Source organism: Micromonospora sp. CPCC 205558 (assembly GCF_036902955.1).
Classification (GTDB): domain Bacteria; phylum Actinomycetota; class Actinomycetes; order Mycobacteriales; family Micromonosporaceae; genus Micromonospora.
Genome location: NZ_JBAKHR010000046.1, coordinates 1 through 45419, shown reverse-complemented (window position 1 = coordinate 45419; position 45419 = coordinate 1). Strand labels below are relative to the sequence as shown.

General features: G+C 68.6%; 12 protein-coding genes. 4 read left to right on the top strand and 8 right to left on the bottom strand.

The window, feature by feature from the left end; genetic code table 11:
- Positions 1-943: 943 nt before the first annotated feature.
- A complete protein-coding gene (locus V6U86_RS31585) occupies positions 944-9739 on the top strand; it encodes a toxin glutamine deamidase domain-containing protein (protein ID WP_334509831.1) in 8796 nt (2931 codons plus the stop codon).
- 190 nt (positions 9740-9929) lie between these two features.
- On the opposite strand, the gene V6U86_RS31580 is transcribed toward V6U86_RS31585, so the two are convergent.
- The 7 genes from V6U86_RS31580 to V6U86_RS31550 all read right to left on the bottom strand — a co-directional run bounded on the left by V6U86_RS31580 (position 9930) and on the right by V6U86_RS31550 (position 21844).
- Positions 9930-10511: a sigma-70 family RNA polymerase sigma factor gene (locus V6U86_RS31580; RefSeq protein WP_334509829.1), complete on the bottom strand. Its 582-nt coding sequence runs from the start codon at positions 10509-10511 to the stop codon at positions 9930-9932.
- Between the two features lie 175 nt (positions 10512-10686).
- Positions 10687-13968, bottom strand: coding sequence for a right-handed parallel beta-helix repeat-containing protein (locus V6U86_RS31575; RefSeq protein ID WP_334509833.1), 3282 nt, complete (start codon positions 13966-13968; stop codon positions 10687-10689).
- A gap of 11 nt (positions 13969-13979) precedes the next feature.
- On the bottom strand, positions 13980-16370 hold the full coding sequence (locus V6U86_RS31570; protein WP_334509827.1) for a hypothetical protein: 2391 nt from the start codon (positions 16368-16370) through the stop codon (positions 13980-13982).
- 225 nt (positions 16371-16595) lie between these two features.
- Complete coding sequence (locus V6U86_RS31565; protein WP_334509825.1) at positions 16596-17753, bottom strand: hypothetical protein; 1158 nt, start codon at positions 17751-17753, stop codon at positions 16596-16598.
- A gap of 136 nt (positions 17754-17889) precedes the next feature.
- A complete protein-coding gene (locus V6U86_RS31560) occupies positions 17890-19038 on the bottom strand; it encodes an ABC transporter ATP-binding protein (protein ID WP_334509823.1) in 1149 nt (382 codons plus the stop codon).
- On the bottom strand, positions 19035-20780 hold the full coding sequence (locus V6U86_RS31555) for an ABC transporter permease (protein WP_334509821.1): 1746 nt from the start codon (positions 20778-20780) through the stop codon (positions 19035-19037). Before V6U86_RS31555 ends, V6U86_RS31560 begins: the two co-directional genes overlap by 4 nt.
- Positions 20777-21844, bottom strand: a complete 1068-nt coding sequence (locus V6U86_RS31550; protein WP_334509819.1) for an ABC transporter substrate-binding protein — start codon at positions 21842-21844, stop codon at positions 20777-20779. Before V6U86_RS31550 ends, V6U86_RS31555 begins: the two co-directional genes overlap by 4 nt.
- A gap of 191 nt (positions 21845-22035) precedes the next feature.
- Between V6U86_RS31550 and V6U86_RS31545 the strand changes: the two genes are divergently transcribed.
- The gene (locus V6U86_RS31545) at positions 22036-22842 is read left to right on the top strand and encodes a sensor histidine kinase (protein ID WP_334509817.1); all 807 of its coding nucleotides are present in this window, start codon (positions 22036-22038) and stop codon (positions 22840-22842) included.
- Complete coding sequence (locus tag V6U86_RS31540) at positions 22839-23537, top strand: response regulator transcription factor (protein ID WP_334509815.1); 699 nt, start codon at positions 22839-22841, stop codon at positions 23535-23537. Before V6U86_RS31545 ends, V6U86_RS31540 begins: the two co-directional genes overlap by 4 nt.
- Before the next feature lie 92 nt (positions 23538-23629).
- Here V6U86_RS31540 and V6U86_RS31535 read toward each other — a convergent pair whose 3' ends face one another.
- Positions 23630-43801 carry a toxin glutamine deamidase domain-containing protein gene (locus V6U86_RS31535; RefSeq protein ID WP_334509813.1) on the bottom strand — a complete coding sequence of 6724 codons (20172 nt, stop codon included), beginning with the start codon at positions 43799-43801 and terminating at the stop codon, positions 23630-23632.
- 1368 nt (positions 43802-45169) lie between these two features.
- Here V6U86_RS31535 and V6U86_RS31530 point away from each other — a divergent pair.
- On the top strand, positions 45170-45419 hold a 250-nt coding region (locus tag V6U86_RS31530), incomplete at its 3' end, for a hypothetical protein (RefSeq protein WP_334509811.1).

The window sequence follows — 45419 nt, the reverse complement described above, 5'->3', positions numbered from 1 at the left end:
ACCCCCACCCCCGGCGTACTCGTCGTCGCCGCCTCCGCTCGCGCCGCCGCCTGGGTATTCCGAAACCGACCCCAACCCCGGCACACCCACCAGCACCAGCACGGGTGCCACCGGCACAGGCACGGGCACGGCCGCAGCCGCCGGCGGGGGTGCGGCCGGCACGACCCTGGCTGGTGCGGGAGTCCCGGGCGGACCGCCCACCACGACCGGCGCAAGCACCCCACCGCCTTCGCACACCCTGGACACAGGCACAGACACCGACCCGCTAACCGGCGTTGGCCCGCAAACCGAGACCACCCCGCAGTCAGGCGTTGGCCCGCAAACCGGCGTCACCCCACAAACCAGCGTCACCCCACAGCCGGGCGTCACCCCACAGCCGGGCGTCACCCCACAAACCGGCGTCACCCCACAAACCGGCGTCACCCCACAAACCGGCGTCAGCCCACAAACCGGCGTCAGCCCACAGAGCGGCGTCAGCCCACAGAGCGGCGTCAGCCCACAGTCAGGCATGCAGGGCGGTCCGCAGTCGGGTGCGCAGGTTGGCCCGCAGTCGGGCACGCAGACCGGCGCGCAGAGCGGCGTCAGCCCACAGTCAGGCACGCAGACCGGCGCGCAGGCGGGCCGTCAGATCGATTCGGAATCGGGTTGGGTGTCGGGGCCGACGACAATCTCCGGTCTGCCTGGTGCCCTCGACGGTGTCGCGGGTGCCGTGCCTGATGTGCTGGGAAGGCCGGGCTCGGCCCCCTCCCCCGTGACGGGGGACGCGGTATCGACGCCGCCGGCCGCGGCTCCTTCGGCTTCCGCGCCTTCTTCGGTTTCGGCCGATGCAGTTCGGTCCGCCGCGTCGAGGGCTGGGCGAGGGCCGGCTCGGGCGAAGGCGGTCACCGCCATCCCGGACCACTACCAGGCCGAGGAAGAACTCGTCACCCTCGCCACGACGACCATGTCGGAAACCACGCCGGCCGCACCGGCAAGCAGCAGCAAGAAGAAGACCACCACCACGGAAACTCCTACGCCCCAAGCCATCCAGCCCACTGCGCTCGACCCGGCCCGCGACAAGGTCAGGCAGACACGACAGCGCCCCATGAACCACCGGATCGTCCCCACCGGCCACGGGTTGAGCGACTCGACGACGATTCGCGACGACGAGACCGCACGCACCGAGTTCCCCTGGCTGAAGACGGTGAACCTCGCCGACTCCACCACGAACTGCGTGCTCGCGGCGATGACATCGGACATGAGCTACGCCCGGTCCGAACCGTTCGCGGCACCGCAGGATGACGCACAACCAGAATCACACCTACTGAACTACCAACGGCAGCAGTTGGGGTTGCCCGGCGACAGCGACCCTCCGGTGTTCCGTACGAATCACACCTCGATTCGTGATGCCATGGCCGGCGCTCCGGTGGGTGAACGAGGAGTCGTGCTGGTCCGGGTGTCGAACGGCGGAACGGGGACCGCGCACGCCTTCAACGTGATCCGCGACGCCTCCGGGGTCGTCTTCCTCGACGGGCAGCACGGCCGACTGGCCCGCGTTCCCGAGCAGTACGACGAGTGGCTGTTCCTGCCGATGAGCCGCAACATTCCCACACCGGCGACCGCAGAGCTCGTTCATCCGCACGAGTTGAGTGGCAAAGCCGCCGGACTCGACAGCCCGCCGACCAGGGCGGAGGCGGACCTCGCCGATCTGCCGCCCGACGTGTTGGCGGAGCTCGACGCGTTCGCCGCCCAGTGGGCCTGGGAGACGGCGCTTAGTGCCGAGACCGGCGAGACGCCGCCCTCCGTCGAGGTCGAGCCGGCGTACCCATCAGGGGTTTCGACCGGGCGGTCCGAGCTGCGACCGCCGGCGCGGCAGCTCGCCCAGGGCAGGGTCGCGGCGCGGCGCACCGTGGCGGCCCTCACGACGATGCGAGACGCGCACCTTGAGACGTTGCGCGGCACCGGACTGGTCGGTCCAGCGGGCGAGGCGCGAACGGGCGGCACGGCAGGCCGTTCGTCGTCGGCCTCCTCGACCGATCCGCGCGCCGGAGCCGCACAGGGCTGGGAGGTGATGCGCTCGGCGGTGACCACGGCGATCCTCGCCGGCGATGCACCACAACGGCCGGCACTACCCCGGCTGGCCGAGTGGCTCGCCGCCAACGAGCCACCGCCCGGGGCGCCGCCACTCTCCACCGCGGACACCGTCGTGGCGATGCTCGCCGTCTACCTGGTGCGGTGGGGGCGCGTGCCGAATGGGCGCCTGCCGGACAGCTTCCGGCGGAATCCCGATCCGGCCGCGTTGGCGTCTGCCCTCGGGGGAGAGTTCACCCCGATGGGCGACGCCCGGCTGGCCTTTGAGGCAGTCCGCCGTACACCGGGGTCCATGGCTGTGATCCACGTGCCAGGCGAACCGGATCGGGTGTTCGGGCTCCTCGCGGATGACCGGTCCGGCACGGTGATCCCCCGCTACATCGATCTGGGCGCACCGGACTCGATGGACCGGGAGGCCCGGAGGCCCGGTGCGGCAGTGTCCGACGAGTGGAGTCGGGCGATGGAGACCCCGGGTGCCCAGCTACTGCTGCTGGGCCCGGAAGGGCGGCCCGCCACGGTGAGCGCCCTGCTGGCCAACCCGGGGACGATCCCCCCGCAGCGGAGGGCGCCCGGCAACGACGGGCCCGCCCGCGATCGGGACCGGGCTGTGGCGTCGCTGCTCGACCCCAGCCGTACGGCCCGGAGACCGGGGGCTCAACCGTCACGCTCGGGTGCGCAGGCCACCCCGTTCCCCGCACACCCAGCACTGCCCGCCAATGCGCTCCCCGCCGCACAGCCAGCGTTCGGGCGTCCCATCCGGTCCGCCCCGAGGCCTCAGGCGACCCCGGCGACCTCCACCGGTTCGGCCTCGACGACGTCTGGCAACACAGCCGGCACTGACGATCCGGCACGGCTGCCGTCCGGCCCGGATCCGATCTGGAGCACGGTCAGGGAGGCCGACCAGGACGTCGCGCGGGAGGTTCGCGCCGTAATCACGCGATTGCCCGAGCTGCTGAACACTCCGGCCACCCCGCTCGACCCCGAAGACTGGGCCGGTCCTGCGGTCGACCTCACCCGTGCGACGTTGAGCGAACGTGGCGTGCCCGTCGACGAGACGGGCCCCTTGCTGCTGGCACTGCGGACCGAGCCGGAGTCGTTCGTCAACACGCGCCGCCGCTTCGACATCAAGGTGCCAGGGCGGCACTGGTGGGAGAGGACCAGGGTCCGACACGTCGAGGTCGAGCTGATACCCAGACCGAAAGCAACGGACCAGGTGCTGGTGGACGACGGCGCCCGGGCAGGCCGGTTCGTGCGGGAGCGGGTCGCGAGCGAACGACAGCGTGGCTCGCGATCGCGTGGGCTCTGGCAGGTCGTCGTACCGTCCGAGGTCGCCGGTGTCCCGGTCACCGCGACCCTGGGCGTAGCCGACGCCCGCGCCACCCATGCCTCCGGCAATTCCGCCACAGTCGTCGACTACACCCTGCTGTACGGCGATCCCACGTCGTATCTGGTCGGTACCGAGCTCGAACTGCGCGTCCAACTGGATGGTGAGACGGAGCAGACGAATACGCCGCTGGGCAGACACTGGTTCCGGATCAACGAGCGGCACGCGCGGATGACGCTGGTCGACGAAAGCTCGACGCCGCATTCGCTGGACGAGAGTGGGCGCGCGCTGTGGCCGGAGAACCGGTTCGTGCTCGACGTGCAGGGCACAGCCGACCTCGCCGCGGAGAGTCTGTTGGACGACATACCGGTGGCGGAGCCAGGTAGTCGCAACCTGCAACGCCTTCGCAACCAGTGGTCGACGCGGTTCTCGCTCCGGAGCCTGTTCACCGGCACCCGGGCCCCCACGGTTCTGTCCGGCAGAACCTGGATTGGTCTGCCGGGCGCGGTGGGCGGCCTGATGGCGAATCAGCTACGGCCGATGACGGTGCAGGAGGTGGGCAGGCCGAGTCAGGATTTCCGCGCCCGACGGCAGTCGATCTCCACCATCGGATCCAGCCAGAGCATCAGCTCCACCACCGGGTTGCGGGCGCAGCTCAGCGCAGGTACGGGCGTTCCGTACGCACGATTGAGCGGCGGACCTGTCTACATGCGTACCAGCACGACCAGTACGAGCTACTCGCTGTCCGCCAACACTCGGGTGACCCAGGAACTGCGGGGTGCCCCGACCGTCGTGGTCTCGACAACGTATGAGCTGACCCTCGCCCGGGCGGCGTACGTCGGCTGGCGGCGCTTCTGGGTCGAGCGACCACGGACGGCCAACACCGAGGTGGTGACGCTGAGGGTGCTCGAGGAGGTACCGGAAGGGCTCTACCACGCCGCGACCTCTCCGGTTTCGACCCGCCCACCGGTAATGAGCCCCGGACGCAAGCCAGATCAGGTTCCCGTAGGCGAGCGTCGACCGGACCAACTCCTGGTGGATCGGGTGGAAACCCTGGCGGTACGCGGCGAGAACCGACACCTGCCCACCTACATGTGGCAGGGCGGGCGGCTCCGCGTCGACACCGAGCCGCTCGGTGTGGAGTTGCTCGCCGAGAGGATCGCGACGGAGATATCGCGGGTCCTCGCCCTGCCGGGGAACGCCAGGTACCGGGACTTCCTGCCGAACTGGAACGCGGACCGGACGAAGCGCGCGTTGATCGATCGCGTGCTACAGGCGATGGTCAATCAGGAGAGTCTGGTTTTGCACGCTGGGCCGACCGCGCTGAGAGCGGATTTCCTGTCCCTCACCGCCGGTGAGCTGGCGTTCAACCTGGAAATGCCAGGCACCGACCGTCGCCACGTCCTGACGGTGGTGCTGCGCGCACGTCGGGCCAATCCAGCTAGCGGGCCGGAGCACCTCGGCACCCGGGACGAGAGTCGACGCCCCAAGCGGCCGCCGACCGGTCCGGCCTCGAAGAAACCGTCGGAGGCCCGCATCGAGGAGGTGACCGAGGAGCACGCGGGGTCGCACGAGGTGCCCGGATCGTTGGTCGGAGAAGACCCGGCGACACCGTCCAGCACGCCACCCGCGAGCTCGACGACCACCCGGTTTCCGCTGGTCCCGAGACGCCAGCGGCGGGCCAGAACGACCTCGTCGGGGGTCACCAGAGGGGTCTCCACGAGCGTAGGATTCGACGTCAACGCCCGGGGTGCCCGCCTGGCACACTTCACCGCTCGGCTGCGTTACCAGCGCCAGCGCGCCACCACCGTCTCCGCGGGGGCGGAGGTGATCTGGCTGAGTTTCGACCACGGCATCCAGGAGCTCTTCCACGACGAGCACATCGTCACCATGGATCTGCTCGTGCTCGACCACGCGGTGGGGTCCCGGAACGTGTCCCGTCGGTTGTTCGACAGCACGCCCGACGTTGGACCGATGCCTGTCGGCGGGGCGATCGAGTTCCACCACGACTTCGTGTTCGGAGTCGCCCGCGACCGAACGTTCACCGCTGACCAGGAGCAGCTTTCCCACTCGGTCAGGCTGGAACAGCCCACGGTCGGCCCGCCGGTCCCACTCGATGACACGCGACGCGGCACCGTGAACCTCGATCTGCCAGCCGAGGGACAGAGAGTCACCGATTGGAGCTATGTCTCCTATGTCGAAGGCGGCGAGCAGCTGACCACCGCCATCGCGGACGCGATCTCCGAAGCGCGGAGGCAGATGGTCGAGGATGGCGCGTACGGTCGCGGCACGCGGATCGGGGTCCGCACGCCGGGTTCCGACTCCTACCTCGAACTGAGTCGGATCGGTAGACCGAACTGGCTGGCCAGCATGCTGCCGGCGATGACCGAACAGCCGCTCGCGCTGGCCAATCTCGGCGAGATCATCGGAAGTCCGTCGATCTACGGGACGGTGTTCGTCCAAGCGATCGTGGACGAGAGCCACACGGGGCCGCACGACGTGTTCAGTGACGGTGGTGAACAGAGTTGGACCAGCATCGCCTCCGTCAGCGGCTCACGGAGTAGCGGCCGGCAGTTCATCCTCGGAGCGGGACTCGGCTGGGACGGGGCAGTCGACGACTCCGCCTCGCTGGCGGGGCAGCTTCAGCATCGGCGAGCGTACGGCCACAGCCGAAGCAAGGCGGTCGAGTTGACCGGGGCTGTGGAGCTCAACGACACCTGGGACCCGGGCCGTGGCCTCGCCACGCCGGTGGTGGCCCGGGTCCGGTTCGTGGTGCATGCGGTTCTGGTCAATCCGCAGGTCGTCGGTCCGAGCAAGCTCTACTCGGCCGACAGGACAGTGAACGGTGGTACGGCGATCGGCACGATCCACGCCGACCACGCCCGGTTCAGCGGTGTGCTCGACGAGGCACGGCCACCGACCGACAACGAGCCGGAGCTCGAACCGCCGCAGGTGTTCCAGGTCGAGCCGCTGAAACCCCTCAGCGCCCCGCCGGCAGCGCTTGGCCGAGGGGTAGGCGAGCGCCTTCCGCTGCCTGTGCCACCGCAGTACGTCGGTTCCGGCCAACTGCTCAACCTGCCCGCTCTCGGCAACCAGATGATCGGGTGGCTGCGGGAGATCCGTCTTCCGGCCAGCGTCGGCGAGGGCCGGCGCCTGATCGACGACGGCGAGGACGGGCTGGCGAACAAGGTCGTCGTGCTGACGCACACCAGTGCCGCGCACCTCAAGGGAATGCTGAGCAAGGGCGTCGAGTCGATTCTGCTCACCTACCGCGGACCGGCCGGGAACGACCACGTCCAGGTGGTTGTACAGGTCGTCGCGCAGGACCGTGCCGGCACGGCCACCACGCCGACGGTCCACCGGGTTCACGCCGGAACGAAGAACCTTGAGATGGACATGATGGGGGCCAGCGCGAAGACCGACACGACCAGTGTCTCCCGCACCAGCTACAACGTGGCCGGTCTGCAGCCCGGTGGCGCTGGTGGGGCGAACGGCGCCACCTCCGGGGCGGGTGACGTGGGCTTGTTCCTCGGTACGTCCCGCAGCGCCAGCCAGTTCGACAGTGCCGCCGACACCAACCTGCACATCATCGAGGAAGCCGGCTCGGAGGCCCAGGTACAACAGCGAGTGGTGATCGTCGCGCAGGCCTTCCACCGGGGGCGGGAGCTCGGTGATCCGCTGAGAGTCGAACATGACCTGTGGATGTCGCTGCGCGCCAACCATCTGCGGACGTCGACGGTCGAACCCGCCCCGCCGGCCCCGACCGAGCCGACCGTCGGGATCCTGGAGAGCGCGCCAACCCCTGGTCAGGCACTCCAGTGGCAGGTTGGAAAGTGGGGAGAGCCGACCTCCCTCACCCCCATGCCGGATCACTATCAGGTGGTGAACTTCCGGGGAACGCACCCGGTCCAGTCCGCCGCGGTCCTGGCGCTACGGCGTGCGGGTGCCCCGAACGAGGTGACCAGGTTGGGCAGCCGCGTCGCACACCAGCTCACCACCGCCCTCTCGCCGTCGCTGCTGTGGGGCCTCTCCCCGAAACGACTGGCCCACACCCCGATCCCCATTCCGATCGAGGGCAGTGGATCGACAATGGCGGTGACGCTGTACGGCAGGGTTCGATCCGTCAGGCTGGCGGCGGTGCTGCCGCAGATGTACCGCGACGGGCACCGTTACGGAACGAAACTGAGTGGTGTCAGCTCTGGGATCGGCGCGACTGACACGGGTGCTCTGGCCGGCCTCGGCAGCCAACAGGTGAGCGCGCCGGCCGAGGGGGGTGCCGCGCAGTCCGCCGGCGGTGAGCCTTCGGGGAGCCCGGCTCAGCGGCCCGAGTTCTGGGGCGGCACCGACGGGCGCAACGCCGACTCCTTCCTGGGGGGTGCCGGGCCCGCCCTCTGGGGTGGCACACCGGCCACCGACAGTGGCCGGGCGTGGCACGGCGGCTTCACCTCCTCCGCACTGGTGTCGACCCGAGGGCCGGTCGCGTTGACCTGGGTTTCGGAAGAGATCCTGGTCGTGGCGGAGGTGCCGCACACGCGGGGCACCAGGCGGGCAGCCGTGACGGTCGAGGTTCCCGAATCGCTGAAGGTCTGGATGGCCCTGTCCGACGCCGCCGAAATCCTCGGCTTCAGCACGAATCCCGCGGCCATGAAAGAGCTGGACGAGGTCAACTCGGCTGCGCTCGCCCTGGAGGCGGCCTTCGGGGCCTGGCAGGACGCCGCGCGCAACCTGGAGCGGGAGCGGCTCGATCCGGAGGTGCAACGGCGACGGGGCGGCTCCTTCCCCCCGGCTCCCGCGCCCAACTGGCCGACGCCTGCCGAGATCGAGGAGGACGCGACGACCCATGCGACGGCGGCCGCCTACCTGAGGGCTCAAAACGAATGGAACGAACGAAAGCGCGAGCTGGACACCCGGGTTGCTCTTCTCAACAGCATCGCAGCGCAGGGGACGTCGTCGGCCCTGCCAGGCGAGACGGATTCGGACCCGAGTCAGGACTCGGTGATCGAACCCGACACGGATCTACCGGCCGGGACGGAGCGGGTGCTGGCCGGCGAGGGTCAGCTCGACTCAGCATCGGATGGTCAGCAGGTTCACACCCGGCCGCAGTTGGACGCCGCTGGCGCCCTCAGTCTCGCGTTCCGCATGACGCTGTCCGACGAGAGGCCGCACACGTCGATCGACCGGCTCAACGATTGGATCAGTACGGTCGAGCCGCCCTCCCCGACGCCGGGGACAGCGCCCACCGCCCCATCGTCGGCCACACCTGCACAGGACTGCCTGCTCCGGGCCGCCGGTGCGTTCTCGGTCCTGCACGGCCGCGCGTCGAACAGTACGGCGACCGACGAGTTCCGCAGCGCGCTCGAACTGCCTGACCTGGTGACGGCGCTGGGCGGAACATTGCAGCCTGCCAGCCTGACAGCACCCCATGACCTGTGGCAGGCCCTTGCGAACACCCCGAACGCCATGGTCCTCGTGCGCGTGCGCACCGACAGCGAACACCACGTGTACTGGTTGGTCTCCGACAACCGGACCGGTGCCGCCGTCGTGCGCGCGGTCGACACTCAGGTGCACGGCAGGTTCGAGGATCCGGTACGACTCGACGACCTGACGGCGCAACTGGCCCACCCCGGGACCGAACTGCTCGTGCTCGACGGCGACGGGCGGCCGACCACGGTGCGGGCACTGCTCCCGACGGAGGAACTCGCCGCTCCCACCCCGCGCGGACCGGCTGCGGGCGGGTCAGGGTTCAAGCGGTCGCCGGAGTTGTACGGTCTGTCGCCGGTGTCTCCGTCGATTCACGGTCTGAGCGGCACGCCGGCCCGGCGACGCTCCGATCCGGCGGTGGCTTCGTCCTTCTCCGTCGCGACGTCCGCCGCACCACGCAACGAACGGACTCCCCCGCCCGCCGCACCACGCGACGAACGTGCGGCTCCGCCCGCCGCACCACGCGACGAACGTGTGGACGAGTCGACGCCGCTGTCGTCCGAGCGCGCGCCGACGCCACCCGCGACGCGGGCGCCGGCCCCGTCACGCTCGCACGAGGGCGGGATACCACCGGTGGCCGAAGCGGACGGGCTGGGCGTTGTCCCCGTACCACCCGCGCCCCCCGTGGCCGGAGGGCCGGAGAGCGACGCGACTCGGGAACGACGCGACGACTCGGGCACCCGGCGGCCGGCAGCCGGTCGCCGGCGCGGCGACCCGCGTCAGGAGGCACGGGATCTGGCGCGTACCAGCCTGGGCGAGCTGCCGCGCCGTCCGGGCTCCGGAAACCCGGTCGACGGTGAGACAGACGCGTTCGCCGGCATGGGCGCGTTCTTCGGAGCCCTGGCCGCCGCCAAGATGAAATGAGCCCCCGGGTCCGGCAACCTGGTCTGTGCGAGTCAACCGCGGAGAGGCGCTGATCGAGAGACCAGGAGCATCCATCGGTGAACCTTCGGCTCGCGCGCCACGTCGTCCAGGGTGAACGGCATCGACCCAGGAAGGACGAGGATGCGACAGCGGTCCCAGCCGAGGCCGAGCGAGCCCGACGGCATGCGGATCAATCCCCGTCAGTCCGCCCGATCGCTGCCCGCAACGCCTGCAGGGCGTAGTGCGCCCGCGACTTCACGGTTCCCTCCGGAATCCCCAGCATGGCCGCGGCCTCGTCGGTCGAGCGACCGAAGAAGTACAGCTGGATCAGCACCGATCGGTGTGCGGCGGTCAGCTTCGGTAAAGCGCTCCGCACCGTCTGAGCCGTCACCACGTCCTCGGTCACGTCGATCGTGCCGGCATACCAGGCCAGATCGGTCACAATGATCTCGGCTGGGCGTGCCTGGCGAGCCCGAGCGGCGTCGATGGCGATGCGGCGGGCCACGATGAAGAGCCACCGGCGGATCGATTCACGGTTGTTGGGCAACCGGTCGATGTGCCGCCACGCCTGCAGCATCGTCTCCTGGAGCAGATCCTCCGCGAGCTGCTGGTCTCCCCAGCACAGCCGCAGGAGGAAGCGGCGGAGCGGCTCGGCGTTCCCGACGTACACCCGACGCATGCGCGCCTGCGGCCTCATGGTGTCCGACGCCCCGTCCGCGCCACTGTCGTCGTCGGCGAACGCCGTGCCGACGTTGCTGGCCAATTCGAACAAGAGTCACCTCCCAAACCGTAGCCATCAACTCCCGCGCCGACCCCGAGACGGGTCGGAGACGGCGGACGCGTGCGAAAAGCTCGGTACGGCCGAGGGACACCTCGCTGCCCACCAGGCCAACGATCTGTGCAGCCGGTGCGGACGCTGGGCGGACCACCGGCTCGTCGACGCCTGGTCACACCCGCGTCACATCCTCGACGAGCAGCGTTCGCAGCTGCTCCACATTTGGGTTGCGCAGGGCACGGATTCGGCCCGCCTGTCGGGTGATCGCCTCATCGAGCACCTGCCGTGCGTAGCGGCCGTTGCCGAACGAACGGGTCCGCGGTATCTGCTCGAAGTGCTTACGGAGTGCGACCAGCGTCTGTCCTGGGCACTCGTAACCGCTCGCTTGGGCGAGGTTCTGGAAGATCGCCACCAGGTCGGTCGCGTCGTAGTTGGCAAAGTGGATCCGACGCGAGAAGCGAGACGCCAAGCCCGCGTTGGTGGAGAGGAACTCCTCGATCTCGTCCTCGTACCCGGCGGCGATGACCACCACCTCGTCCCGGTGGTCCTCCATCAGCTTGACGAGGGTGTCGATCGCCTCCCGGCCGAAGTCCTGGCGGGCGCCCGGGGGTGCGAGCGTGTACGCCTCGTCGATGAAGAGCACCCCGCCCCTGGCCCGGTCGAACGCCTCCCGGGTGCGTTGCGCGGTGTGACCGATGTATTCCCCCACCAGGTCCGCACGGGCGACCTCCACCATCTGGCCCCCGGCGAGCACACCCAACGCGGTCAGCAACTCACCGTAGAGACGGGCCACCGTGGTCTTACCCGTGCCCGGTGGGCCGGAGAAGACCAGGTGCCGGGAAACCGACGGTGCTGGCAGCCCGGCCTGGACCCGGGTGCGGATGGTGGCCAGAAGGTCGACCATGTCGGCCACCTCGCGCTTCACCTCGGCCAGACCGATCATGCTGTTGAGGCGGGTGAGCAGGCGGTTGAGATCGTCGTCACGCGTCTCTCCGGCGTGCACCCCGGAGGTCGCGGGCGCGCCGAGATCCTGTGGCAGCAGCTGCGCCAGCTCGACACCGGAGGTGTCGCCGGCTTGGGAGAGCCGGTACGCCTGACGCCCGACCATCTCCTCGAACACCTTGCGCGCCACCCGGGCATTACCGAAGTTCACATCCCGGTCCATGCCGTCGAAGAGGCTCGACAACGCCAGCCTGGTGTCGTACTCCAGGGAGTAGTGATGCGTGCTGCAGAGCCGCTCGACAATGGTCACCAGCTCGTTCGTCGAATAGCTCTCGAACTCCACGTTCCTGGAGAAACGGGAGGCCAGGCCGGGGTTGGCGGCTAGGAAGGTACGCATCTGCGCCGAGTAGCCGGCGACGATGACCACCACCTCTTCCCGATGGTCCTCCATCAACTTGACCAGGGTGTCGACCGCCTCCCGGCCGAAGTCGTGGCCGCCGCCACCCTCGACCGGAGCGAGTGTGTACGCCTCGTCGACGAAGAGCACCCCGCCCAGCGCCTCGTTGAACTTCTCGGTGGTCTTCACCGCGGTACCACCGACGTGCTCGGCCACCAGGTCGGCCCGGGAGACCTCGACCAGCTGACCGGAGCGCAGCACGCCGAGGCCGGCGAGGATCCGCCCGTACAACCGCGCCACGGTGGTCTTTCCGGTGCCCGGCGCGCCGGCGAAGACCAGGTGCCGGGACATCGGCGGCGCCGGCAGCCCGGCGGCCGCTCTCCGCTGGCTGATCTGGTGCAGCCCGACCAGCGTCGCCACCTCGTGCCTCACGCCGGCGAGCCCGACGAGCGCGTCCAACTCGGCCAACAGCGAGGTGGTCTGGTCTGTGCCGCTGCCGGGACCGGCTGGCACCGCGGCGGCGGCCGGTCGCGGCAGCTCGTCGCCGGGTGCGGCAGGATCACCATCGGCGCGGGGACCGGCCAGCACCGGGCCCGCCGGCCGAGCGTTGCCCGGGCTGGCCGGGCGCACCCCCTCACCGCCGTTTCCGACCATCGTGGTCTGCGCCACGTCGACCGGCTCAGCGGTCTCCCGGAGCAGGCCCTGACCCACGTTCTCGATCAGCTCACAGCCGTCCAGTCGCCCGGCCGCAGCGCCGACGAACCGCACACCCGGCCCGCCGCTGTGATGCACCCGGGTGCCGAGCAGGGTCAGGTTCGCCGCCCGCTGCGCCAGAATTCCGACCGTGCGGGCGTTGCCCACATCCGATCCGGTCACCGTCGCCGTACCGTTGACCAGCAACCCGACCCCGCAGCCCTGCACCGTGGCCTGGTCGGCGTTGAGCGTCGCCTCGGCTTCGACCAGGATTCCGCCGGCACCGCACCGCTCGATTCGGACCCGTTCCACCCTTGCCTGCGCTTGGTCGAGCAGTCGTACCCCGTACTCCTGGATGTTGTCGAGCAGGCAGTCCTCGACCAGCGGGGTGGCCGAACCGCTGACCACGATTCCGGTGGGCCCACCCCGCACGGTCAGCCCACGGACCGTGCCGGTGGCTTCGGCCTGGAACAGCAGTGCGCCGCCCGAGCTGTCCGTCAGCTGGCCGCCCTCGATCAGTGGTGCGGCCGACCCGCTGACCGCGATCGCGGCGGCCTGGGCACCGGTCACCGCACAGTTGATGAAGGCGCCGGTGGCTTCCTCAAGCACGAGCAGTCCGTGCCCGCCGGCATCGTGCACCTGGCAGTCGCGCAGCACCGGGGCGGCGGTGCCGGACAGGACCACGCCATGCCCGCCGACCGCGCGGATCTCGCAACCCTCCAGGCTCGGCTGGCCGCCGGTGACGACCACGCCGGTCCCGGTCAGGTCATGCAGCTGACTGCGGAGCACACGCAGCGAACCGCCCTCGACCACGACTGCCGCGCCGTCGACCGCCGTGATCTCACAATCGTCGAGCGTCCCGCGCCCGTCCCGGCTGCAGTGCACCCCGACGCCACGGATCTCGGTCAACGTGCAGCCGCGCAGCACCGGGTCCGCGCCGCCGACGATCACCACTCCGGCGCCGCCCGTGTCCCGGACCATCGTGGCGCTGAGCGTCCCGCCACCGGTGCGCTCGAACAGGAGACCGGCACCGCTCGGGTTACTGACCTGGCAGTCGTGCAACTCCACCGCGCCGCCAGGCACGTGTACCGCGACGACCCCCTGCCCGACGACCGTGCACTCGGTCGCAGTCAGCAGCCCCCGCCCGACCTGTACCGCCGGCAGGCTCGCCGAGCCGCCACGCACCGAGAGCCCGCGCAGCGTCACGTTTCCAGCGCCGACGAACAGGGCCACCCCGTCACCGCCGTCGATGGTCACCGTTCCGGGGCCGTCCTCGGCCACCACCGTGACATCTCGGACGAGTCGCAGCTGTTCGTGGTACGTACCCGGCTGGACGACGATCATGGTGCCGGGCACGGCCTTTTCCAGCGCCGCGGTGATGCTCGGCACGCATCCCGGTTCGGTCTCGGAGACCGACAGCATGTTGGTCACGCTCATTCATCCTCATCAGCCGTGACAGCACGGGCGAACGCCGGTGCGGGGTAGGGGCGGCCCGCAGCGTCCAGGCCAGGTGCGAAAGACAGCGGTACGGCGTCGGCAGCGGCCGGCGTACCGCCCTGGTCGGCAGCGCGCAACCGGTCCAGGATCCGCTCGCCGGTTTCCCGCCCGCCCCGGCCGGACGCCATGAGATCCCGCAGCAGAATCCGCGCCGGCCCCTCGGTGGCGGTGTCGTCGACGGCGAGGACCTGGAACCGACTGCCCGGCGGGAAGATCGCTGAGGCCCGCTTGCCGGTGTCCAGAGCATCCAACCGCCGTGCGCTGACCGACCAGATGACGAACCGCGCCGCGGTTTCCGTGGCACTGGTCGGGCTCAGGTCGACGTCCACGAAGGCGGGTTCGACCAGTACGTCACCGGGCCGGTAGGCGGCGACCAGGCCCGGGTCGACGAGCCCGTGCTGAAAGACCGGCCCCAGGACCGACGGCAGTCTGCGCACCCCATACCTGGCACTGCGGGCCACCAACAGGATTCGGTCCACCTCGGAATCGGGGCCGCCACCCCGGAGGACCTGGTTCACCAGGTCACGTTCGCCGCCGCAGTACGCCCGGACCGCGACCAGCCCGGCGGTGAGTTCCCTGGCGCCACCGACGGCTCGCAGCCCGGGTGACTGTGCCAGTGTCCGGGCCACCACCCGGGCATGTGCGTCGTACCGGCCGTCGAGCGCTTGGCGCAGCGCCCCCGGGTTGGCGATCGCCTCCTGCCCATCGGCGTCGACCAACCAGCGAGGTGCTGGCCCGGGCGGTACCTCCGGCACCGGAGCGGGTGGGCCCACGTCCGTGTCCCTGGCCGGTGGCGCCCCGGTGGCGTCGGGCGTCGGTGGTGCCGCGAGCGAGCCGGGCACCCCGGTGACACCTGCGAACGATTCCGGCTGCCAAACCGGAACCGCGACCGTCAGCTCCTCGGGCTGGCCCAGGCCGGTAGCGGTCGTCGGCACCTCTTCTGCTGCCCTGCTGGTCGGTGAGGTGCTGGTCGATCCGGTGTCGCCAGGCTGGAGGGCGCCCTCCGGTGACGGCACCCGCAGGGCGTGCCAGCCCGGGTGCGCGATCCAGTGCTCGGACGTGAGTAGGGCGAGGATCTCCGCAACGATCGGGGTGGGTGCCGATACCGGTTCCGCGCCGTCTGGTTGAGCCGGGGCGGTCGGCTGCGCCGGGATCGCCGGTATGGCGGTGAGAAGTCGGTGGGAACGAGGCGGCCGGGGAGCACGTGGACGGACCCGCGCTGACGGTCTGGGCGGCAACACCGCGCCAACCGGCCGAACCCGACGCGGACCGGAGGCGCCGCCGGGCTGCCGGCGGCCCCAGAGCGCGAAGCTACCGGTGGTCTGCAGCAGCCCGGTGGCGGTACGGGTGACCGGCCCGTCGGCCACGTACAGCGGTGCCGTGAGCGCGTCGGCGAGGCCGCCGAAGAGCAGGTCGGCGGCGGCCCCCCGCACCGGTACGCCGTAGGTGACGAGCACCAACGGTCGCGTGTCCCCCGCCCGGCATGCGTCGACCAGTTTCGCCAGTGCCCGGGGTGGCACCGGCCGGTTGTTCAGCCGGAATCCGGTGACCCGCACCGATATCTCCACCACGAAGCCGGCCAGGATCCGGCCGTCGCCCAGCACCGTTTCGTCCACGAATGACCAGCCCGCCGCAGTGCGTACCCCTGGCATCGTCGCTGGCACGCTGGCGGCGGTCGCCGGCGAGCCGCGCCCGACGCGGGACGCGGGCCGGGCCGGCGACAGGACGCGAGGCGGGCGCCGCGACGGCAGGTCGACGAGGCCGCCGTTGGTGTGCAGGAGCACGTGGGGCCAGCGCGTGGCAACAGAGAGCTGCACCGCCGGTGGCGGCGGAGGCGACGCCGCTTCCGGAACGACCGACGGCGCCGGCGGCGCTGGTGGGGCCGGCAGTGGTGCCGGGGGTGACGGCGGCGCTGCCGGGGGTGGCAGTGGGGGCCAGGGTGATTCGGACCGGACGGTGCCCTCCGGGTCCACCGTCCGCCAGGGCACGGGCTGGAGCACGGCACCGGCCGAGACCGTCAGCTCGGTCTGCGGAAACGTGACCTCCTGGCCGATCCACTCGGCCAGGAGGTGCACCTCCTGGCCGGGATCGACCGAGGGGGCGTACGACCCCAGCGGCACCAACCGGACCCCGGTGGCGACACCGCCGAGGTGCTCGATCAGCACCTCCACCAACTGCTCGAACAGATCCGGGCGGGCCGTCACCGACGGCGCGCTCACCACCACCCGCCGCCCCTCCTCCACGGGCAGGGCGGCGGCCAGCCTGGGATTGGACGTCGACGGATCCGCGTCGGTACGCACAGTGAGCGCCTCGCCGACGTACTCCACGATGAGGGCAGGGTCCGGCGGGTCGACGCTCGCAGGGGAGATTGCGGTTCGCACAGCAGTCAGGGCCGCGCCCGTCGGGTCAGGGCGGCCCTCACCCGACGCGGGCCGGAAACCACGCACCGGCGTCGATGCCCTCGGTTCGTGTCACCGCCGGGTGTGGCCGCCACTGTTCAATCTCCCTCACCTACAAGATCGGATACACGACGACTAACGCTCGAGGTCGGTTCAAAAGTTGTCGGGAATTTTTCCGCCAACAGGAGCATCCGCCGGAGATCCTTCGGCACCATGGTCCTGGTTGGCCTCGTCGACCGGCGCGTAGAGGGTCGAGAGCGCCCGGTGGAGAGCGACGACGTCCACCTCCGGCGCGAGGTAGTGGTTCGTCCGGATCGCGTCCAGCAGGTCCGGGTCCGGCGCCAGCCCGTACGCGCGCAGGTAGTAGGCCGCGGCGTCGGTCCAGATCCAGTGGCCGTCGGTGAAGAACCCGGTGGGCACCACCTCGCCGGCGGCCGGATCGACCACGTCCGGGCTCCGGGTCGGTGCGATCAGCAGGGGCATTCCGTCGGCCAGGTATTCAAGGATCTGGTCGCGTTCGTCTCCCTCGAGCTGAGGGTGGTCGGGCGCGAAGGCGGGCCCGTGCTCGGGGTCGAACGTGTCGTACACCCGCGCCACCAGCGGCGTGACCGGCGGTGCCGCGGTCCAGAGCAGGGTGGAGAACCCGAGCGTGTTGCGCTGATACGCCGGCAACTCGTCGGGGTCGACGAACACCTCGACCTGCGGATCCGTCTCGCCGGCGGTTTCCAGGGCGTCCTGGACGTGAACGGCCAGCGCCGGCATCGCCGCCTCGTCACCGCTCTGCAGCAGGTAGATCCGGCGCGGCGGTGGCCACTGGGCGTCGATGGCGGGGAACCGCCACGCCCGCCACAGGGCGATCACCGCCACACCGTCGTTCCGCTGCGCCTCGACCGCGTCGACCGCTGCCCGGTCGACGTCGTCTGCGGCGCCCGGCCCGTCGTACGGCACGGTCAGGTCGATGCTGTACGGCACCGCGACGCCATGTTCGGCCAGTTCATCGGGGCTGACCGGGGCCACCCCGTACGGCGGCAGCGGGTCATCGTCGGTGCGCTCGATGTCGGCGAGCGCTTCGGTGTCCTCCCCCGCCGCGACGAGGGTCGCGGAGAGCAGGCTCAAGTCACCCTCCGTCATCGGACTTCGGCCGGCCAGGGCGGCGAAGAGCACCGCCTGGGCGATCTCCACGAGTTCGCCCTCGGCGAGCCACCGACGCGCGGCGGTGGTCAACTCGTCCGGCAGCCGGCCGGACATCCGCAGCAGCAGAGCGTGAAAGGCGGCAACCTGGTCGATGGACGCCTCAACTACCTGTGTCATCGCGTCGCCCTCTCCGTACCCAACGTTGTGCATGGACGGTCGGACCCGTCACCTGCCTCGGACGTCCTCACGACGGACAGCACGTCCACCCGGTTCAAATTGGGTGCGGCCGGCGCCCGGGCGCCGGCCGCAGTGCTCAGTCGCGTGGCAGTAGGTAGGCGCGGTCGGCGTCGAAGGTGAGATCGACCGACGCCCCCTCCGCCAGCGCCTCGCTCGGGTCGCCGCCCTGCTCGGTGGCGGTGATGGTGCCGGCCGCCGTCTCGATCTCGTAGTCGAGGCTCGGGCCGTGGAACGTCGAGCGCAGCACGGTGCCGTTGCCACCGCTGGTGACCGGCGTGAGCCGGACCGTCTCGGGACGGATCATCAGGAAGGCGCCGTTCGCCCCGGTGGCGACGTTCGGGTGGGCGGCGACGGTGAGCTGCCGGCCCAGCACCGTGAGGGTCGCCACGCCGTCCTGGATGCGCTCGGGCGCGGCCTCGACGAAGTTCGCGTGCCCGATGAAGTCGGCCACGAACACGCTGGTCGGACGCCCGTAGATCTCGCCCGGGCGGGCTACCTGCTCCACCTTGCCCTTGTTCATCACCACGATCCGGTCGGACATGCTCATCGCCTCGTCCTGGTCATGGGTGACGTAGATGCTGGTGATGCCGAACATCTTCTGGATCCGGCGGATCTCCGCCCGCATGGCAGTACGCAGTTTGGCGTCCAGGTTCGACAGTGGCTCGTCGAAGAGCAGCACCTTCGGCTGCACCACCAGCGCGCGGGCCAGCGCCACCCGTTGCTGCTGGCCGCCGGAGAGCTCGTGCGGGCTGCGCTCCTCCAGCCCCACGAGGTTCATGCTGGTCACCGCCATCCGCATGGCGGTGGCGATCTCGTCCTTGCTCCGCTGCCCACGCTGCAGACGCAGGCCGTAGGCGATGTTCTCGGCCACCGTCATGTGCGGGAACAGCGCGTAGCTCTGGAACACCATTGCCATCGGCCGTCGCTGCGGTGACAGGTGCCCGATGGCCTTGCCGTCGATCAGGATGTCGCCACCGGTCGCCTCCTCGAATCCGGCCACCATCCGCAGCGTCGTGGTCTTGCCGCAACCGGACGGGCCGAGCAGCGTGATGAACTCTCCCGGCAGTACGTCGAGGTCCACCCGGTCGACGGCGGTGACCGTCCCGGTGCGGCCACGGAACTGCTTGGTGAGGCCGTCCAGTCGCAGGTGCCCGGAGCCGCTCTCGGAACGCAGCGCGGCGTCGGGTTCGGTGATTGGCGCTTCGACGTGCGGCGCGGCGGTCATTTCTGCTGCCCTTCGGAGGTGGCGGTGCGGTGCAGTACGGCGCCCGCGCCGACGATGAATCGGATGACCAGGAAGCCCGCCAGCACGATGGCGGTGAGGACGGTGCAGTAGGCGAACGCCACGCCGTACCGGCCGGTGCTGGCGGCGCTCATCACCTGGGAGGTGATGATCTTCGTTTCCGGCGTGACCAGCAGCACGATGGTCGAGACGGAGGTCATGCTCCGGGCGAAGCTGTAGCTCAGCCCGGTCAGCAGCGCAGGGCGAATCAGCGGCAACGTCACCCGACGGAAGGTCTGCAGCGCACTGGCACCCAGATCGGTGGATGCCTCCTCGATGTTGGGATGCAGCTGGGTCAACGCGCCGACCGCGGTGCGCTGCCCCGCCGGCAGACTGCGGATCACGTACGCCAGCACGATCACGACGGCGCCGGCCGCCAGCGAGCTACCGCCGACGAGGCTGGGGAAGACCATCACGTCGCCGACGTACCGGTCCGGGCGGTAGGCCAGCACGAAACCGATGCCGAGCACCGTGCCGGGGACCGCGACCCCCAGCGTGCCGCCCAGGTCCAGCAGCCAGGCGGTGTACCGCAGGTGCCGCACCACCAGCCAGGCCACCATCAGGCCGACGACGCCGGCGATCGGGGTGGCGATGGCGGCGAACAGCAGGGTGTCCAGGACCGCCTCGACGCCGGGGCCGGCCACGACCTCGCGCAGGTAGTCGAGCGTGAGCGTGTTGTCCACGCCGAAGACCTTCGTCACCGAGCCGATGATCACGGTGCTGTAGAGGCTGACGATGACCGCGGCGACCAGGAGGGCGAGGCCGTAGATCGGCCACCGGCTCCACCCGGTGATGAGGTGCACGCTGCCGGACGGCCGGCCGGTGATCGTGGTGCGTACCTTGCGATTGAGCCACCACCGCTGACCGAAGTACATCGCCAGTGACGGCACCAGGAGGATCACGCAGTAGACCGACGCGCTGGTGAGGTCGTACTCGCCGGTGACCGAGAGATAGGCGCGGCTGGCCAGCACGGTGTAGTCGCCGCCCAGCACCAACGGGTTGGCCAGGTCGGCGATCGCCTCCACGAACAGCAGCAGGAAGGGGGCGACCAGGCCGGGCGCCAGCAGCGGCAGGATCACCGTGCGCAGGATGCGCCACCGGCTGGCGCCCAGGTTCATGGCCGCCTCCTCCACCGCCGGGTCGAGGCCCCGCAACATGCCGAGCAGGCCCAGGTAGGCCACCGGGAAGAGCGACATCGACAGGACGAACACCAGCCCGTCCAGGCCGTAGATGTCGTACTCGAGCCCGAAGATGCCGTTGCTGATGACGCCGCGCCGCCCGTACAGCACCACGGTGGCGGTGGCCACCGCGAACGGCGGGCTGACGATCGGCATCATGGCGATGACGTGCAGGATCTTCTTGCCGGGTACGTCGAGCCGGGCCTGCACGAAGGCGAAGAGGAAGCCCAACGCCGTACCGCCGGCTCCGACGAGCGCGCCGAGCACCAGGGTGTTGCGCAGGATGCCGAGGTCGACCGACGAGGTGAAGAACTCCGCGTAGCGCGGCAACGCGTCCGGCGCGAACGCCGTGGCCAGGACCGCGATGAGCGGGACGGCCGCGCCGATCGCCACCAGCAGAACGCAGACGACGATCAGCAGGCGGATCGCCGGGTCGCCACCCCGCCGGCGGCGAGCGCCGGCCGGCGGGGTGGTGGTGGAGGCACGTTCGGGGAGCAGGAGTGTCATGACTTCGGCGCCTGCGCCACTTCAGCGTCGAACCGCTTGTTCAGCGCGGACTTCGCCTGCCCGGCGACCGTCGCGTCGTAGGTCACCATCTTGATGCTCGGCAGCTTGACCACCTTGTCCGAGACCTTCGCGTCCGGATGGGTGGGGAACTGGTACGCCTTGACCGTCGGGCCGATCTCCTGGGCCTCCGTGGTGAGCGCCCAGTCGACGAACTTCTTGCCGCTCACCGGGTTCCGCGCGCCCTTGACCAGCGCGACACCGCCGGTCTCATACCCGGTGCCCTCGGCCGGGAAGCTGACCTGCAGGTCCGGGAAGCCAGCCTCGACGGTCGCGACGCAGTCGTGCGAGAAGATGACACCGACCGCGACCTCACCCCGGGCGGCCATCTGAGCCGGGGCCGAACCGGACTTGGTGTACTGCAGCACGTTCGGGTGCAGCTTGCGCATGTACTCCAGCGACCTGGTCTGGTCGCCGCCCGCGAGCTGGACCTGCGTCCACAGCGCGGTGTACGCGGTGCCGGAGGTGGAGGGGTGCGCCATCCCGATCTCCTTCGCGAGCTTCGGGTTGAGCAGGTCCGCCCAGGACTGCGGCACCGCCACCCCGCGCTCCGCCAGGACCTTGGTGTTGCTGCAGAAGCCGAGCGCGCCGACGTAGACACCGGTCCAGAGACCGGTCGCGTCCTTGTACGCGTCCGGGATGACCGCCGCGTTGGCGGAGACGTACGGTTCGAGCAGTCCCTCGCTACCGGCGGCGGAGTAGCCGTCGGCGGGGCCGCCGTACCAGACGTCGAACTCGGGGCTGCCCTTGCCGGCCTTGATCCGGGCCAGCGCCTCGCCGCTGGAGAGCCGGACGAAGTCGGCCTTGACCCCGGTGGACTTGCTGAACTTCTCGGTGGTCGCCGCGCACCAGTCTTCGGTGGCGCCACAGACCACGTGCACGACGTTGCCGTCGGTCGCGCTGTGGTCACCCCCGGAATCCTGCTTGGCGCAGGCCGCCATGGTCATCGAGGTGAGCATGAGTGTGATCGACAGTGCCGCGAGACGACGCGGGCGCAGGGAAACCACGGATGAGACCTCCGCAAACGGTGGTGGATCGTTGAGATGGCAGTCAAATGTGTCGACCAGATTAGGAGCGCGTGAACGTCACGACGGTGACGACGTCGTGAGCGCAGGTGACAGCACTGTCACCAACGCGGTGCCCCGGCGACACATCGCGGCTGAAAACATGGGTGCGTGAACCAGGGGCCGAGGCAGCGATGACAAGCGTCTGGTGGGGCGTGGTTACGGCGCTGGTCGGTGCCCTCGCCGGGGCTACGGTGTGCGCGCTGGCGCTGCGCCGACGCGGCAGCAGGATGCGTGTCGAGTTGGCCACGCTGGAGCTGACGGTGCAGCGGCGCGCAGACCAGGTCAACGCGCTCAGCCACGAACTACGCACCCCACTCAGCATGATCAAGGGTGCGGTGGACCTGCTCCGCGAAGGCACGCCCGGCCCGCTGACCCCCGCGCAGGAGAAGTTCCTCCGCCTGGTGGACAACCAGTCCACACAGGTGATCGGCCTCTGCGAGAGCCTGCTGTTACAGGCGAAGATCGAGGCCGGCCTGTTCACGCCCCGTCTGGAGAAGGCCGACGTGGCGGTGATCGTCCGTGATGTCATCGCCGGCATGCGGTCGTTGTGCGAGCAGCGCGGCCAACGGATCACGCTGGACACCCCGCAGGTGATGCCGCGTATCCTGGCCGACCCGATGTTGCTGACCCAGGCCATGACCAACCTGCTCTCCAACGCCAGTCGCTTCACCACGACCGGCGGCAGCATCCACGTGCGGGTCATGGTGGTGGACTCCGGGGTCGCCATCTACGTCACCGACGACGGCGCGGGGATGACGCGGGCCGAGCGGGAACGGCTCTTCCAGCGCTTCGCCACGGGTCGGCCACTCGTCGATGGGACCGGCCTCGGCTTGGTGATCACCAAAATCATTGTCGAACTGCACGGAGGCGAGATTCTCGTGCACACCGCATCCACCCGCGGGACGACGTTCCTGCTGACCCTGCCGGGGCACCCATGAGCACCTCCCCGCGGCCCACCGTGCTGGTGGTCGACGACGAACCACAGATGGTGATCATCGTCGAGTTCGCGCTACAGACCCAGGGCTTCGACGTGCTCACCGCCTCCGACGGCGCCACTGCCCTGCACCTGCTGCGATCCCACCGGGTCGATCTGGCCATCCTCGACGTCATGATGCCGACCATGAGCGGCCTGACCCTCTGCCAGCTCATCCGGGCCCGCTCCGAGACGCCCGTTCTGCTGCTCAGCGCCCTCGGCCACCAACAGGACGTCATCGCCGGGTTGGAGCACGGCGCCGACGACTACGTCGTCAAACCGTTCCACCCGCGCGAGGTGGCGCTGCGCGCGCAGGCGCTGATCCGCCGACGGCGCAACCACCCGGGCGTGATCCGGGTCGGCGAGCTCGTCATCGACCCCGCCACCCAGAGCGTGACGCTGAACCAGCAGCGAATCGACCTGCCGTTCACCGAGTTCAAACTCCTGACCCACCTGGCGAGCCGGCGCGGCGTACCGCAGTCCTGGCAGGACCTGCTCCGCACGGTCTGGGGGACGCCGGACATGCTCGGAGGCCGCGACGTGGTGAAGTCGACCGTCTACCGGCTGCGCTCCCGGCTGGCCGCCCTGCCCGGCGGAGCCAACTATCTCTGCACCCTGCGCGGCGTCGGCTACTTCGTGCCGGACATCCCCTCCCCCTGACAGTGTTGTGCGCCAACGCGGCGAAATGCGACTGGAACACTCCCCTCCCGGACAGCACGCCTGGCCCGGGTACGGGCCCTCCGCATCGACCACTACAGGGCCCAGTCATCGGTGCTCGTTCCGGCTGGGGGCCAGTCATTAATGGTGAAGTTTGAGGCGGTGCCGGGTGTTGAATCGGGATAGACAGGCAGCGCTCCGTACGTATCGTGAGCGATCTCCTGCGGAGTGCTGCGGAGGAAGTAGTCCCAATCCGATATCGGATCCGAGAACCACTGGTCGGGATAGGATTCGCCGCTGGTGGACGACTCCGGCCGCGTCTGGGGCCACCCGGGGGGCGCTGCTTGACCAGGCGATGCCGGTGGGTATCCAGTGGGGTCCCAGGTGAGCATCGGCCCGTCATCATGGGGTCGCGTTAGTGAAGCGACGAAATCCGTCATTTCGTCGAGACTGATCGAATTGACGTCATCCCCGGCGCTGCGGCCGAGGCCGGCGGCCATGCTGTCCCGGCCAGGCGGACCCTGCCTGGCAGGCGGCACTGAGGCAGGGGCGGCAGGCCCGGCATCAGACGTTGCTCCCGGCACGGCAGGATCGGCCGCGCCCCCGGAAGGATGCGATGCCCACCACCGCTCACCGTCCGTGCGGACCATGTTCGGTCGGAGCCTCTGCAACCTGTTGAGCGCATCGGTTACCTGTTTCTCCGAGGCGGAGAAGCCGAACCCGCCGCCGAACAACGCCAATGCCCGCGTTCGTATCTCTTTCCACGTGCTCCGCTCACCCTGAAGAGAGATAAGAACCTGCAACATCTGCCACGCGCCCTTATCCATCAGCCTGCTATCGGGTCCACTGGGGCGTGTCGGGGCGACGCGCTCACGGGGTTTCCGCTTGGCGGGCTCTGGACGTTTCCGCACGCCCGTCGCCGGAGGATTGGAAGCGGCGATCGGAAGCGAGTCCAGGCGCCAACTTTGGACCCAAGCAGAATCACGATGAGCGGCGGTTTCGAGAATACGGAAACGGCCGCCACTCCACTTGGGAAGCCAATCTGTGAGTGCACGGAGAGATGTTTTGAGTTGTGTTACGGTAGGAGGTTTTCCAGGAACCGCCGTTCCGAGCGCTTTCTGGAGTTCCGTGGCAGTGAGCCCTTCCCCATTTGCGGTGGCACTGGTCAACTCTGCCAACAGCGCTGCATGGTGAGGTTGCAGGACGGTGCGCTTGTTCTCGAAGGCCACCTTTCCATTCCCGTCGGGGCCTATCGTCACGCTAATGCCGGCAGCGCCAACCCGCTCACCAGCCTCGTCGGGATCGCCACTGACAGTGGTGCCATCACTGGCGATGGGCACCGCAACGGGGTTGGTGGTGCTCGGTCCCTCGCCTGCCCGGGTAGCCGTGCTGGCGCTCGCTGACGATCCGGCGACGGTCGACCCGGCGGAGGTGGATGCTCCTGCGGTGCTGGAGGTGCCAGCAGTGGAGGTGGGGACGCGACGGCGACTTGTCGAACGCGATGATGTGTCATCGTCTGCGTGTGCGCGTGGTGCTCCGCCAGGCAGACGCGGCACCTGCCCAAACTTGATGTAGTGCGCCGTCCACTCCGCCAAAGCACGCGCGTTGGTTGGCGGCGAGGACTTGGCACGTAGTTCAGCGAGACCTAGCTCAACTCGCGCTGCGCTGACCTGTGGATGTTCCAGGGTCCTCAGATGCGCGTTCACCTCACGTCGGAATTCCGGGTCGCCCCTGAACGCCGCGTTCACCAACGCCGGATCCGCCATCTGGGATCGGGGTTGGTACGACTGCGGGGTGGCTGGCTCAGCAGTCACAACCGTGCTGTCCGCCAACGCCGGCCGCAGCCCACGCGACGTCTGGACCAGCACCACTGCCGGCGCTTCGGGATCCTCCTGGTTCTGAAACAGCATCAGGGAACCGTCCGGGCGAACCACCACCACCGAGAGTGGGTGGGACATGGAGACCAGAGCCGGCACGATGTCCGCCGCCTCTGGACCGTCCAGCATCGCGACCAGATCCGCGTCCGCCGGCAACCCGAAGTCCCCCGCAGACAGACCATCGGCAACGATGCGCTCGCGCAGAAAGTCCCGATGATCCCCGACATCGTTCACGCCGGCAGCGTTCAACACCGAGTTCAGATCACCCTCGACCAACAAGGCCGACGGCACCAACCGCCATCCCTGCCAGCGCAGCCGGGTGGTCTGTGCCGCCGTCACCAGGTCCGCGTCCTGCGGCACTCGGGCCTCAGCCGACGACAAGGGACCCTGAGCCCGCAACGGCATCCACGGCATTTCGGTCGGCTTGTTGGCCCGTTCGTCCGGCGCCGACCGGGACACCTCCACCAGTTCGACCCGCAGCCGCCGACCGTTGTCGTCGGATACGACGGAACTGATCTCGTAGCTGGCGCGTGGGTCCAGCGACACCGGCCCCGCCCCCTGGGGCAGCGGTGCCAGCGGGTGCACGACAAGCGTGATGTTGTCATTACCCGGCGTCAGGTCTTGCTCCACCCGAGACGCTCTCGTCGCGGGGAGTTGAACGCGATCGCCCACGATCGGGTCGCCGAGGTCCAGTACCCGGGTGGTGAGGTAGACAGCCGGGCCATCCACGGACGCGACGTGTGGTTCCAGCAACTCAACGAGGAGCGGCGCGTGGGGCTCAGACGCGTCTACGTCGAATTGGCTGCCCGGCCAGATGAGCACGCCGCCAAGCCTGAAGTCGCTCGTCGTGCTCACTGCGGACCACACCTGCAACTCAAGCACCACATGACCCGGTGCGGGGTCCGGCGACACCGCAGCGGCAACCAGCGCGCCCGGCGTCGTGAACACCTCGCCGTGGGCCGGTACGTCGTCGGCACGAATCTGCAGATAAACGGTTCGCCGCTGTGCCCAGTTGTTGTCCTCCTTCACGACGTCGCTGGCGACGTCACCCGCGGCCAATGCGGCCTCATGCAGGGGTGACCGTTGATTGACTACATCATGGAAGACATCTTCTGCTGGCAGATGCAGGAAAATGGAAGCGTTGGCCTGCCGCAACCACCGCGCCTCCCACTGAGGATTGCCGGGCACTCCACCGCGGAACCGTCGGCGTCGGAAATCGGCTTGGCGTTGGCGAACCCGCCTGACATCGAGATATCCGCGAGCCACCGCCAGTTGACGTTGCATGTCGCGGGCATGAGAGTCGACCGCCGTGGGCGGTGTCACGGGCGCCGTCAACTCCGGTGCCGCGGGCACGCCGAGCGCCTGTGCCCTCGCTGCGGCGGCCTGCACCGCCCCAATCACCAGTGCATTGGGGTCAGACAACACACTAGCCGCGGCGTTGGCGATCTCGTCCCTCTCCGCGTCGGACGCACCGACATACCGAGCAGCGATCGCCTCCGCCTGACGCCGCACGTCCCGAGCCCGGTCCGCGCCGTCGGGCATCCAGTCCGAACGAGAGACCATCACCGGCGCCACACCAACCGGCACCCCCAGGTGGCGGCTGAAAGCGTCGGCTACGTTCGACAACCACCAATGCACGTCCCGCCCAAGCGCATGATCACGCACGCCTTCTGACATGTACCGGCCGGAGAGGTCGCTGACCATCCACTGAGCGCGCGCCCGGTCGTAGCGCAACTCACCAGCGACACGGGCCGGACTGACCACGGTCCGGCCCTGATCATCAAACTCGACACTGACCGTCGGGTGCCCAAGGCTGAACTGGTCGCGGGTCACCGTGGGGTCGGCTTCCCGTATTCCGGTCAGAAGCTGCTCGAACGTCGGCTCGGAAAGCAACGCTTCCGGCACCTCGCCACCGACACGAATGACACCGTCCGCGCCAACCGCGAAATTCCAGTACGCCTGCGGGTTGTCACGAACAACCGACGGCGACAGATCAGCCAGCGACGACGAGAAGAACGAATTGACCCGAACCTCACCGCTGGCATCACGCTCCCTCTCCTTCACCAACGCCGGACCCGCCAGGTCGCCGAACCGGAGGTCCAGCTCTGCGTCCCAGGCCTGGGCCCCGACCGAGGCCTGGCTGGGCGGGTCCGACTTCGGCATCGAAAGACTGTCGGCGTCGAGGATGTGATCAGCGATTTGCTGCAGATCCTCGACCACAAACGCGTCGTTACGCCGCTCAAGCGCTCTGCGCGCCTGCACGATCCGAGCTGGGCTCACCGGGTGACGGTGCCGGTCAGCGAGGTACCCGTTCACCAGCCGCACGGTTTCTGAAGACACGCCGAACGCCTCGTCGATCAACCGCGCGTCCGCCATCTGGGACCTCGGCTCATATGACTCTGGCGTGCCCGGCTCGCTGGCGACAACGCTCCGTTCATCCAACGCTGGCCGCAGCCCAGCTGAGGTCTGCACCAGCACCATCTCCGACTGCCGCTCCGGACCCGGATACCGGAAACGCACGAGAGATCCATCTGGACGAATGACCACCAGCGAGAGGTGAGGAAAGGTCAAGAGAAGCAGGGCCGGCAGCAAATTCACCGCTTCCGGACCATCCAGCATCTCCTCGAGGTCGGCGCCTGGCGGCAACCCGAGAGCCTGAGCATGTGCTTGAAGAGCGGGTATGCTCGCCTGAATGACGTCGCTCCAGTCGGTACGGTGCTCCGCTGGGGGCAGGCTCGCGTTCATCACCGAGTTCAGGTAACCACCCTCGACGAGTAGCGCCGAAGGCACCATCCGTAGCCCCTGCGCGCGTAGCCGGGTGGTTTGCGCCTGGGTCACCAGCTTTTCGTCCTGCCACGCCATCGCCTCGGCGGTGGACAATGGCCCGCCTTCTCGCAGCGGCAGCCACGGCATTTCGGTTGGCCGGCCCCATGCGGTGCGCGCCGGCCCGGACACCTCCAACAGCTTGATGACCCATTTCCCCTCAGCTGTCTCGTCCCGCTTGCTTGAGTGCACCTCGTAACTGGCGCGTGGGTCCAGGGACACTGGCTCCCCGTTCAGGGGTGGCGGCGCCAGCGGATGCACGATGAGGGTGACGTTGTCGTTGCCAGGAGCCAGAAGGCTTCTGTCCTGGAGCGCGGACATCCGCGGAAGCTGAATGCGCGTCCCCGGATCGGCCGCCCCGAGAGTCAAGGTCCGGGTGGTGGTGTAAACCGCCGGACCATCCACCGACGCCACACGCGGGCTCGGAATCGCGCCGAGGACCGCTTCATCCGAACCGATCGACTCGATGGTGAAATGGGTATTCGCCCGGATGAGCACCGCATTGTCGATGTCAGCGTGCACGAGGCTCACCGCGTCGCGCACAGCCAGCTTCAGCACCGTGTATCCCGCTACTGGCGTCGGTGACGTGGTCGTGGCGGGCAGCGCACCCGGAAGCGTCAGCACCTCGCCCACGGGCGGCAGCAACCCGAGACTATCGTCGCGCACCTGCAGGTAGACGGTGCCACGGTATTCGGCGCTGTCGGAGCCGGGGAGGCTTTCCACCGCGTCTGTGACGGCATCGCCCGCAGCCAGCGCCCATTCATGCGCAGCCGAACGACTATCGAGTACGTCGTCAGCCACGTCCATGGTGCTTGCTTTGTAGACGAAGGTACGCGCCATGGCGATCGCCTGTTGGTCCGACGTCACCTCGGGCAGGTCTGGCCCGGCGTCGGCGAACAGCTTGTTGCGGATCCGCCGAAGCATCCTGACATCGAGATATCCGTGGGCCATCGCCGATTGCCGTTGCCGACTCCGGGTTAGCTCCTCCTCCGCCGTAGGCACGTTCTCGGGCGCCGCCAACGGCCCGGCCGCACCCACACCAAGTTGCCGTGCCCGCTCCGCCGCGGCCGTCACCGCCGCGTCCACCGACGCGTCGACGTCGAGCAGCACCCCCTCGGCGGCTGCCGCGATCTCCGCTCGGTCATCATTGAATACGTCGTAGCGGGCTGCGATCGCCTGCGCCTGCCGCTTCACGTACCGGATCCGGTCCTCGTTTACGACCTTCAGCTGTTCCGGCGCGGAAGACGGGCCCGTTGCCGGCGGCAGCGCCCGAACCGACGTCCCCAGGCGGCGGCTGAACACGGCGGCGACGTTCGACAACCACCACTGCCGATCCCGATCCAACGCATAGTCACGGACAGACGGGTCCATGTACGCGCTGGAACGGTCACTGACCGTCCACTGACGAGCCTGCTCGTCGTAGGTAAGCTCGCCCGCGAAATAGGCCGGACTGACCACGGCGCGACCCTGATCGTCAAATTCCACACCGACAGCTGAATCACCAGCTCGCAATTGTCTCCGCAGCGCCTCCGGGGTCAGCGTCGGGTCAACCTTCGTCATATCGTCGAGAAGGTCCTCGAACTCCCGGCCGTGGAGCATGTCCTCCGGCATCGAGCCAACGACGGGAGCGGCGACAACGCCGGTACCGGTGCCGGCACCGACCATGAAACGCCAGGACACCTTCGTGTTGCGGAGAATGATCTCATTAAACGACGGACCTGTGACTGGGTTACCGACGGTATCGGCATCCCACCTCGACGCCAGCGCCGGACCCGACAGGTCCCCGAACAGAAACTCCAGCTCCCGAGACCACTCGGCAAGCGTCGCCGCCTCTCTCGGCGGGAGTTGCCGAGGCCCGGCGGAGGAGGACTCATCGCTCTCAGAGCTTCGGTCCGAGTCGGAGTCCGAGTCCGGGCCCGGGTCCGGGCCCGGGTCCGAGTCCGAGTCCGAGTCCGGGCCCGAGTCCGGGTCGTGCCCCGTATCCGTCATGCCGCCGTGGTCAGCGGGGTTCACTGACGTCGATTCCCCTTGCCCCTCGGCTCCGACGTCGGAGTGGTCACCCGCCGGCTCAGGTGGGATCGCCGATCCCTGCGTTTCCGGACCTGGCAGAACAGGCGTCTGCAAAGACGACTGACCGCTGCCGCTGCGCCCGTCGCCGCGAGGGCTACCGTCGGGCAAACTCGGTACCTCGCCGAACGCGATGTAGGACGCTGCCCACTCCGCCAGGATCCGGTGGGTCGTGGCCACCCCCGGGTATGCCTTCTCCATTTCGCGGACGTGCTCGTTCACCACCTGCGGATCCACGGGGTCGTCCCCGAAGTCTCGCAGCACCTTGTTCACGTCCGTGACGAACTCCGCGTTGATGACCACCCCAGCGACAATTGGATCGACCAACCGGCCCGCACCGGGCTCAACCGCCGGGCCCCGCTGCAACATGGTCGGCAACGGATGCGGCAACGGGCGCAGCTGCGACCGCTGCTGCGCGTGTTCCGTCGCATATTCACGAACGCGAGGACCTGCCACGGCGCGTGGGGCAGCAGCGGATCCCTCGGCCGGCGCGGAGGCCGGCGCCCCCGACCATCGCGGGCTACCACCGCGCAGTCCGGGCACTCGGCCATTGCTCGCAATGTAGTACGCGGTCCAGTACGCCAGTTGCGGGTGGTTCGTGGGCACCCATCGTACGGACGCCATTTCTTGAACGCGCTCCGTTACCACCTGCGCGCCTTGGGGGTGGACATTGAATGTCCGGAGCTGCCCGTTCACGTCGGTGACGAAATCGTTGTTGATGACCACGCCACCGACAGCGATAGGCTCGCCCGCTAGGCCGGCCCCGGGCTGAGCCGGCGGGTCCTGCCGGGACATGCTCGGCAGCGGCGGCAGCTGCCGCGCCTGTTGCACGCGCTCGTTATCAGAGCCCGGTAGATGGCGCGAACCCGTCGTCGGGTCACCTGTGGCGGCAGAGCCAGACGCGACTGGCCCGCCAGGCCGAGGAAGTGGCCGCCTAGGTGGATTCGACGATGGCCGCACTACGGGAGCCGGAACTACTGATGGTCGCGTCGTCGGACCAGGAGCGGATCCGGCTGTTCCCGTGGCCGCCTGTGCGGCCGCGTTGCGCCTGCCCCGGAGGCCGCGCAGATGGTCGACGAGTTCGCGTCGATGATTATCTATTTCAGTGGGCGACACCTCTATCTCTCGAAAATTCCGGACCTCGTAAACGGCAGACTTCTCCATTCGCCCGGAATTGTCGTCAAGCCCGGCAAAATCCCTCGCTGATTTGTTCAGTCCGATAGCTGTGCGTTGATCGATGAACGAGTCGGGATTATCAAGAAGCGCGTTGTCGAGGTAATCTTCGATAGTGTGGTACGAGAACGCAGTCAGCGACCTCTGCAAAACCCGTACGTCGCCCCCGTCCTTTCTGCCCATAAACGACTCGTAAACCGCGCCGTTGGCTTCGAAATGTTTAGCGAAGAGGCTTCTGATCTGCGCGGCGTTCGCGTCCAGGAACTGGCGCACCGCGCTGGGCAACTCGGCCCTGACCGAGGAAAGCGGATTCCGCAGACCCACTGCAAGCAGATTCTTGCCGATGCCGATCTTATTATAGGTCGCGCCAATCGCCGCCGCGCCCGCATGTGTGTATGTATGTGTCATCAGAGACCACAGCGCTGACACCCCGGGGACGGACAGATATTTCTCCACGTCACCGGGCGGAACTCCGAGGTACCGAGCCGTCACCGACCGGCCGAACTGCAATCCATGTTCCAGGAGATGCCGTGGAACCGGTCTCCAGGTGCGATCGCCTTCAAGCATCCACTGCACAAAGGCGAGACCATCGTCGAGCGGCACGCCGACGTTCCACTGGACGTAAAGTTGATCGGTCCGGTAGGCCGCGAACAAGCGCGCTCCCCGCCCCTGCTCGGTCACGACCCAACCATCTTCTGGGCGATAGACGTCCTCGATTGGCAGACCTGCTGGCGCGCTCGAGCCGGAGTGGTACAGCGGTGCCGTAGCCGTGCCCGCCAACACCGTCCGATATTCCCGGTAGACATCGGACCACTCCGGCCTACCCACGTCGCCCGATGTGACTTTCGTTGGAGCGGTGATCGTCTCGATAATGGGAAGGTCCTGCCAGGAGCCCTCGCGCATCCTCACCGTAGAGTCATCGACGAATCCATCCTCGTACAGCGATCCGTCGGCGCCCTGAAAGTAGGAGCGTTTGTCCAGGGTTACTTCGAGATCATAATCTCCCTCAACGCCGACACGTGCGCGCCTTCTCGCCAGTACAGCCCCGATCCTCGGCCTTTCCTCATGGGCGAGCACCACAATGGTGTTCTCCTCGCCCTCCAGGCCGATGGCACCGGCCAGAGCATCCAACTCAGACGGCGCGACGTGATCCGACCTCGCCGGCACGTCAATGCCCTCGGTCAGCGGAAGGAAAACCCACTCGTCGAAGCCCTCCGGGACCTGGGCCAGACCCTTCCGCTGCCCATCGAGGAAGACGACCTCACCCTGATGCCGGACCACGTTGATGGCATGCACCGTCGTCGCACTGCCCGGTCTCACAGCACGAACCAACACGATGCCCCGTGCGCCGTCCCCGGCCCGCTCCATCGCCTGCCGGATCGACCCCGGGTCCGTCCGGAAGACCGGCGGCTCGGAATCATCCGACAGGCCCAACTGCTGCCGCTGATAGTTCACCAGATAAGCCTCGGGCTGCCTGGACTCAACCGGAGCCAGGATCCGAGCTGACTCCCGGTAGCTCATGTCCGATACCACCGCGGTCAAGACGCAGTTCGTAACGGACTCGCCCGGATTGACCGAATCAAGCCAGTCGAATGCCTGAAGCGCCGCCGCATCATCCGGAACCGTTGACGTCCCGGCGACGAAGTTGCTCGCCGAGGAGAGTGCTCCCGTGACCGGGTTACCTTGTGCGTCGACCACCAACACCCGTGCCGCTGCCGGAGAATCTGAACGCGCCGGCCGTGCGATCTGTGGGGAGGCTTCGGGCAGGTCGACACGCACGATCCTGCCGTCCGAGGCGTGCTGTATCACGAAGCCGTGCTCACTGCCGTCCGGCCGCGTCGCCTGCACGAACGCCGTACTACCCGGTCCCGCGTTCCGCACCGCCGAGTCGACCGCCGCCCACGAGGGCGTCCTACCCCACCGCTTCGTGCTGGCGAACGCCGCAGGTGCCGACGCCGGTCCGGGCAGCGACGACACTCCCGCCGGGTACAACTCCGCGGCCAGGGCGTCCAGCCGGCTCAGCACAGGCGGGGACGGCACCGTCAGGTTCGTGGTGGAGCCTCCGGGGTGCCCGCTACGGCGCGGGGCGCCAGAGCCACCGAAAGGCGGGCGCGGCGGCAGCAGCAGGTTCCTCGGCATTGCCGGGGGCATGAGCGACCCCAACCGCTGTTCCGCGGGCGCGAGCACCTCGGCGAGGCGCGCCGCGTCTCCGGGGCGCTGACGCAGGTGAGCGAGTACGGCACCGCGGATCGCGTTGACGCGCGGCGCCCGTTGCGGCAGAGGAACCGAGGCCGCACTCCGTACTGCGGCAACGATCGCCCGGCCCGTGGGCGTGGTGACCAAGGTTGCGCGGTACTCGGAGATGCGGTCGGCCCGCCGCGCCACGGCGATCAGCTGCTCCCTGATCGCCGCGTACTCCTCAGGTGTCTGGTTGCCAGCGCCCAGCATCCTCATCTCGATGAGCACCTCAGGCGGGTGAGGCGCCCGGCGATCCAACTGGTGAGGGCCTCCGACGCCGAAGACGGCTTCGGGCGTGAGCCCGGGATCCGTGCCCTGAAGTAGCTGGTCGAGGTAGCGGCCGCCGGACATCGGGCCGATCCCGGGGACGATGTTGAGCCCCACGTCGAAGAGCGGGCTGTCGCGGCTGCGATCCCAGCCCTCGTTCTCCCTGATGTCGTGGGCCAGCGTCGGGAAGGACCGCCGCATCGCGTCTGCGGCCCGGTCGTGGGCCGCAGCGCGATGCGTCGACAGGAATGTCCGCAGGTGAGGCGGCATCCCCTCTCGGACAGCCGGCAACGAGGTGCGCGCGGCGAGCGCCAGATACCCCTTGACGTGGATCGGCCTGTGGTGCCGACTCCTGAACCAGAGAGGAAGCACTCCAGCCTGAGTGAGAGCGAGAGCGAGATTGCCGTAGATCGTGCCGAGGTCGGCGTCGAGCGCCGCGAGCATCTCGACGTCGGCGTTGTCGTGGACGGGGTACCCGAGCGAGGCAGAGTAGAGCCGAGCCATCTCTGCGCCGAAGTGACGCCCCGCGTGGAGCAACGGCACCGATTCCGGCTCACCTCGCACGACCACACCGGGCTCGGGCGCGACGCGGCTCACCGCCAGGGCCGTGTCGAGCACGGGGCCGATCGCGTCGACCGGGACCCCCATCGTCGCCTGCACGTACAGGTTGTCTCCACGGGGGAAGACCGTCGGGTCCGCCGTGGCGGTGAGGTTCGCGTAGCGCGGGTTGACCACGTATTCGGTCCCATGGAAGAGCTGGGCCAGCGTCTCTCCCCGGCTCCCGTTCAGGATGTTCCGGATTCTGAGCCTGTCGACGTCCAGCTCCGACAATGTCCGGCCGGACTCGCCTGCGAGAATCGCGGCGGGGGCCGTGATGGTCTCCGGAACAGGCACCGGGTGTACCTGCGGTCGCTGACCGCGGGGGAAGCTGTTCAGGTTTCCGTGGAAGCGCTGGCCGTCAGAGAGCCAGCCAGCCACGTCGGCGACGACCCGCACGCTGCCGTCCGCGTTTGTCAGCAGCACCTCGCCCTTCGGGACCATGGCGCCGAGGCGTACCTGCTGGTTCTCCTCCTCGTCGCCGTAGCGACCGAACTCGTGATTGATCGGGGCGTCGAGCAACGCCGGCGCCGGCGGGGTCGACTCGGGTTGCGCCCAGGATGTGCCGTCCGGAAGACCTGCCGGGTCCACCACGCGGCCATGGGCGTCGAGCACGATCGCCCACGTTTGTACGGCGCCGTCACCGTGGTCAGGGCCGTGGAGCTTTCGGATGCCCTGACCGTTCGGTTGGGGGTCGACGCCCTGTATGCCTGATGAGGTGTGGTGCCACACCCGTGCGTGACCGGCGGTGTCGTCGCCACGGCTCTCCAGGAGGAGGACGCTCGCGCCGATGCCCTGTCGGTCCAAGGTGTCCCAGAGTGCCTGCGGGTCGTGTACCTGGGCCCAGCCGGGACCTGCGATGAGGCTGGAGCGTACTCCGGCGACTCCGCCGAGGCCGACGGGTAGGTCGTCGGAGGCGTTGGCGACCCAGACGCCGCCCGGGTAGACCCGACGGATGAACCAGTTGACCATGGTCACGCACTCGGCCAGCGACCATTGGCCGGCGTCGCCCGGCTCGCGGACGAGGGCGACGACGTCGTTCACGACGTGGTCGAGGTCTGTCGGGTCGAGCCGTACCGGCGTTGTCCGGTCGTGGGGTGTGAGACCGAAGAGGTCACGAGCGCGCTGCCCCGGGGTACGCGCCTTCCGGTCCGCGTCATCCGTGTCGAAGGCGTCGCCCGCGTCGAATATGACCTCGGAGGCCAACGCGTCGTCGGTGTCGTCCTCGGAATCTGGGGTCAGTTGAGGGCTGGTTCGTGCGGTTCGCGGATCCTCGTCGAACGAGACTGGTTGGCGCAGCGTGCCGTAGGAGTAGCCGAGTTCACGCGACAGCGCTCTGGCGGCGTCTTCGCCGTTGGCGTGGAACTCGGCGGCGACGAGCGTGGTGAACAGGTCGAGGAGCGCGAATTGGCTGATCTGCCGGTCGGTGGGGTCGTGCGTCACCAGCGGACGCTGGTGGTCGATCGCCACCTGGAACCTCGCCCAGGCGATCGCGTCGCGATACGCGTCGGTGTGGTGCCCCACCATGTCGAGGTACGCCCGGGATGACACGAGTTGTTCCCCGTGCGGCCGCCGCAGCCTGACCTGACTCGTCGTGCTGCCGTCCGTCCAATCCAACGCCGAGCCGGTGCTGAGCTCGGCGATGAGGGCATCCGGCGTGGTGACCGACGCATCGACGACGGGGCGCCCGAGCGCGGCACTTACGAAACTCGTCGCGAAGACCACACAGTTACTGTTCAGCAGGTGGTAGTTCGCGTCGGAGCCCTCCGCCGCGAACAGATACGCATCCCTGAGCTGTTGCGCGTTGATGCGGTAGGTGCCAAGAACCCGAGCATGCCGGGCCGACACGTAACGCCCATCATCGTGAATCGCGCCCCTCGCACCGAACATGCCCTCGTTCGGATAGAACCCGAGGGCCACCTGAGTTCCGTCCGGAAGCCGGATCGCGACCACCGCGTGCCCCGGGCTGAACGGTACGTCGTTGGCCAGCACCCGGGACGGTGCGGCCAACAGAACAAGCTCGATGTCGTCCGCCGGGCTGTCGATCTCACGCTCGACATGCTCACGCAACGGCCGAGCATGATCGATGAATCGTTCCACCCATTCCTGGGGCCGAGAGCCGTTCAAGTCGAATTCCGCCCTCGGCGAGGGAAGCAGAGTGAAGCTACGAAGCGTGCCGTAGTTCCGCCCCAGGCGCTGGGACAACCCCACCGCCGCGCTCTCGCCGTTGGCGACGTACTCCGCCGCCACCAGCACGGCGAACGAATCAAGCAAGCCGAACTGGGCCCGCTGGCCGTCGGTGGTGACCTGCCCCGGCCCCACCACCGGACGCTGATGGTCGAGCGCCACCTGGTAACGGCCCCAGGACAGGGCCGCGCTCCCCCGCTCGCCACTCGACACCAAGGAGCCTCTGGCGGACGCCAACCGCCTCGTGTCCGACCCATCCAAACTGGTGACCGGGTTCGCCGCATCGGACCACGTCCGGCTGGAGTGCTGCGTCATCGCCGAGACGAACTCCGGCACCGAGGCGTCCATCGAGGCGTCGGTGATCCGATGACCCACCGCCGCCTTGACGAACCTCCGCACGAACTCCGAGTTGCCCTCCAGCAGCGAGTTCATCCAGAGGTCGGAATTCTCGAAGCTGAACAGGACCGCGTCCGTCAACTGCGCCGGGCTGACCCGGACCGTCGCGAGCACCCTCGACGACGGGTCGAGGAGGGAACTGCCCGAGGGATCCAGACCGAAGCTGACCGGCTGGTCCCGACCCGGCACCCGAACCTCGGCCCACACCCGATCACCGGACGCCATCAACACAAGATCAGCTTCTGGTCGGGCGCTGTCCGCCTCCACGCGCTGCAGATACTCCTGCAGCGGCCGGACCCGCTCCGCCATCAACTCCAGCGCATCACCCGCGTCCCGCATCCGCGTCTGGTGCCCGACAGCGCTCGCGGCGGACCCGGACGACGACGGCGATGACTCGCCGCGCTGCCCACGTACGCCGACGTCGAAGTTGAGCCAGTCCTCGGTGAGACTCCTCGACCCCTCCGGCCTGGCGATGTTCGCGGTCAGGGGCAGGAAATCGATCGTCACCCTGTTGCCGCTGGGCAGACGAGCCGGCTGACCCGTCTGCCCGTCCAGGAAGTACACGGAGCCGCTGGCGTCGCGCACCACGTTGAAAGCGTGGGCCGTCTCCTTCGGAGACTTCCGCACCACCACCAACCCGCGGGCCTCACCCTCCGTGGCTCTGCTGAGAGCCTCCCGCACCGAGGCGATGTCACGGACCCGGTATATCCGCCCCTCGGCGTCATCCGCGATCTTTAGCTGCTGACGCTGATAATTCAGCAGATCCTGGGCGGGCAACGCGCTGGTGCCACTGGCTTGGAACGGCCTGCCCTCCCGCAGGGACATGTCCGTCGCGATAGAGGTGATCACACAGTTCGTCGCGAAGTCGGGCGACCACTCGCGTCTCGGATTCACTTTCCACAGCCACGGGTACGCCGACTCGACATCCGAATCACTCGGATTGCCCTTGATCCTCTTGGTGAGACCGGAGTGCTGCCACCCGTGACCGACCTGTCCCTTACCCCAGTCGGTGGGGCCGGTCATCTCGTACGACTCGGTCGGGTGGGGCAGGGCGCCGCGACCGGTGCGCGCCTGCGCGTCGGTGGTCCGGGTCCGGCGTCGACCGAAGGTGGTTCTGTCCTGCTGGTTGCGGGGGTTGGGCTTGGTCAATCGTCGCGGACGCGGGGATGGGGTTGCAGTCGATCCCGTGGTGGCGGTCGGAAGATTGATGGGCGCGGTGAACGACCAGTAGTGGGAGAGCTTCTGCGGCAAGCCGGGTCGGTTGTGCCGGATGGTGCTGGTGGCTCCGCTTAGGACGTGGGCCAGCTTGCTCGGGTCGGCCAGGACGGTGGGGTTGACCTTCAACGTGTAGGGCGTGCGGTCCTTCTTGCCCTCGTCATCGGGGCGGTGGGTGATGCTGGCGTGCGGCACCGATGAGTCGGCGGTGACAGTGATCGTTGCGGAGATGGATCCTTCGACCCGGACGTGCAGCCGGTCGTCGGCGAGCACGTCGTACCAGATGCGGTTCTTGGTCGGGGGTTGTTCGACCTGGTCGATCGCGGACCAGAGCTGTTCGCGTTGCGTGGTTCGCTCTTTGGTGATCGCATCGCGTGGTGCCGCGGTGGCGGTGTCCTGATCGTTCAGGCGGATGCCGCGCATCTCGTCGAGATGCTGGTTTCCGACGACGTCACGGTTGTGGTGGGTGCGCAGGTTGGCCACCACAGCGTTCCAGCGGGCTGCTGAACCCTGCTGTTCGGTGCGTAGTCCCCGTTCGTCGAGGAGGACGGCGAGTTCGGCGCGGAGCCGGTCAGGGTCGAGGTCCTCGCGAGCGGTGTTACGGGGGTTGGCGGCAGCGTCGAGGTCGGTGAGAATCTCGTTGATTCTGGCCACCGCGGCGCGGTCGGTAGCGGTAAGACGCACGGTGGTGGGGGCCCGACCGGCGGCGTCCTGGCGTCGACCGTCGACGGACTCGGTGCGGCGGGTGAGCATGCGCAGGGGTTCGCCGGTGTGCCCGATGTCAGCGATGCGGGAGCTGATTCGGCGGAAGCCTGCGGTTGCTGACTTCTTGGTGCCGATCACGTACCGCTGCGTCGCGTCGCCGAAGCGGTAGATGATGTTTCCGTTGCGGTCCGGACGCAGGATGTCGACGGGGATGATCTTCTTGTTCTCGGCTACCGCCTGGCCGCCGTATTCGGTGATGTTGCTGACGAAATCGGCGGTGGTCCAGGGCAGCCGGCGGACCTGTTCCTGGGCGGCTTGTTGCCGCACGACCTGCCGGTAGAGGGGTTCGTTGACGCGTACGAAGGTTTCACCGGCGGCGGTCGCGGCCTGCGCGGCAACGCCGGTCAGGATCAGCGCGGGGACGACCGGGCCGCCGGCAAGGAGACCCGCACCTGCGGCAATGCCGTAACCGAGGGTCTGCCCGATCATCGCCGGGATGTGTTTGTAGCCCAGTTGATGGAACCAATAAGCCTCCTTCGGCCGGTTGACGCCCCGGTTGATTTCCTTCTGGTGACGAACCAGGGCGGCGGTCTCGGAGAGCCGACGCCAATGCGGGCGTTGCGACGCGTCGGGCAACGGAAGGAGCTCCACGTCGCGTTTGCCCTCGAGCATCGCATTGATCAGGCGTCTGGTCTCACGCAGCTGGTACTGCGCGTCCCACGCGGCCAACGCGACGGCGTCGCGGAACTCGATATCCTTGGCCAGGCTCCACCCGGCGCCATAGCCGATGCCCCGCAACGCCGCACCGACGACGCTGGTGTTAGCCAGCTCGACCGCGTTACCGACAACATGTGCCAACGTCAGCGACGGGATCTGCGCACCGGTGTGCTGCACACCGACGCGGGTAGCGTTGTGCCACACCCGCGGACTACCATCGGGCACCCCACGATCGATCAGGTCATAGCTTTTTGGCTCGGACGCCGAAGGTTCGGACGCCGAAGGTTCGGACGCCGAAGGTTCGGACGCCGAAGGTTCGGACGACGAAGGTTCGGACGGCCGGAACGTTTCCAAAAACCGCTTCGCCAGCGAACGTCGCCTGTTCAGATCACCGATCTTGTTATTGACTTCCGCCTCAATGGACTTTTCCATCGATTCCAACTCGGCGGCCAAAGCAGTCAACTGTTGACGCGACGTGTCGTCCAGATCGTCTGGCTCACCGCGGCGGTGCGATTCGTTCCACCGCTCATACATCTCCCGGGTGTGGTAATACGCCATCTCAGCCCACATGTTGCGGCGGTGGTCCGGGCTGTGTTTGCGGTAATGATCGAATCTGCCCTTCGCTTCGGCTTCCGGCTGATCGAACAACCAGTCGGAGCCAGCGCCGGCCAGCAGACTCTGCCCGGCCTGCATACCGAGAGCTGCCGCGCCCATCTCCCAGTTCTGCGTCAGAGCACCGGTGATCAACAACGCCGTTGTCGAACTCGTACTCGCGGCGGGGAACCTCTTCGTCAACTGCGGAGTCGGCAAACCAAACCCGGGCGGGTTATACCGGCCCGCTGGGCCACCCTTCGGCGCGACGAGGGTCGCCTTCGGCGGCCCACCGCCTGCGGCGATATTCGCCGCCGCACCATCGGAGTACGCCTGCGTGGCATTGAAAACCGTAGCGCTAGCCGCGCTATTCGCGATCAACCCAGGCGCTCGACCAGCCATCACCCCAGCGGACGCCGTCTGCAGGACCGTGGCCGTCGCCCACCCACGACGCACCACGTGCTCAATCAACGGCGGCTTGTCCGACAACGGACCCTGAACACGGATCCCCTCCCGCCGACGAACCACCGAGGCGACCTGCTGCCGAACGTCCTCACTCAACCCCACACCCTGCTGGCCCTGCTGGCCCTGCTGGTCCTGCTGGGCCTGCTGGTCGCGCTGGGTCTGCTGGGCCTGGTCACGGACGAGCTGCCTGAGCTCGCTGTCGATCCGGGTCCACTCACCATGAACGACCTGGCCGGCCCCCTTCAACCAACCGGTGGACGCCTTCACCCACCGCTTGGCCCTCCGCAACCCGAAACGCCGGCCTTGGAAATACAGCCGACGCACCGCTTCATGCTGCGCCAACAACGACCGCGCCTGGAGATCCTTCACACTGGTCTGGGGAGACCTTCGCTGATACGCCCATCGATTCAACTCACCGGCCACGCCAATCGTGATCGATGCGTCGCTGGCATCACCACGGACCTGCAGTATCGGCCCGTTTTCACCCTCCACAAGGCGCACACTCGTGTGAGTCGGCAGATCCCACTGCCCCGGATCAACCACGTCCACCGGAATCCGCTGAAGATCCCTTTCGACGACTTTCTCCGAGCCCTCCGGTGGCACACCCACCGTCAGCACCTCGCCCTGCAGTTCACCGACCTGCATGATTCCCGGCTGCGCGACGAACCCCCGCACCGCCCGATCCACACTGCCCAACACCTCAGACTTACCGGTCTTGGACCGCACGTGCAGCATCAACTGCCCCGCCACACGCCTGGCCGCCTTCTTGGACCGCACGTCCGGCGTCGACTGCTCCGCCACATCCCTGGGCGTCTTGTCCGAACCCAGGCGGCTCAACACCATCTCACCCCGGTGCGCGCCACCATGCAGATCCCGCAAGGCACCCACCTCACGCAACTGACCCGCCAGGCCCACCAACTCCTTGTGCGGACGCTGCGTCCCGTCCGACACATCCCACAGCTGTGCGGACACCACCCGGAGCTTTTCCCGCTCCGTGTCGTTCGGCGGACGCCGCCACCGGGATGCCCGATTGTCAGCCTCGAACCGACCGGGCTGGGTCCTCGTCCACCCACCCGCGATCACACCAGCACCCGGCGGGGGCGAATCCGAAACGGTCACGCCCAGGTCCGTGACCGGTGCGGGCGGGTCTGTGACCGGCATGACCGGAACCGTGGCCGGGGTGGCAGGAACCGTGGCCGGGGTGACAGGAACCGTGGCCGGGGTGACAGGAACCGTGGCCGGCATGACCGGGACCGTGGCCGGGGTGACAGGAACCGTGGCCGGCACCTTTGGTGGATCGGACGGCGCAGCAGCACTCCGCCGCGATGTGGCCGGGGCGCCGTCGCTCAAGCTCACCGCGGGCGGGGTGGGATCCACGATGACGCCGGATGCGTTGAGCTGACCCAACGTGTCACCAGCGCGGACCACCCGCACCACAGTGCCGGGCCGACGCTGCCACACGGCCGGATCGAGTTCGGTGCGCACCGACGGTCCGCCCTGCACAGTTTCGATCTGCACGAGGCGGCCATCCGCGAGACGCTCGACGAGCACCAGGTTCATCGGCGCGGCCGGAGTCGTCGGGCCAGCGGGCGTCTGAACCCAGACGGGGGTCACCCACCCTGGTCGCAGCTGCTCCAGGTCAGATTTTCCAAGCTTCTGCCAACGCCCACCGACCTGAGTCGCCGTCCCGGATATGTGGGAGGTCAGGCTCCCCGCAGTGTCGGTTACCGTCTCGCCCCGGAGACCAGCCAGAATCGAGTGCACTCGCCCCGCGCTCGTGCTCGCCGACGGACCCGCACTGCGCCGCCGCACCAGCCCTTCATCGAGCACCCCGACCGATGGCGGCACGTCCGAACGCGATGACTCACCCTGCTCCCGCACACCGGCGGGACGAGACTCGTCAACCCCTGGCACCCCACCGACTAGCAGTTCGCTGTGGTCCTCGACCGCGACTCGCCGGGACGACCCCTGCTCACCAGTTGTCGCGGCAAGGGCGTCATCGACCCGGGCGATGAGGTCCGTCAGCGCGGTGTCGGATTGCCCCGGCCGGCCCGCGCTGTTCACCGCGTCACGGAACAGCGTCAACTGTTCACGTGCGTGGACGAGTTGCGCCCACCAGACCGAGCTGTCCGCATCCACGTCCAGGCCGTTGACGGCATCCACCACGCCGGTTGCCGATCCGGCAGCCTGCGACCGCACGTACGGATTACGGGTCTGATCCTGCGGATTGTCGATCCACGGCTGGACGTGGCTGCGGGTGGCCTGATGGAGATCCCCTACCAACTGGTTCCGCTGCTGCGGGTCCAGCACCCGAACCGAACGCCTCGGCTGTGGAATATCGGACGTCAGTGGCAGGAAGTCAATTGTGTGCTCACCCCTGGGCAGACGAGCCGCCCGCCCGGTCTGCCCATCCAGGAAACACACCGTGCCGTCGGCTCGCCGCACCACGTTGAACACATGCGCTGTCTTATCTGTCGGCGTCCGCACCACCACGAAACCCCGCGGATGCGGGAGTCTCCTCCGGCCCGGCGCAGCCGCCTCTTTGGCCGGTGCGCCGGCTTCCTTCATCGCCTCTCGGACCGACCCAAGATCCTTGACCCGATACCTGAGCCCATCGACGTCATCCCGGAGCCCGAGCTGCTGACGCTGATAATTGATCAGATGCTGCAGCAGCAACGCCTCCGTGCCACTCGCCTTATGCCCCACGCCTGCCCGCAACGACATGTCCGTCGCGATCGCGGTAACCACACAATTCGTCCTGAATTCGTCCCCGACATCCCGGCGTCGGCCCCAACCCCACCACTTGTTCCGAGGATTCAGCCCTTGCAACCACGGATACGTCTTCCTGACCTCGGAATCCGAGGGATTGTTGTAAATCGGGACAGCGAACATCGCATCACCCGGTGCGTGACCGACCCGCTCACCGCCGGGCTCCACGCGCACATCCATCGGGTGTGGACCCCGCGCGTACGGCAACGGCCCGAGCCCACTACGCGCCTGCGCATCAACCCGCCGCGAGCCAGATCGCGATGAGTCAGACTGCTGCGAGCGGGCTCGCTGTGGGTCGCGACCCGGCCTGGTCGTGGTCCGACTCCCGCCCACCGAAGCAGCAGAGCCGGTGCCCGGCACACCGGCAAGCGTGCCAGCCATACCCTGACCGGAGACCCCCGGGACCACGCGAGACTGCCTTGGCCCGCGCGAAACCGCCCCCGGGAGATTCGTCACCGGCGTGGCTGTCGGCCCTGACGTTGCCCGACCGGTACTGGCCGGCATCACCACGGGCGATACGCCACCCACCGCGCCAAGGGGAAGTTGACCCAACTGATTCGTGTCGGTGAAGACCACGAACTTCGTGGAAAAGACCGCCGGCGTCTTCTTGACCGGCCCAGACCAACCCGCAAGGTCGAACTCCGTACGGACCGCCGGCTTATTCTGGACTGTCTCGACCTGCACAAACCGGCCATCCTCGAGACGCTCAACGAGGACCACGTCCACCGGTCCGCGCCTGCTCTTCTGCGTCCACACAGCCGTCACCGACCCCGGGCGCAACCGCTCCAAATCACCCACGCTGCCGCTGCGCCAGCCCCCATCCAACTGACGTGCGACCGCCGCCGACACGTCCGAGCCCCGCTCACCAGCGACGCCGGCGCGCTCACCGCGCACCCGCGCCAGCACACCCCGCACCCGCCCCGCGCTCGTACCCGCCAACGCACCCGAGCTACCCGCCCGCACCGATGACGGATCCAGCAACCCCGCCGACCGCCGCGGCACATCCACAGGCGCCGGTACCGACACCCGCGACGGGGACGAGGACTCGGCCGCCCCCGGTGCCCGCACCACATCAGCCACCGCGCCCGCATAACCCGGAACATCCGAGACCACCGCCGGCCCTGCCGCCAACCCGCCAGCCCGAGCACCACCCTGCGACCCAGACTGCGAACCGGACTGCGGGCCACCCTGCGCACTGGTCTGCGCACCCGACTGCGAGCCACTCTGCGTGCCCGACTGGGGGCCACCCTGCGTGCCCGACTGGGGGCCACCCTGCGCACCCGGCGGCATGCTCGTCTGCGGGCCACCCTGCGTGCCAACCTGGGTGGTTGGCGGCATACCAGTCTGCGTGCCGGACTGAAGGCCACCCTGCGTGCCCGACTGCGAAACAACCTGCGTGCCCGACTGGGGGCCAACCTGCGTGCCCGGCGGCATGCCCAACTGAGGGCTGACCTGCGTATCGGTCTGCGTGTCGCCTCTGTCAGCAACGGGCGGAACGCTACCGCTGGTCGTGGGGGTGTCCGTCGACCCGCCCGGGGTTCCGGTGCCATGCAAGCCCGTGCCCGCACCGCCCGTGCCGGTGCCAGCCGCGCCCACACCACCCGTGCCCGCACCGCCCGTGCCGGTGCCAGCCGCGCCCACACCGCCCGTGCCCGCACCGCCCGTGCCGGTGCCAGCCGCGCCCACACCGGCGCCAGCTGCACCGGCGGCTACTCCGGTTCCGGAACCTGTGCCCGCACCCCCGGGATCAACCTCGGAGTACGCCGGTGGCGGCAGCTCGTACGCCGGTGGCGGTGGC

Coding starts and splice junctions, on each gene's coding strand:
- V6U86_RS31585 (WP_334509831.1), top strand. CDS start 944: ATGTCGGAAACCACGCCGGCCGCACCGGCAAGCAGCAGCAAGAAGAAG.
- V6U86_RS31575 (WP_334509833.1), bottom strand. CDS start 13,968: ATGCTGTCGGTCTCCGAGACCGAACCGGGATGCGTGCCGAGCATCACC.
- V6U86_RS31565 (WP_334509825.1), bottom strand. CDS start 17,753: ATGACACAGGTAGTTGAGGCGTCCATCGACCAGGTTGCCGCCTTTCAC.
- V6U86_RS31560 (WP_334509823.1), bottom strand. CDS start 19,038: ATGACCGCCGCGCCGCACGTCGAAGCGCCAATCACCGAACCCGACGCC.
- V6U86_RS31555 (WP_334509821.1), bottom strand. CDS start 20,780: ATGACACTCCTGCTCCCCGAACGTGCCTCCACCACCACCCCGCCGGCC.
- V6U86_RS31545 (WP_334509817.1), top strand. CDS start 22,036: ATGACAAGCGTCTGGTGGGGCGTGGTTACGGCGCTGGTCGGTGCCCTC.
- V6U86_RS31540 (WP_334509815.1), top strand. CDS start 22,839: ATGAGCACCTCCCCGCGGCCCACCGTGCTGGTGGTCGACGACGAACCA.
- V6U86_RS31535 (WP_334509813.1), bottom strand. CDS start 43,801: ATGGATGTGCGCGTGGAGCCCGGCGGTGAGCGGGTCGGTCACGCACCG.